Here is a 57,671-nt window from a genome sequence, read left to right on the forward strand (position 1 = left end):
CCGGAAAAGACACACTTTTCTTTACTTAACCCGTTACCCACACCTTCCGCTCAGCATCCAAACCCGGACTCGACACAGAAAAAAGACCAATCCCAACAAAAGGATTGGTCTTTTTTTCAAAATTGAGACTTCTTAAGAAGCTAGCCCCTTTAAGCAGTTATCCAGCACCAGAGCTAGGTCAGCACACCAGGGCACCAGAGCGCTCTGAAACAAATACCGACTTAAAGCCCCAGCGCCCCAAGAATGTACGGGCGAGCAAGCGCGGCATCACGGCCCCACAGCTCCCACGAGTGGATACCGTTCGGGCTGTAGACAAACTGCGCATTGAGGCCGGCAGCGCGAGCGTCCTGCTCAAAGCGCTGCGTCGAAGCGCGGGAGACGGACTCCATTACGGCACGCCAGACAGTGTCAGGGAGCTGCGGCACCGGACGGTTCAAAACCTCCGGGTCACTCCACAGGCTCTGAACACCCTGGGCGGAGGAAACATACATCGGCAGCCCCTGGAGCTGATCGAGCAGCATCGAAGGGTCATGAGCCTGGCGTTCCGCCGACGCCGGAACCGGAAGACCCCACATGCCAGTCGGATTCACAACACCAGTGCCGGCCACCATTGCAGTGGTACCCGTAGCAACTACCGGGTTGGACATCTGGTAGTAACCGGACAGCGAAGTGACCTGCTTGAACTGATCACGGTGACGGGCCGCCAGTGCCACTGCCGCGGCTGCGCCCATGGACAAACCAGCAATCGCGTTGCGGTTTGGATTAACACCAAACTCACGCTGCAAATAGACCGGGAGCTCCTGGGTCAGGAAGGTTTCCCACTTCTGGGTCTTGACCCCTTCAGCGGTCACTGCCGGAGCGTTCCAGTCGGCATAGAAGGAGCCGTCGCCAGCAGCCGGCGCAACCAGAGTGATGTTGTCATTGGCAAAAGTCTGAGCAATATGGCCCGACCAAATCCAACCGGACGCACCCTTATTAAAGCCCCACAGACCGTCGAGCATGTACAGGGAGGCATCGCCGCCACCAGTAGCCGCCTTGATCTGAACCGGAATATTGCGGTTCATAGCTGGCGAGAAAACCTGGCAGTACTGAACCCACCAGTTGTATGGATCCCACTCACAGCCTGGGCGCAGTCGATCACGGTTTGGATCAGCACTCGCGTCCTTCGCGGATGCGAGCATGATGCCGCCAAAGACCATCGCAACCGCTACGAGGGCAGCTACGACCTTCACCGTGAAGTTACGACTCACTGCAGTAAAGCTCATCGTTCTCCTCATTAACTTTCGGACTTACCTCCGCGCCAGACTTCTCGGAGGCAGTCGCTTGCGCGAGCTTTCGCTTTTCTGCTTCCAGTTGTGACGCGACAACTGGAGACTCCACAAAAGAATCTCGAGTATGTAACGATACTCAATCGTTTCCCTACAACCAAGTTAAAATCGTAACCATTCCGTAATATTTCTCACATTTCCCGACAAAACTATCTACCACAAGGAGAAACACTGTTTACCAGCGAGGAATTACAGAATTGTAATTCTGCCCCCGGCTGACCCGTAGGACTGACTGAGACATCTAAAACACGCCTACAAGAACCCCAAACACAACCTAAGTACTAACGAGGTACAGAAAAAGCCCATGCACCCCTCGATGCATGGGCTTTCAGCTACCAACTGAACCCGACGAGAAACCGACGAGAAACCGACGGAAACCGCAGTTCGCTTAATGGGAAAAGAGCAAGGAACTACCCCAGAGCCGGAACAGCGTAGACAGCGATGGCAATGGACAGCAGCCACAGGACGGCCAGTGCCTGCAGCGGACGGTCCTTGAGCGCAATCTCATCCGGGCTTCCCGCATCACCACGGTCGACGTCGGCTGCGAAGCGCAGGATGGCCACAGTGAATGGAACCATCGAAATCTCGTACCAAATAGCCGAAGTGGACGAAGTGCCCGGTGCGCGCCCCATCTCGAAGCCCCACAGCGCGTAGCTCAGTACCACGGCGGTCGCAGCGAGGGTCCACACAAAGCGCAGGTAAGTCGCGGTGTAACCCTGCAACGACTTACGAATCTTCTTACCTGTACGCTCCGCCAACAGCAGCTCAGCGTAACGCTTACCGGCTGCCATAAACAGCGAACCAAAGGCGGCAACCAGCAAGAACCACTGGGACAGGTTGATGTTGGCAGCAACACCGCCGGCCATTGCACGCAGCATGAAACCCGAGGACACCAGCGCAATATCAATCACCGGCTGATGCTTCAGACCAAAGCAGTAACCGAGCTGCAGCGCAATGTATACAGCCACAACAATTGCTAGCCCCGGCCCCTCAGAGGCAAACCAGGACACCGCAATCGAACCAATAATCAGCGCGACCGCCATAATGTACGCCATGCTCACCGGCAGTACGCCAGCGGCAATTGGGCGGAAGCGCTTGGTTGGGTGCGCACGATCAGCCTCGACATCGCGGGCATCATTAATCAGGTAAATCGACGATGCTGCCAAACAGAAGGCCACAAACGCCACCAGGATGTCGACGGTCAGCGTGCCGATCGAACGTCCCGAGTCCATGATCTCGTTGCCGGCTGCCAGTGGAGCCGCAATGACCAGGACGTTCTTCACCCACTGCTTCGGGCGAAGCGCCTTGATCATGCCGTCCAGCAGATTCTTCGGCGGATGCCCCTGCGGGTGCGCAGGCTCATCGATACCGGAAGTGTGCGGCTCGGACCCAATCCTTGATTGAGAAGCTTGCCGCTGGTTGGCCGACACATTGGCCAAGTTGTCGTTCTCCGCCTGTGTCACTGTGCATTCCTTTCCGCAATGGAGGGCTGTCCACCCTGGTTATGCTGCGCCTTTTTCGGCTCGATGACCTTATCACCTATCCTGTCCACCGCAAGAGCAGTGGCTGTACCCAGCGCCGCTCCGAGAGCAACATCCGTCGGGTAATGCACTCCCAACACCAGGCGAGAGAGCATAATCGCCGGCACCCCCACGGCCGGTGCTGCCGGGTAACCCAGCTTGGCAATCCCCACCAGCGCCGCCGTCGTCGACGTCGCGTGCGAGGACGGGAAACTCAGCTTGCTCGGTGTACCAACGCCGATTGCTATACGACGGTCATGGGGACGCGGGCGACGGACAATGCGCTTAAGCACCACCGATGCCGCATGCGAGGTAAAGGCGGCCACACCGACCTTTGCCCAGCCAATGCGTCGCTCCTTATCCACCGCTGCTCCGAGAGCAGCGAGCCCCATCCACCCAAGGGCGTGTTCACCGAAATAGCTCATGGCACGCGCGGTGGGCAGCACCCCCGGGACGTCGTTAAGCGTGTGCTGAATATTAACGAGAACGTCGGACTCGCCGAACGGATCGCCTTTAATTTTCGAAGACATTCGCCCAGGCCTTCCTACTGGTCAGATGGTCATAGGCTGCGCGGTAGCGTGCCTGCATTTGCTCAAAACGCTCCTCAACCTGCTTTTGCAGCTCCCAGGATTCTTCCAGCAGAGCCTTGGCCTTGTCGCGGTCACGCTGGCGATACACCACGCCACGGCCGTCAGCGGTACTAACGGTGGCACCGTCCAAGCGAGACAGGGAGAACCAACGAGCCTCCAGCGGCGCCAGGTTCGCCTGCGGCACATCGTGGTGCTCGGAGTTTTCCGGGCGCACGCTGTGCAGCAGCCCCTTGGCCAGCCAACCGACCTTCTTCAGCTTGCCCAGACGACCACCGACATCCTTTGTCGGAACCCCCGGAATACCGGAGGGCTTTGGCAGATCACCTGCACTCGGCAGCACAACCGCGTCGGGGAAGCTCTTGCGCAGGGCATTGATGCGCGGCAGCGAAGATTCGAGAATGTCGAACAGATGCTCCGGGCCTGCCAGGAAGTCCTTCATGGCTTCGTTTTGGATGGCAACAGTGGAGTACTCCAGGCACAGGAGGTGCTTGAACGTGGCCTTGCGCATGGAACGCACGATGCCGGCAGCATCGCCCTCGTGCTGAAGAGCCGCGACAATCAAGCGGTTGCGCAGGTGGAAGTACGCCTGCCAATCAATCGCATCGTCCTTATCCGACCAGGCCATATGCCAAATTGCAACGCCCGGCCACGTGGCCGTCGGGAAGCCTGCCCTGCCTGCGCGCAGGCCGTATTCGGCATCGTCCCACTTAATAAACAGAGGCAGCGGCTGACCGATTGTCTCAGCAGCGACGCGCGGAATCAGGCACATCCACCAGCCGTTGAACTCAACATCGATGCGACGGTGAAGGTCCTTCGAATCAACAACCTCACCGGTTGCGTTAGTGCCGTGCTCCCCGCGATCGCGCAGCGGGTGCGCATAAAAGTCGTGGTCATAGTGGACGTGTGGCGCGGAGGTCCACATGAAGTCATGGCGACCGATAACCTCACCCATCGAGTGCAAGTGGCTGCGCTCCTGCAGGTTCAGCATCTGACCGCCGACCAACATCGGGGACTTCGCGAACCGGCCGACGGCGACCGCGCGCAGAATAGAATCCGGTTCGATGGCGATGTCGTCATCCATGTAGAGGATGAACGGACTATCGGTCGCTCGCTTCGAATCCGAATCCGGACCGCCCAGGGCCTCGTACATAATGCGGGAGTACCCGCCAGAACCACCGAGATTTCCCTGAGGGAAGATACGCAGGCGGTCACCGAAGTGCTCGGCGACAGTATCGAAGCCCGGCTCGTCTGCCGGATGCTTCGTGCCCTGGTCAGGCATCAAAACAGCGTCGATGATGGCGTCAACTTCCGAATCCGAGGACAGCGCCTCGAGAGCAGCAACTGCATCGGTCGGGCGATTGAACGTCGGGATGCCGATAGTGACGCGTCCCTCCGGCGCCGGGTGCTCCGTGCCGTCCGGGTACGTCTGGCTCGGTGCCTCGATATCGGAGTACCAACCTGCGGAGTGGATTACCAAGTCCGTCTCACAGGTGAGGTCGAACCAAATCCAGCCGCCGTCTTCAAATTGCGTCAGCGGTACTGGGATTTCGCAGACGTGGACATCCTTGCCGTCCACCTTGGCTTCTGCACCTTCAGCTGCCGCACCCAAATCACCGACAACTTCGCCGGTCACGGCGATGCGCGCACCGTCAATCTTCGAACGGTAAATGTCCACACGCGCAGTACCAGACAGCTCTAGGCGCAGGACAACATTGTCCAGATTCGTCCACCGGCGCCAGTAGCTGGCCGGAAAAGCATTGAAGTAGGTTTCAAAACTAACTTCATCACCCGCCGGAATAGTGGCTGAGGTGCGGGAATGTGCTTGCACACGACCGGCATTAGTCTCCGGCTCAACCAAGTAGAGCGAGCGGACATCACGGGGCTCACCCAACTTTGGCAGCAAAATCCGCTGCAGGCGTTCAACGGCAAGGCTTGACGACGTTGTCGGGGTATGTGTCCGCTTTTGTTCAGGCTGTGATGCCATGAGACGTATCAACCACTTTCCGAAAGGTCTACCGGGGATGTTGCCGCCGATAAGTTACCGACGTTTCTATCTCATAGCATCCTAGTGCCAGTGGCGGATTGCCTCTTGTTGCCACGCTAGCGACAGCCCAGAATGTGAAAGCCCCTACGCGCTGCGGACTATCTGCTGCGCATAGGGGCTTTTCGTTCAGGTTCTAGTTTTAAGCTCCGAGGAAACCTTCGATGCGGGCCTTGGAGTTCTGGAGGTTACGGTCCCAGGTCGGCCAATCGTGGATACCGGTCGGCTCGTATTCAAACGTCGCATCCAGACCGGAGGTACGAGCACGCAACTCAAACTCGCGGGTGGACAAGCGGGACAGCGACTCCAGCGCAACGCCACCGGCCTTCGGGACGACACGGTAGAGGTTCTTCGGGTCACGAACCTCATCCGGAACACCATTTGCCGAGGTAATAACCAAATCCAGCCCCTTCATCTTCTCGACATTCAGGTACGGATCATTGCGGACACGCTCCGCTGACATAGGCGCACCCCACATGTCGAAGGAGCTGTAACCAGCCGACAGCTGAGCAGCCTCAATTGCAGTGGTCATACCCGGCGCAGTGGTGTGCAGGTAACCGGAGAAGGCAAGAGCCTGACCGAACTGGTCTCGGTGGTTGTATGCCAGCGACAGTGCAGCAGATGCACCCATGGACAGACCTGCAATGGAGTTACCAGTGCGAGAAATGCCGAACTCACGCTCAAGGTAAACCGGCAGTTCCTGAGTTAAGAAAGTCTCCCACATGTTTACAAACGGACCGTGCACACTAACCGACGGACGCTTCCAGTCGGTGTAGAAGCTACCGCCGCCACCACCTGGAATAACTAGGTTGACGTTGGATCCCTCAAAAGTACGTGGGGCGTTACCGTGCTCCACCCAGTCTGAGGCATCAGCCGGGCTACGCAGGCCATCTAGCAGGTAGAGAGCCTTGTTACCACCATTGGCAGAGGCCACAATCTGAACCGGAATATTACGATCCATGGCCGGCGAATAAACCTGGCACTTCTGGGTGAAGTACTGGTACGAATCCCACTCACAACCCGGGCGCAGCGAGCCTCGGTCACCTGCCGCGCTCGCGGCCGGCGCCATGGTCAATGCAGACGCAGCCACAGCTACTGCGGATGCAACGGCTGCAACCTTTCGGCGCCAACCACGGAAAGTAGAGGTGATTTTCACGTGTGCATTCTCCTCACAATGTGCGATTCCCCACGGCCGGTGGGAGCTATCAGGCGTGTTTCCTCTTCAGGGAATTACCTTAAGAAACAATAAATCTTCGACAAACTTACCCGCATTCACTGTTGTTTTCCAGCAGAACACGTCGAAACCCCACCTTTCGGCGGGTTCCGGTATTCGCGTTTCTACTGCGCAAGCTCGCGCGACTCCCGCGCCCCACGCCAGGTAATAATCGCGCCGGCTACCGCGATCAGCACAATGCCCAGCGCCATGGACCAAGTCACTCGGTCACCGGAAAACGCCCAGCCCAGGATTGCACCGATAACCGGATCCAGTGCAAAGAGCGTGCCGACGACCGCCGCTGAGACAATTCCCGCAGCGATGGTGTCCATCACGTAGGGAATAACAGCACCAATGAACCCAGAAATAACGATGGTGGCCCACATCGAACCGTCGACAAGCGGTGCGGCGGAAACGGAAAACGGCGCGAGCACGATTGCTGCGACGACCACTGACAGCGCCAGATCCGGCATGCCGCCGCCCTCGGAACTGCCCATTCGGGCGGAGAAGAGTGTGTAGGCGCCGAAGAAAATCGCGCCGATCGCGGCGTAACCAATGCCGATAAGGTCCAGGTCATTGGAGGGCTGGGCGATTAGGGCAACGCCGATGAAAGCGACGATGGCCCACAGGCGGGATCGCCACATTTTCAGACCCAGGAAGGACACGACGCAGGGGCCGAGGAAGTCGATGGTGACGGCAACGCCCTGCGGGAGGCGGGCGATGGCGGCGTACACCATCATGCTCATCATGCCCATAGCGACGCCGTAGACCACGATGTTGATGGCACGAGCGCGGGTCATTCCGGATAACTTTGGCCGGAACAGAACCACCATGATGATGGCGGCAGCGGTCATGCGCAGGCCCGATATGCCCGGCGCGCCGACCGTGGACAGCATGTCGGTGACCAGCACGGCCGCGGCCTGGGTGCCGAGAGAACCGATGAGAACCAGAATTACGGGAGCCACCGGCAGGGTGAGAAACTTGTTCACACGCTGTAGCAATGGCCCCTGCTGGGGAACTTCGGTTTGGTTTTCTTCGCGCGACACTCGCGCAATACTAGCGCGGGAGCCGCAAGCGGCAAACTAGTGCCCGCGCTCCTGCTCAATCGCTTCACCATCGTTGAAGAACGGTGCAATCTTGTTGTCGAACATCGACAGTGCGGAACCGATGGCCATGTGCATGTCCAGGTACTGGTAAGTGCCCAGGCGACCACCGAAGAGGACCTTGTTCTCCTGTGCTTCTGCTGCAGCGAGCTTGCGGTAGGCCTCCAGCATCTCGCGGTCTTCCGGAGTGTTGATTGGGTAGTACACCTCGTCGCCATCGTCGGCGAAGCGGGAGTATTCCTTAACAATTACCGTCTTGTCCTTGACGTAATCGCGCTCCGGGTGGAAGTGGCGGAACTCGTGGATACGGGTGTACGGCACGTCCGCGTCGTTGTAGTTCATCACCGAGGTGCCCTGGAAGTCGCCAGTGTTGAGGACCTCCATCTCGAAGTCCAGCGTGCGCCAACCCAGCTTGCCTTCTGCGTAGTCGAAGTAGCGATCCAGCGGGCCGGTGTAGACAACCGGGGCATCCGGGGAGGCAGCGCGCAGCTCGTCGCGCACCTCGAACCAGTCGGCCTCAACGACAACGTCAATCTTGTCGGAGGTCACCATGTTTTCCAGCCAGGCGGTGTAGCCGTCGACAGGCAGACCTTCGTAGGTGTCGTTGAAGTAGCGGTTATTGAAGGTGTAGCGAACGGGCAGACGGGTGATGTTGCCGGCCGGCAGGTTCTTCGGGTCGGTCTGCCACTGCTTGGCGGTGTAGTGCTTGATAAATGCCTCGTACAGCGGGCGACCAATCAGGGAGATTGCCTTTTCCTCAAGGTTCTTCGCGTCACGCGGATCCAGACCATCGGTCTGGTCCTTAATCAGCTGACGAGCCTCGTCCGGGCTGTAGTACTTGCCGAAGAACTGGTTGATCAGCCCCAGCCCCATCGGGAACTGGTATGCGGTGCCCTTGTACATAGCGAACACGCGGTGCTGGTAGTCGGTGAAGTCAGTGAACTGGTTGACGTAGTCCCACACCCTCTTATTAGAGGTATGGAACAGGTGCGCACCGTACTTGTGCACCTCGATCCCGGTCTCCGGCTCTGCCTCCGAGTAGGCGTTGCCGCCGATGTGGTTGCGGCGTTCAACAACGAGCACGCGCTTACCCAGCTCATTGGCGGTCCGCTCAGCAACGGTCAAACCGAAGAAACCCGAGCCGACCACGATGAGGTCGTAGGTGTTGTCCTTGATGTCCTGTAGGGACTTCGGAGCAAATTCATTGGCAGTGGTGTTCTTTTCGCTACTCACGCCTTAAAACCTATTGCATTTCCATCCGGTTTGCGGGTGTACACGCGGGTTTTACGACGTCCACGTGAGCCCGGCCCAACGTTCGTTTGGTCACATTATTTGATAATTTTCCCAAAATTAACGAGGAAACACAGATGTCTCACTAGATTTTTTTAGTCACACTGGTAACATCCTCCTCAGAATTTTCTGTTGCTTTGCAACTTTCCTTCCCTTCGACCCCGGGTAGACCTCGGGTCGATAACCCTGTACCCCATTTTTTGGAGCTTTTACCGTGCCAACTCGCCGTCGCATCAATGCCCCGTCGATGGGCCGTCGCACCTTCCTCTATGGACTGGCAGCTACTACTGCCGCAGCTCCACTAGCAACATGGGGTATTCGCCAGGCCCCTACCCTGGTTGAAAGCCCAGGCGTAGGCCCCATCGCGGCCAAGATCTCAACATCGCCGCTGGTTGACGCTGTCACGATGATGATTGACGACGCAGCCGTCGGCACCCATGCCATTACCGATGCCCTGCACCCGCTTCGCGGATTCGTAAAGGACATCACCCGCGACGAACCGTTCTCCCAGTTCGCACTCACCTGGCCGGGCGATGACAATCTGCAGCTCTACGTTCGCGCCGAGCGCGAAGACGGCAGCTTTGGCCCGTGGTTCCACGCTGATTCACACGGTCCGATGAATAACTCCGGGCAGTCCGGCACCGAGCTGCTGTTCGTTGAGCCCACCCGTCGCGTGCAGGTGTCGACTGTCGGCCTGAACCTCCTCGAAGGCCTGGATCCCCGCAACATCATTGGTATCGACAACCTTGACCCCGCCACTATCGGCGGTTCCCTGCAGGACCTCGTCAGCGCTACGGCCGCGTTGTCCCTCAACGCCGTCCAGGCAGTTTTCATCGACGGCGTAGAGCAGGTCGGCGAGGTTATTCAGCCAGTTGCGTACGAGTCGTCGATTGCCGGCGCGCCAAATGTAATCAGCCGTGCAGCGTGGGGCGCAGATGAGTCCATCCGCAGCGGTTCGAGCTCCTACAGCACTTTCAAGGGCACGTGCATCCACCACACCGCGGGTTCCAATAACTACTCAGAGTCCCAGGGGCCAGCCATTGTCCGTGGCATTTATGCCTACCACGCAAATACGCTGGGCTGGGGCGATATTGGCTACAACGCGCTGGTCGATAAGTACGGCAACATCTACGAGGGCCGCTACGGTGGCCTGGACAAGAACATCGAGGGCGCACACGCAGGTGGCTTCAACAACGGCACCTTCGGTATCTCGGTGATGGGCAATCACGACCAGCTGGAGATTCCGGATGCGGCCGTCACTGCACTCGGCGAGATGGTCGGCTGGCGCATGAAGGTCGGTGGCGTCGATCCGATGTCCACCGCCGCGCTGACCAGCGCCGGCTACTCGAAGGCACGCTACAGCTCCGGCCAGACCGTGAACCTCCCGGCCATCTTCGGTCACCGCGACACCGGCTACACCTCCTGCCCGGGCACCTTCGGCTACCAGCAGATGGATGCCATCCGCGCTGCAGCCAAAGCCAAGTTTGATGGTGCCGGTGGAGCGGATATCGCCGGCCGCTCGACGGATCCGAACAACCAGGACGGAGAGGCCGCCAGCATTCCGCCGATTCCGGGCACCGGCGAATCGGGCGACAACGGCGGTTCCCTCGGAAACGTGGAAACGCCCACGCCAGGCGAGGTTGTTGGTGAGTTTCTAACTGAATCCCTGCCAACCAACCCTGCCGAAGCTACGCAGGCCTGGTTCGCACCTCAGAACTAAGCCCCCCCGCTTATCTAATCCAGGCATAACCACATCACATTTGTGGTGTAACACCAGATTTTCGTAATCACCCAGGAGTTATTACCGTGTTTAGTCGCCGCCGCATCAATCGCCGCGCAGGTGCCAAGCAATCCTTGGTACTCGCTGCCGTGGCGACCCTTGCCCTGACACCCGTTGCCGTTGTCGGCGCAGGTGCCGCTTATGACCTCATCGAGGAAAACGGCGCCGGCCCCATCGACCCGGTTGTCCAGAGCAAGTCGCTTGCAGACAGCGTCTCCGTTCTCGTCGAAGATGCAGCAATCGCAACGCAGTCGCTTGCTGACGAGGCTCATCCCAACCGCGGTGTCGTCAAGGAAATTACCTCCGATACTGAGTTTTCCCAGTTTGCGCTGACGTGGGCCGGCGACCCTGATATCGCCAGCTTCGTCCGCGCCGAGCGCGCCGACGGCTCCTGGTCCGACTGGTTCAGCGTTGACCCGGACTACCCCGCTGAAGGCAATGGCAACGGCCTGAACGGAACGGAGCTCATCTACATCGAGCCAACCAAGCGTGTTCAGGTTTCCACCCACGGACTCAACATCTTCGGCCCGGGTTCCGGCGTGGATCTGAAGGACATCAAGGGCGCTGAGAAGCTGGATTTGTCCAAGCTCAACCTCGACGAGATTAATGCCGAGGGCGCCAAGAAGGCCGTGGAGGATGCAAAGGATTCCGCTACGGATGCGGCCAAGGATGTCGCCGAGGCCGCTTCCGACTACCAGCAGACTCCGGATGCAGCTCCTGGGGACGCACTCGATGACCCGACTGCTCCGAACGCTAACGACGCTGCAAATCTGGACTCGCCGAATCTCCCGGTGAAGTGGACGGACATCGAACCGGTCGCCGATGAACTGCCGATCGACCAGGTCGACGCAGTGCTAATCGACGGCCAGGCTGCTGCATCCGGCATCGACCCAATTGTGGATGCCAAGAATGTCACGGGCATGCCGAAGGTCATTACCCGTGCCGGCTGGGGCGCCAACGAGAATAACCGCTGTAAGGGCGCGGACTACGACAGCAAGCTTGTCGGTGCCACCGTGCACCACACCGCTGGTTCAAACAACTACACCGAGAGCCAGTCCGCTGGTATCGTCCGCGGCATTTACCAGTACCACGCACAGACTCTGGGCTGGTGCGACATCGGATACAACGCCCTTGTCGACAAGTACGGCAACATCTACGAGGGCCGCTACGGTGGGCTGGATAAGAATGTCCAGGGCGCACACGCAGGTGGCTTCAACACCGGTACTTTCGGCATCTCCATGATGGGTAATTACTCTTCGGTTGCTCCCAGTGAGGCTGCACTGAACTCGGTGGGCAATATGATTGGTTGGCGCCTGAAGGTCGCCGGCATCAAGCCGACCGGCCAGATCCAGATGACTTCGGGTGGCACCAGCTACTCCAAGTACGGATACGGTAAGCAGGTCACTCTGCCGACAATCTTCGCGCACCGCGACGTTGGTAACACCACCTGCCCAGGTGATGCTGGCTACGCCCAGATGAGCAAGATCCGCTCGATTGCCGAGAAGAAGTACAACACACTCACCAGCGGAAAGATTGATAATGAGGGGCCTGACGGCTTGATTGATCTCCTCGTTCCGCAGGATGAAAAGGACGATAAGACCACCGAGAACACAGACTCGCAGTCGAGCACGTCGACCTCGACCACTTCGACCACCTCGGCATCCACGGGTACGTCCACGACCTCGTCCTCCGAGAAGTCCTCGAGCGCATCGAGCACCACTTCTTCGACAACGTCGAGCTCCGACTCGACCACCTCGGGTACTTCGAATACCTCGGAGCCAACCGACGCCACGAACACCGGTGACACTGCTACGGCTGACTCCTCCGCACCGTCGGCAAGCGAGCAGAGCAACTCCTCCTCGCCGAGCGCATCCGACGAGCAGCAAAAGGCACAAGCTCTGGAGACAGTCTCGGGTGCACGTTCGATGCTGGCCTCGGCGCTGGGCATGCTCGGCGCACCGGGGCTCGGACAGACCGCCGATGCGATTCTGGGTGCCGTTGGACGCTCGATTGAAAACGGCCCATCGATTGCTGACCTGCCGGTCCTGATTGACCAGATCATCACTATCAATGAGCAGAACGACCTGGCTGCCGAATGGCGCCAAGTCTCCGAGGAAATGGGCTCCGTTCTCGGTTACGCAATGTCCGGTATCCAGAGCGGTTCTACCGTAGCGAACAATGCTGGCCAGGCCGATGCCCTGCGCTACGTGAAGTTCTCCAACGGCGTAATCACCGACTCCGACACCACCGGCGCGCACGCTATCTGGGGCAAGATTGCTGATGAGTGGGCCCGCCAGGGCTTCGAGGTCGGCAAGCTGGGTGCCCCGACGAAGACCCAGGTGGTCGATGGAAACATCGAGCGCGCTGAGTTCCAGAACGGTTCAATCACCTTCGACCGCACCACCGGCGAAGTCAAGACCGAGCTGAAGTAAACGCTGTCGAGCGCTGGGTGAGCTAGCTGGCGCGGGGAAAACCTCGAGGCTAGCTAGAACCAGCGCTCCAGCACGCGAGCAACACCGTCATCATCATTGGTGGCGGTGATTTCGTCTGCAATCTCCTTGACGTTGTCAGCCGCATTGCCCATGGCCACACCCGTGCCCGCCCACGACAGCATCTCGATATCGTTCGGCATGTCACCGAAGCAGACCACATCTTTCGCGGTCGCTCCGACCAGTTCAGATACGTATTCAAGCCCGGCGCGCTTAGTCACGCCCGGCGCGGACACCTCCAAAAGCCCGTCCGGCATGGAGTAGGTCACGTGCGCCAGGCTCGCGTCAATTGCGGGGGCGACCAGTTCATATAGCTGGGCACTGTTCACATCTGAGTTTCGCAGCAAGAGTTTCGTCGCGGGTTCTGACAACACGGCCTCTTCAGCAAGCTCACCGTGCTCATCCGATTCCCACGCATGGTCATAGGACGGTGCCACCACAAAAAGCTCATCGATGGCGTCATTCGCCGATGTCCCAGCGCGCTCTGCCGCAATGCCGATTCCACCGATGGATCGCGTCGCTTCGCGCGCATGCTTAACGACGTATCGCAGCGTCTCTGGCTTCAGTGTGTTGGCGGCAACTACTTCATCACGGCCGGAGTCGTAAATCACGGCGCCATTGGCGCACACGCACAACGGCTGAACCGGCAGCTGCTCGAGCACTGGCTGCAACCACCGGGCCGGCCTTCCCGTGGCCAGCACCAACGGGGTGCCGCGGCGTAGCATTCGCGTGACGGCCTGTCGCAGGCGGGGAGTTACCCGCTCCCGCGAGTCGATGAACGTCCCGTCAATATCCGAAGCTACGAGTAGTGGATGTAGTCTCTCGGTCACTTCGAACTACTTGCCGTCCTCACTGTTGTCATCTTCACCGTCATCGCAGAACCGATCGTGCAACAGCTGCAGCGTTGCAGCTACTCCCCCATGCTCGACAGTGTCGATTACCCAGTCCGCGTTCTTCAGCAAGGGCCAGTCCGCATCGGCCATAACTACCGGCATGCCGACACGCTGTGTAGCTTCCTCAAAGTTCGAGCGACCGGCAAAAAGAATCGCGGTTTCTTCCTTGCGAGCCTGCTTGCGCAGCGTGCTAACCACCGCATTTGTGACGTCCAGCTTGCTGGCGCCCTCCGGAAGTTCCACGACCTGCAGGTCAACCGATTCCAAAGCCGATAGATTCGGCTTATCTCCCGACTCGTGCAGAACAACGATTGTGGCTCCGACATCACCGAGCTGCTGCAAGGCCTTGATAGTTTCTTCGCTAATTGTGCCCGCGTCGTCGGCAAGCGATGCGGGGTAATCGAAGATAAACGTCTCCGGCTGAGCGGTGATGAGCCTGTTCAAGCGCTGTGGAAGCTTGTCGCGAATCATCATCGACTGGCCGATAAGACGGTAAACGGTCTGCTGCGTCTGTTCAACACCAGAGGCGGAGGCCTTCTCGAGCTGCACGTACGCTTCGCGGAACGTCACGCGCATCGAATCCGTGGCAGTACGCACGGACTCCTTGCTCTCCTTGGCGCCGGCGACGACATCATCGGCCATCTGTTCCACAGACTGACGGAACTGCGCCAACAGCGCGGTCGTCTGTTCCCTTCGACGAGCAGACTCCGCGCTCATCGTGTGCGAGGCATCGAGGAACTGCTGCCTGGTCTGATCGCCGAATTCACGCGCGCTATCGCCGAATTCACGCGCCGACTCGGCTAGCTTTTCCTTGAATGCAGCCAGGTCACCGCGCAAATGACGGATACGCTGGCGCTCTTCTTCGACTTTCAGGTCCTCTGCCTGTGCCTCTTCGAAAGTCGGTGCGCCACCGCCAAGACGAGCCGGCACCCAGTAGGCGCCCTTCGGCAGGGGACCTTCTTCAGCTGCGTACTCGTCCCAGAGCTGACGAACGCCCTGATCCATGATTTCGTGCAGCTTCTCGGTGGCTTCTGCCGGATCCCCCTCCGGTGTCCACGGTGGCAAAACCGTAATGTGAATCGGAGTATTGCTGCGGCCGAGATGCTTGGGGTGCCCCTTCGTCCACACGCGCTGGGATCCCACAATCAGCACGGGGATGATGGGCTTGCCGGTGCGCTGCGCCATACGCACTGCGCCGGACTTCAAATTCTTGACCTCGAAACTGCGCGAGATAGTCGACTCCGGGAAGATACCTACCAACTCGTCGTTTTCCAGCTTCGCGCAGGCCTCTTCGAAAGACTTGGAGCCGTCAGTGCGATCGACCGGAATGTGCTTACAAGCACGCATGATTGGTCCTGCGACCGAGTGGTCGAACACTTCTTTCTTCGCCATAAAACGGACAAAACGGCGGTGCTTGCGGAATGGAAGACCGACATAGGTGAAGTCCATGTATCCGGTGTGGTTAGTAACGAGAACGGCCCCAGAGTCTTTCGGCACGTTTTCCCAGCCCTTAACGGTGAACTTCAAACCTTGGGCAAAGAAGACGGTGCGCGCCAATCCGATAATCGTTAAGTACACAGGATCCTTGAACATGGCCTTTACTCTACAATCTTTCGCACCCCTTAGCGGGGCAATATGTACTGGTATCTGAGACTCGTGAATAAATGTCGTTACAGGCTCATATTCATGTGTAAATGCGAGCGCAGTTCCAGTCATCGCCTCTCAAATACGCCACACGCCCGCCGTGCACCCATTGCCCACCCATCAGCCATCTTTGATACCCCCATTATGGGGGGTTTCATTGCCAGCTGACTTTCAGTCTAAAAGTGGAAAACCTCTATTAACATAGCCATCTACCTGCGGAAAATCGGACAACATTACTGGCGCGATTTTCGTGACTTTTTGCCCCATTATTTATATCTACGTAACCGTAGGTTGGCGCTCACAAGTAAGCCGAGTTTTGGTAACCTGAGCCATGAGCCGAGAAATTCTCTTCGACGAAAAAATCAACGCCCCCACCGGGAAGGATTGGAAAATGTCGTCCTCTTCATCTCTCGCCCCATCTGCAGTTCTGAACAAGGAACAGCATGAAAAGACCTGGGAGAAATTCGGTACCGAGCAATACGACGTCGTCATTATCGGCGGCGGTTCTGTAGGCGCTGGCGCTGCGCTCGATGCCGCAACCCGCGGTTTGAAGACTGCGGTCATTGAAACTCGTGACTTCGCAGGCGGTACCTCTAGCCGCTCCTCAAAGATGTTCCACGGCGGTCTGCGCTACCTGCAGATGTTGGACTTCCGCCTGGTAGCTGAATCCCTGCGCGAGCGCGAACTGTCCATGTCGCATCTGGCACCGCACCTGGTTAAGCCACTGCGCTTCGTCTTCCCTCTGACTCACCGCGTATGGGAGCGTCCGTTCATGGCATCGGGCTTCTTCCTTTACGACGTCATGGGTGGCGCCAAGCAGGTTCCGATGCAGAAGCACTACTCCCGCAAGGGAACCCTGAAGCAGGCTCCGGGCCTGAAGGAAGATGCCGTGGTCGGCGGCGTTCGCTACTACGACACTCTGGTTGACGATGCCCGTCACACCATGACTGTCCTGCGCACCGCTGCTCACTTCGGCGCTGACGTCCGCACCTCCACCCAGGTTGTCGACTTCGTGAAGGAAGGCGAGCGCATCGTCGGCGCGAAGCTCCTTGACACCGACACTGGCGCGACCACCACTATCCGCGGCAACGTTTTCGTCAACGCCACCGGCATTTGGTCCGATGAGATTGAGAAGCTGGCTGGCGTCACCGGCAAGTTCCGCGTCCACACCTCCAAGGGTGTCCACATTGTTATTCCGAAGTCCGCTCTTGAGGGCTCGGTGGCAATGACCTTCGTGACTGAGAAGTCCGTCCTGTTCGTTATCCCGTGGGGTGAGTACTGGATTATCGGCACCACCGACACCGACTGGACCATGAACCTGGCAAACCCGGCAGCTACCCGCGCTGACATCGACTACATCCTCGATCACGTCAACGCCAAGGTTCGTCGTCCGATTACTTACGACGACATCGTCGGTGTCTACTCGGGTCTGCGTCCACTGGTGGAAGGCGACTCCGACTCCACCACCAACCTCTCCCGTAACCACGCTGTTGCCCACGTTGCTCCGGGCATGGTCTCCGTCGCAGGCGGTAAGTACACCACCTACCGCGTCATCGGTGCCGATACCATTGACGCTGCAGTCCAGGATGTCCCACGTAAGGTACCGGAGTCCGTCACCGCTGATGTCCCGCTACTCGGTGCTGATGGTTACCACGCACTGAACAACCAGAAGGCAGAGCTGGCCAAGCAGTTCGGTATCACCGAAAAGCAGGTCGAGCACCTGCTCAACCGCTACGGCTCCCTCATCTACGAGGTTCTGGCTCCGGCAGCCGAGGACAAGTCCCTGCTCGAGCCGCTGGAGGCCGCTGAGCAGTACATGCGCGCTGAGGTCCTCTACGCAGTGACCCACGAGGGCGCAATGCACCTCGACGATATTCTGGAGCGCCGCCTGCGTGTCTCCATGGAGTACGCACACCGTGGCGTCGACAGTGCCCGGGCCACCGCGGAACTGGTTGCCCCAGCTCTGGGTTGGGACAAGGAGACGATGGAGAAGGAAATCAAGGTCTTCATCGAACGCGTCGAAGCAACCCTGGCAGCTGAGCATGAACTGACCGACAAGGCCGCTAACGAGATTGCTGCTCATGCAGTGGAAACTCGCGCGGACGTCGACGTCAGCCTCGACCGCTAGTTCATTTCCCACCCTCCCCTAGGTGGCCATACGAGTTAGCTCTTGAATGGCCACCAGCGCTGTAGCCACAACGAAATAGCTTCCTTCTCGGGAAAACGGCTTCGCACTTCAAAGGGCTGATGGGGTCGAAATAAAAGTGCCGGCGAAAAATAGTTTCTCGCCGGCATTTCTTATACCTAAAGAATTCTACGTTGCAAGATTCATCGTGACCTTGCCCGGTCACGACTCACAGAGAGTTTTCTACATCTCATGGAGACAATCACAGGATCCCAGGCATTCCTCTGGGAGTTTTTCGGAACCGCCATTCTGATTCTGCTCGGTAACGGAGTCTGCGCCTCTATCAATCTCCGGACTACCCGCGCAGCAAATGCTGGTTGGATGGGCATTGCCTTCGGTTGGGGTATGGCCGTTTTCGCTGGCGCATCTATTGCCGACGTATCCGGCGGGCACTTGAACCCAGCGGTAACCGTTGCCCTGGCAGTCAAAGGCAGCCTGGCTTGGAGCCTGGTCCCCTACTATGCCGCAGGTCAGCTGTTGGGCGCATTCGTAGGTGCAATCCTGGCATGGGCCGCGTTTAAGCAGCTGTTCGATGCCAATGGCGTTGACGACAACGGCAATCCGACCAATGCAAATGCCGAGACCGGTGGCAACTTCTTCACCGTACCGATTCATCCAAATAACTTCTGGAATGCCGTCACCGAGTTCATCGCGACCTTCGTTCTGCTCGCATTCATCCTGTTCGGCCCAGCCGGCGGCGAGCTTGGTCCGCTGACCTACTTCGGTGTCTCGTTCATCATTGTGTCGATTGGTCTTTCCCTTGGTTCCCCAACCGGTTACGCCATCAACCCGGTTCGTGACCTCGGCCCCCGTCTGGCCTACGCTTTCGTGCTCCCGATTAAGGGCAAGGGCGATGCGAACTGGGCATATGCATGGGTCCCGATTGTCGCACCGATGCTGGCTGCCGTAGCTGCAGGCGCTCTTGCCTTTGCCATCGGATAACGGGAATATGAGAGTAATCGCACAATAAAATAGCGCAAGTCCGAAAACTCACATTTACACACAATTTCGCTAGGAGTATCCCCCATGATGCACAGCAAATATGTCCTCGCCATTGACCAGGGAACTACTTCCACCCGCTGCATCATCTTCAACCATGACGCAGAGATCGTCACTGTCGCCCAGATGGAGCACAAGCAGATCTTCCCGGAAGAGGGCTGGGTCGAGCACGATGCCCAGGAAATTTGGACCAACACCCGTCGCGTAGTCAGTGAAGCTCTCGCTGATGGCGACATCTCCTCCCAGGACATTGAGGCAATCGGTATCACCAACCAGCGCGAAACCACTGTCGTCTGGGACAAGAACACTGGTGAACCGGTCTACAACGCCATCGTCTGGCAGGACACCCGCACGAACGCCATCTGTAAGGAGCTCATGGGGGATGAAGGCGCGGACCGCTGGCGTGAGACCACGGGCCTGCGTATCAACTCCTACCCGGCTGGACCAAAGGTACGCTGGATTCTCGACAACGTCGAGGGCGCTCGCGAAAAGGCTGAGGCTGGCGACCTACTCTTCGGCACGATCGACACCTGGCTGCTGTGGAATCTCACCGGCGGCGCAGAGGGCGACAACGGCGAATCTGCAGTCCACGCAACGGACGTCACTAACGCATCCCGTACTCTCCTGATGGACCTCAAGACCCTCGAGTGGGATGAGGACATTTGCCGTGAGATTGGCATTCCGATGTCGATGCTGCCGGACATCCGCCCGTCGGTAGGCGACTTCGGCCGCGTTCGCGCCCGCGATGCGCTGTCCGGCCTGCCCATTACAGGTATTCTCGGCGACCAGCAGGCCGCCATGTTCGGCCAGGGCTGCTTCGGCGAGGGCGACACCAAGAACACCTACGGCACTGGCCTGTTCATGCTGATGAATACCGGCGAGAACCCGAAGTGGTCCGAGCACGGCCTCATCTCCACCGTCTGCTACCAGGTCGAGGGCGAGAAGCCGGTCTACGCTCTCGAAGGCTCTGTCTCCATGGGCGGCGCACTTGTTCAGTGGCTGCGTGACGAGCTGCAAATGATTCCAAATGCCGCTTCCATCGAGAACAAAGCAAAGAGTGTCAAGGACAACGGTGGCGTGTACATCGTGCCGGCATTCTCCGGTCTCTTCGCTCCTCGTTGGCAGCCGGACGCCCGTGGCGTCATCGTCGGCCTGACTCGCTTCGTTAACCGCAACCACATCTCCCGCGCTGTGCTGGAGGCTGCTGCGTACCAGACCCGTGAGGTTCTCGATGCCATGGTCGCAGAATCCGGCACGGACATCACGACGCTGAGCGTTGATGGCGGCATGACCATGAACGAGTTCCTCATGCAGTTCCAGTCCGACATCCTAGATGTCACTGTCACGCGCCCGAACAACATTGAAACCACAGCTCTCGGCGCTGCATATGGTGCAGGTCTGGGCGTTGGCTTCTGGTCGAGCTTGGATGAGGTCAAGGCTCACATCACAATTGACAAGAAGTGGCGTCCGAAGATGGAGGCCGAAGAGCGCGATCGCCTGTTCCACCAGTGGAACCGTGCCGTTGAACGCACCTACGGCTGGGTCGAGGATACCGATGATGAGGAGGCACCGAAGCCTGAATAAGCCCTCGTAAGAGCCTAAAAATGGCTCGGAAAACCGGATCGGTTTTCCGAGCCATTTTTATTATAAATTCAGGGCTTATTTGTTATAATAAAATTATTATCACTACCATCCGCTCCTCGATTGAAAATAGAAAAGAGCAATCATGCGTCGCGCATCGATTTTCACTGCGAGTGTGACCACCGCCCTGACTTTGACACTGGCCACCCCGGCAGCATCAGCAGCCCCAACGGACTTCATCAAGAACCCGCTGGAGCCAACCCCTGACCCGCAGTCCACTGCAATGGTCGAGCTACCAACCACCCCGGCACCAACTACCACGGTTGACGGACGCCACGTGACGGTCACCGACGGCTACATGACCTCACAGGATGGCAAGGGCACCCAGATTTACTGGAAGTCCAACACCATTCCGAACGCCAAGGCCACTGTCGTCGTCGTGCATGGCGCTGCAGAGCACCTGGGTCGCTACGAGTGGGTAACCGGCAAGCTTCTGAACGCCGGCTACAACGTCTACCGCCTCGACCACCGCGGTCACGGCCACACGGGTCAGGTTGAAGGCACTCCAGTTGCTCGTGGCCACATCGATGATTTCCACTCGCTTGTCGATGACCTGCACATGCTTGTAGAGAAGGCCAAGGCGGAGAACCCGAGCACGAAGACCTTCCTGCTCGGCCACTCCATGGGCGGTCTTGCTGTGGACTTCCACGGCATCAAGTACCCGGGCAGTGTCGACGGCATCGTCGCCAACGGCGGTGGCGCTCTGTTCAACCCCTACGGCGGCACGGACAAGGGCGAAACCATCACCCCAGAAGCCATGACCGATGTCCAGCGCGAAGCACAGCCGACGATTTACCAGCGTCTGCCGTTCCAGGACATGACTACTTTCAACACGCGCATGCTCAAGGAAGTACCGAACCGTGCCGAGATGCGCGTCCCATCGCTGCCGGGCACTGACCTGATTCAGGTTGGCAACCCGCTGGGTGCGAAAACCTCTTCTTCCCAGGCAGTGCGTGATGAATACGGCACTGATCCGTACAACAACTCCAAGCTTTCGCTCGGCATGGGACAGCAGATGGCGTTTGCCGCTACCTACAACGGCACCAACTCCGTCGACTTCGTTGAGCCGACCCTGGTCATGATGGGTGGCCAGGATGAGATTGTGCCGCCGTTCTTCTCGCGTGACTGGTACAACGGTATCTCGTCCACCGACAAGCAGCTGATCGAGTTCGAAGGCCAGTTCCACGAGACCTTCAATGAGCCGGCACAGCATGAGGCCATTGCGACGGCTATTGCCTGGCTTGATGCGCGCATCTAATTGAGCGCTAAATAGGAACCGAACCGCTTCCTAGCTGTTACGAGTTCTTCATAGAGCTAACCCGGTGGAATGGGGGCGATTGTCTTCTGACAATTGCCCCCATTTTCTTTGCCCTGTTCTCTGCCAGCTATATAGGCGTTCAGTACTTGGCAATACAAACTACCGGGAGTATAGTTGGCATTACAAGGTACTAGGTATGAAAAGCATTATGCTCAAACAACTTCCTTCTACCGCCGGAAAGAAAGCACAACGCCATGCCCAAACGCCCACAAACGCAACTGAAGAAGGGGGTACTTGAGCTCGCCATTCTCAAGCTGATTTCTCGCGAAGAACTCTATGGCGCGGCACTCGTCGCAAAGCTCAACGCCTACCCCCACCTCAGCGCGCCCGCAGGAACCGTCTACCCCCTACTCTCGCGGCTGACCACCAACGGCTTGATTAGCAATCGCTGGGAGGAATCCCCCAAGGGGCCGCCCCGCAAGTACTACTCACTAACAGACAAAGGACTGCAAACACTCACACAGCTACATCAGGACTTCATCGACCTATCCGCCGACATGACCGCACTATTTTCCGAGGAGCCCCAATGAACACCTATCTCACCGCCATCGACCACAAACTGCGCGAAATCGGCATATCGCACGCACAACGCAAGGCCATCATCGCGGAGCAGGAGAGTCTTCTGCAAGAGCTTAACGACGTCCACGCGGACCTGGCCGAAGAGCTGGGAACGGCGACCGACTACGCCAATTGCGTAGCCGAACAAGTTGGTGAACCGAGCGCTTTGCGACGCTACCTCAGCAACCCACTTCGAGCATTTTCCAAGCGCGGTCGCGCTTCCCTGTGGAATATGAACGACCCGCGGATCCTCCAACCTCACCTGTTGGGTTTCGGCTGGTCCGTTAATTGGGCTGCGGTGGCCACCAAGCTGGGCATTGTCCGACCGGACGATATTGACGGTGAGGTTATCTCTGAAATTCCGGCTCGCGCGCTGCAGGCGACCGCTTTTCTCCCCGCGGCTGTGACGGTTGCGCACGGAGTCGCACTGGCCAGGTGCTGGAAGCAGTTGCCTTCAGAAGTCCATACAAAATGGAAGCTAAACGGCGAGGCAGTTCAAAAGACAGCACCGAAGGAAACTCTGCTTCTTCCCTTCGTGGTTTCTACGGTCGGAGCTGGATTCTCAGCTGCTTCGCTGCTCAAGGCAGATGACCGCGAAGATACTCTGCGCATTGCGTCCCTAGGCGTGCTCGCAAGCACGGTTGCGTCATCTCAGCTGATCGGCGTCTTCACGGAAGAAAACTCCGAGCTCAATCCAGCATTAGTCCAAGCTGGCGTTGCCGTGGCATCGGTCGCAGCTTCGGCCGCATGCCTTGTCTTTCCCCTCTTCGCTGGGCTGAAGGCCACGTGGCAGAAAGCTGGAGCAGCTTAAATCACGGTGCAGGAGACATCAGCAGGTGAAAGACTCATCAGAAAGATTGTTGTAATCCGAATGTTGTAAACAACCTCTACCACCTCGAGTGAGGCTATCCCCCTGATTCAGTTGTGTTTTCGGTTGTGTTTCTACACTCAACCTTCCTGGTGTTTTTACCTTCTCAATCCCCCAAGTAATTTTTTAGCGCAATTACACGACTCACGCCCGAAAAAGCCACTTCACGACACCTATGTCACCTCGTGCCAGCTGTGGAGGTGGCATGAGGTGACATAGGTGTCGTGAAGTCGCGGATGAGCTGGGGGCGGGGCCGCACCTACTTAACCGGCTCGAGAACTTCCTTGCCCATCATGAACGGACGCAGCGCCTCCGGAATCACCACAGAACCATCGGCCTGCTGGTGGTTCTCCAGAATGGCGACCAGCCAACGCGTCGTGGCCAGCGTGCCATTTAGGGTGGCGCAGTACTGCGACTTGCCATCGGCATCGCGGTAGCGGGTCTTCAAACGACGAGCCTGGAAAGTCGTGCAGTTCGAAGTCGAGGTCAACTCGCGGTAAGTGTTCTGCGTCGGAACCCACGCCTCGGTATCGAACTTGCGGGAAGCAGATGCACCCAGGTCACCACCAGCAACATCGATGATGCGGTACGGAACATCGACCGCGGCCAGCATCTCGCGCTCCATGTTCAGCAGCTTCTGGTGCTCTGCCTCCGCCTGCTCCGGCGGACAGTAGGAGAACATCTCCAGCTTGTCGAACTGGTGCACGCGCAGGATTCCGCGGGTGTCCTTGCCGTAAGAGCCCGCTTCACGACGGAAACAGGAAGACCAACCAGCGTAGCGACGCGGCCCCTCCGACAGGTCAATAATCTCGTTGGAGTGGTAGCCGGCCAGCGCGACTTCCGAGGTACCGACCAGGTAGAGGTCATCTTCCTGCAGGTAGTAAATCTCATCGGAGTGCGCACCGAGGAAACCAGTACCCGACATGGTCTCCGGACGAACCAGCACTGGCGGCACCATCAGCTGGAAACCATTCTGAGTTGCCTTCTGAGCAGCCAGGTTCATCATGGCCAGCTGCAGCATGGCACCGTAGCCGGTCAGGAAGTAGAAGCGGGAACCGGAGACCTTGACGCCACGCTCCATATCAATAAGTCCCAGCGACTCACCGAGGTCCAGGTGGTCCTTGGGCTCAAAATCGAACTGTGGAATCTCGCCAATTTCCTCCAGCACGACAAAGTCATCTTCGCCACCGGCGGGCGCACCCGTAACGATGTTGCCAATCAGGTACTGCAGACGCTCGACCTCAGCCTCGGCTTCCTTCTGCTCCGCTTCGGCTGCCTTCACGGCGTCGGAAAGCTCCTTGGCCTTCTCCAGCATGGCCGGGCGCTCTTCCTTCGACGCCTGACCAATCTTCTTACCGAAGCCCTTCTGCTCCGAACGCAGCGCGTCGGTGGAGGCAATAACCTCACGGCGCTTAGCGTCAGCTTCCAGCAGCTGATCGACCAATGCCGGGTCCTCACCACGGGTGCGCTGGGACTCGCGGGCTACTTCAGGGTTTTCGCGGAGAAATTTGAGATCAATCACGTCACCTAGAGTACCTGGTTTACGTCGATAAGCAGGTACGCGCGGGTTAGAGCGCCGCCTCCGCTCCTGAAGCGACCAGCAGCGCGCCGAGGACGAGGAAGATCGCGCCGGCGACAGTGTCAATCCACGGCCCTGCCAGCACCATTCGCTTGACGACGGCATCCGTCGACACCACGATTGCGATAAATAGGAAGAAAGTGATTTGGGAGACGATTAGCACCAGCGTACAAAGCACGAGCGTCCCCACAGATGCGCCCGCGGGAATGAACTGTGAAAGCACTGCCGTGAGAAAGAGAACAATCTTCGGGTTCGACATGTTGGTAAAAAAGCCCTGGCGGAACGTCGCCTTCGGCGACCGGAGCGCCTCGCTTCCCAGGGCTGGTGCGGCACCGGCGCGCAGTTCGCGGAGGGTATTGATACCTGCCTTGGCCATACTGATGCCCATGTAAATGAGATAACAGCCACCGACAAGCTGGATTACGCCCATCAGCAAAGGATTGGCGGTGATGACAGCTGCGAACCCAAAAACTGTGAGGGTCATCCAGATAGTGGCGCCAGTACTGATACCAGCAACCGCTGCGATGGCGTGCTTTCGGGATTTGGTGGCAAGGCGCAGGATTAAGAAGACGTCAGGCCCTGGTGAGGCCATACCAATAATGTGGACGCCCAGCAGGCTGAGTAGTGCAGTCCAGGTCAAGACTCGTGTCCTCGGGTAGCGAACGAATACCGGACTATTGTAGTGCTTAAAGCTCTTGAGCAAATTTGGACCGCAAACTCGGGCAGAGCGTCGATGACTGAGCTCCCTGCCACGGCATCAACGCTCATGGCAGCGTTGTCGCTTTTAGCGTTACCTTGTCCACAGGCTCATTGGCGGTGCACAATGGGGTCACTATGGCTGATGACAATATGAACCAGGATCGCGCGCACGCTGCCGCCACAGACACTGACTCCGGTGCAGGTACTGGCGCAGATGTCAGCGCTGGTGCATCCTCCGCAGCCAGCAACGATGCCAACGCTTCGAATAACTCGCGCGGAAGCTGGGGAATGCGCGCTTTGTCGACGGCAATGCTGGTTGGCGCCGCGGGAATGGCATTCGCGCTGCAAGCGGGAGTCATCGAGCCACCGAGTGGGCCACTTGGGGGCAAGGGTTCGTCGGCAAGCGCGTCATCGTCGACAACGACAACCATCGTCGACAAGGAGACGACGGCGTTCACCAGCGCAACCACGGGCAACTGTCTGGACTGGAATCTGGCAGACGATCTGAATGTTTCTGACTTCCGCGTCGTGCCCTGTGAGCAGCCGCACGCTTATGAGGTCGCCAAGAAACTGAATCTCGCCGATTACGAGGAACATCCGGGGCAATACGCCAAAACTGCCAACTACCCGACAGCGGACAATTTGGTGGCTCTGCAAAATGGCGTGTGCCGCGAGACTGTGACTGAATACCTGGGCGGCCAGTACGATCCGGACGGTCGTTTTATCACGGCGCCGATCATTCCTTCGCCTAGCCAGTGGGAAAAGGGTGACCGAACCTTCCTGTGCGGTATCCAGGTCGTCGATGAAGACGGCAACACGGCACACATGTCCGGTCCTGCGGCCGGGCAGGACCAGTCCCGCGTGTTCGAGGGCGGCCGCTGCGTGACATTGGACGAAAACGGCGCCATCCGCCAGGTGCCGTGCGTGGAAGATCACATGATGGAGTCGACGGGAATTGTCAATCTCCGCGACCATTTCGGTGACAACGTCCCCACTGACCAGGAGCAAAATGATGTGCTCGCGGAACAGTGTGTGACTCTCGCGCAGAATTACCTCGGCGGTGACGACCCGCTGTATAACTCGACGCTGCTGCCATTTTGGACGTCATTGTCGCAGGAGTCGCTCAATGCTGGCTCGCGCAGTGTGAACTGCTGGTTGATTAAGGACAATGGCCAGGGCGGGTTCTCCACTCTCAACGGCCACGCTAACGAGTCCTTCACTATCGACGGCCAGCCGCCCGTAGCTCCGCCACCGCGCAATCCGCTGCGGGAGGAGCAGGGTGACGCTGGCGCTGGCGCTAGCACAGGTGACGTCGGTGAGGTCGGTGCCGACGGTACTGGCGCAGGAGCAGGCGCTGCGGATAACGCAGTCGCTCCCGCCGGACAGTAGAACAATCGGCCAGTAAAACAAGAGGACATTGCGAGGCAGCACCATAAATGGTTGACGTTAGCCCGGAGCAGTTCGATGCACTTGTCGATGAGGCCATCGACCGCATCCCCACGCAGTTTCTCGACCAGCTCGATCAGGTCATCATCCAGGTCCACCCATGTAACCTCGACGAACCCACACTGCTGGGCCTCTACGAAGGCATTCCTCTGACCGAGCGTTCTAACAACCACTGGGGTCCGCCTGACCAAATCAGCCTGTATCGCGACATGCTCTGCCGCATCAGCCGCACCGAAGAGGAGCTGGTGGAGCAGATTCGGGTCACTCTCCTGCATGAGATCGGGCATTATTTCGGCCTCGAAGAGGAGGATTTGGACCGACTCGGCTACGGATAAACTTGTCCCGCCGTGCACGGTCTCGTTCCTCTCGCGATACTGTCCCCTCCCCTCTTCTTCCCTGTAGCCTTAATAACCATGAGCGACAACTCGAGCGAGAAGCCAGAAATCAGGGTCGGCGACAGGGAGCGCAACGCTGCAATGGAGCGTCTCGGCAATCATTTCGCTGATGGCTACTTAGATGTCGATGAGTTCTCCAAACGCGCCGAAAGTGCTGCTTCCGCTAAAACTCGGGCGGAACTGCAAACTCTCTTCGCGGACCTGCCCGCTGAGGTCTCCCCCGAGAGTTCACAGGGCACCCCGGCTAATCCGCAGCATCAAAGTGTCGATCAAGAGCTGCAAAACCTGATGAAAAAGGGCCGCCAGCTCAACATTGTTGATTCTGCTGCAGGCGTTATCGTATGTGTCACTATCGTTCTGATGTTTGCCACCAATATCGATAACGCGTGGCTCGGCTTCATCGTCGCTGCGGCCGTTGCCCTTATCGGGCGCGCCGCCTTGAACATCAATGATGACGAGGAAGAGCTCCTCAACGAAATCAACGAAGAGGAAACCAAGCGTCGCACGGAACGCCTACGCCTGGCAGCTCAGAAGCGCCGCGAGATTCAGGAGGGCCAGCAGTAACGGTCAGCAGTAACGGTCGCCGTTTCGCTCCCTTCTAGGGTAACTCGCTGTCGCCCCAGCGACGCACATCCCACGCGCACGGTTCAATGCCAGCACGCTTGCCGACGGCCGCTGCGTTCGGAACCAGCTCAATTCGCTCGGTATTGGCAATGCGGTGTCGCAGTGCGTATTCCGGATCCACCCCGGTCAGATACTGCCCAATCAGACGAATAGCCGCGCCGTGGCTGACAATGACGACATCCTTGCTGCTGCCCTCCCTGGACTCCTTGGATTCACCACCTGTCGCTCCTGCCTGCTCCAGCAGCTGCTGTAGCGTCGGCAGGTATCGGTTCAGCACGTCAGCACCGGTTTCACCGCCGGGAAGACGGTACTCCAGCTCCCCATTGAGCCACTGGTAGAAGGCGCGCATGTACTCCATGTGCGCATCGCGATCATTGCGCCCCTCAAGGTCGCCGGCCTGAATCTCGTGGAGACCACCCTCATGGCGGATGCGAACGGAAGTCTCTCCCAGGTGGTGCAGACTCGCGACCGCGCCTGCACCAGTTTGGCGTGCACGCAGGGCATGGGATGTGACGATGTCACCGATTCTGTGGACGTCGGGAAGCAAAAGACGTCCCAGACTGCGCGCCTGCCTCACACCGAGGTCGGTGAGCGGTGCACCCGGCAATGCGGTATCCAGGCGGCGGTTGATGTTGCCGGTGGTCTGCCCGTGGCGGATGAAAATGATGCGCTGGGAATCAACCGGCATGACAGATTCAGGGCGGTCTGGGCGGTCATCGAGGAAAGGCAGCTGTCCAACTGGATTTTCGGGCGCGGCGGGTGTCATGTTTTACCTTCGTCCTTCCTTGAGCGCGTCGACCCATTCAATTGACTGGGAGATATCCGGCGGCGGGGTCATAATGCTGCGGCGACCGCCCTCAGCGACCGGCCAAGATCCCAGATACCGCAGGTCTTCGGCGTATTCGTGCAGTGCCGCGAGAGCCGCCGCAACCTGTGCATCATCAACGTGGCCGTTGCAGTCAATGTAGAAGCGGTAGAGGCCGAAGAGCTCGCGTGTCGGCCGCGACTCGATGCGGGTGAGGTTGACCTGTCGCACTGCGAACTCATTCATGGCGCGCATCAGTGTGCCGGGCTGGTTCGGCAGCGTGAAGGAGACCGAGGTCCGGTCGGCACCGGTGCGCGGCGTCGGCACACCAGGGCGCCCCACCAGTAGGAAACGGGTTCGGGCACCGCGCACGTCGGCGACCTCAGTGGCCAGCGCCTCAAGTCCGAGCAGCTCACCCGCGCGGGCCGGGGCAGCGCAAGCGTCGTGGGTACCCTCGGCGACCTGGTGAGCCGCCGCCGCATTGGAGCTGGCCTGATGAACTTCCACGCCCGGAAGGTTGGCATCCACCCACTGTTTGACCTGCGGATACGCCACAGGATGTGTCGTAAAAGTACGCACCTGTTCCGCCGTCGTACCGGGACGGACCAGGATAGAGAAGACCACCCCGACCTCGGTTTCACGGAAAACCTGCAGCTCCGGCCCAGCAGCGAGGGCATCAAAAGTTGGTGTGACGGGACCGTCCACGCTGCTTTCGATAGCCACGCAGGCAAAGTCCGCTTCCCCTCGGCGCACGGCTCCAAGCGCGGCCGCGGGACTATCCACCGGCACCGCATTGACCGCAGATTCCCCTGCCGGATCAATCTCGCCAGCACGCGCCATGTCCCACAGCGCCTGCTCGGTGAATGTGCCCGCAGGACCCAAATAAGTAACCGTCGTCATAAGCTCAGATTAGAGGGCTTCTACACTTATTGCATGACCTTTTCTTCCGAGATGCCCGCCCGCGCCCTCACTGAAGCCGTGCGCAGTGGCGCAATCTCGGTATCGGAGATCGTTTCGGAATTCGCCACGCTTGCCGACGACGCCGCAACCAATCCCGCCCGTTTCGGTATTGCCACGTCCTTGGCCGAGCACGCTGTCGACCGTGCACGCAGCCTCACTGCTCAATCAGAGGCCGCCCGGCGCGCTAGCCACGGCCTCCCGCGTGACCTCCTGGGACTGCCAGTGGCGATTAAGGACCTATTCACCATCGCCGGTGTCAAATGCACGATGGGCTCCGCCAACTTGGCTTTCACCGCCACCGAAACCTCGGAACCCGTGGCGAAACTTCTGGCTCGCGGCGCCATCCTCACGGCGACTACACACACCTCCGAGGTTGGGATGACGGCCTACACCGAGCCGATTGGCTACCCGGCTCCGGAAAACCCCTATTTCGCCGCGCCCAATCAGCTGCCCAATCAGCCGGATACCGCGCCACGCACTCCCGGTGGTTCCTCGGGCGGCAGCGCAGTAGCTGTCGCAACTGGTATCGTTCCCGCAGCTCTGGGCTCTGACGGTGGCGGTTCCATCCGCGTGCCTGCCGCCTGCTGTGGCCTCGTTGGGTTGAAACCGGCACACGATATTGCGGGTGGAAATCTCTCCACGCCCGCTTTTCTCACTCGCACAGTCGATGACGCAGAGCTACTGGCCGGGGTGCCCTTTTCCGCAACCTCGCATGTTTTCCGACGGTCCCAGCGCCCCCTTCGCATCGGTGTCACTGTCAGCCCGTTTCATGCTGAGGTGGACGTCGATAAGCGCTGGGCAAACGGTGTGTGGGCGGCGGCTGACCGTCTTGCCGACGCCGGGTATGAGGTGGTGGAAGTGCCCAGCCCCTATGACCCGGCAGGTCCGGACGTGTTCGAGATCTTTCGACGGACCATCACGCGAATGGCCACGAAATTACCGCGCGCGGACTACTCCGAGATCGTGCAGTGGATTCGCGCCTGTGGCCAGGAGACTTCCGCAGCGGAGGCGGCGGCGACACATCAGCAGCGGATGGCTCTGCCCGGCGCGATTCGATCGCGTTGGGAAGTCGATGCGGTGATTACGCCAACGCTGGCGTTCGATCCGCCACGTATTGGGCATTTCTCTGCGTTGGCGCCGTGGGAGGACTTTGACGAGCAAACCCGGTGGACTCCGTGGTTATCGCTGTGGAATCTGACTGGGTGGGCAAGCGTGTCCGTGCCAATTGCTGTGCCGGGCACAAGCGGCAGCACACCCAACGCGGAGCTCCCCGCCACCAGCGTCAACATCGGTGCGGTGCGCTGCGGTGAGGCAGAGCTACTGGAGATCGCTAGCGTGCTGGAGGCTGCTAACGCCAGCTAACGCACGTACTTCGCTGCCATTGCCGCTGCCTGTCCGGCGTATCCGCCACCAAATAGCACCGCGTGCATGAGCACGGCATAGAGCTGGTGGAGTTCGCAGCTCTCGGCGAAATCCGGCAGGGGATGTACAGATTCGTAGCCACGCAAGATCTCGTCGAAGTGCGTTGCCCCGAATAGCGCCAGCAGTGCCAGATCTTCCTCCCGGGCTCCGCCGTGTGCCGCGGGGTCAATCAGGATCGCGCCGTCTGCATCCCACATGAGGTTTCCCCACCACAGGTCACCGTGGACACGCGCAGCGTCTGGCTCGTTGTCGAAATCTCCAGCCAAGAGTCGGTCAATGAGCTGGTCAAAGATATCTAGCTGACGGTTATTGTAGGAGTTTTCCAACTTTCCAAGCGTGGGCAGCAGACGTCCTTTCGCCCAGTATTCACCGAAGCTCTCCCGTGGAGTCAGGTCCATCTGTAGTGGCTGATCCAGCGGACCGAAGTAGCCGTGCCCCTCCCACTCATCGGGGCCGGCACCCCAGCCAGCGGCGCCCAGATTGTGGGTAATAGCCAACGATTTTCCAAACTCGTACGCTGCCTGTGGATTCGGCGCCATCGACTCAATTCGACGCAATGTCAGACCATGCCCGTTCACGCCCAGCACATCCACGACGCGCGCACCGCCGTCAGGTTCGCCCTCGCGCAGCCAGTCCAGCCCCGCCGCCTCACAGGCGAAGAACCCTCGAGGAACACCATGTCGGCTCTTGACATAAACATCCGACTCGTTGACTGCGCGTTCGTAGTTCTGGTTCATTGCGGACATATTTCCAGCATATTCTTCTTCGGCCCCAAACCCTTTCAGCACGTCGCACGCAGGGTAACGCCAGCGCTACCAATACTTGTATTGCTGTCTCGGTTCTCTTAGTGCACTGTCGTTGCCTATTCTTAATTGGTATGGAAGGCAACTTCGACGACTCGCGCATTGCCCGCGACCGATACGGCAGGCCGCTCAAAGATCGCTATGGTCGCCCCATCTACCGCCGTGTGGACGAGGCGTCGCCGAAGCATGCTCGCTCCCGTGCGGCCGATTCGCGTGGCGCTTCACGACGCCCCATCCCTCCCCGCCCGGACCGCCCTTCTCGGGCAGGGGCAGCCCGCCCAGCGCCTATGCCTCCACGCAGGTCTAGGCCGCAACCAGAACGTCGGCAGGCGCCACTGAACGAAACGCGCATTGAGTCCCGTCCACCGATGAACCGGACCGGTAGCGGACGCGCTGGCAGCGATCCGCGGTTTCCTCCACCCGGCTATAACCCGGATGCGGATTTCCAATCTTCCTCGCAGGGTTCGTCGCAGGACTACTACAGTGCCCCACAAGCAGCGAGTTCTGGCCGTGGTGGACGCCGCAGCAGTCGTGGCGGAGCCGGTGCCAGGTCGAGCTTCCGCATGCCACGCATGCGGCTGCCACGCTTGCGCTTTAAATCCATCATCCTGGTTGTCGTCATCTTCCTTGTCGCCACGATGGCACTTGTTGACATCCGCCTGACCAGGGTCGACGCGTTCTCAGGTCTGGCAAATCGCCCTGCCAATACGATGTCCTCCAACTGGTTGCTCGTCGGTTCGGACTCTCGTACGGGCTTGTCAGAGGAAGATGCCGCCAAGCTATCGACGGGCAGTGGTAATTTCGGCCAGCGCACAGACACCATCATGATTGCCCACATTCCGGTGTTCGGTAAGCCGAAGTTGGTCAGTATCCCGCGTGACTCCTTCGTGGATATCCCGGGCAATGACAAAAACAAGATCAATGCGGCATTCGCATTTGGTGGCCCCCAGTTGCTCATCGACACCGTAGAGAAAAACACTGGAATTCACATCGACCACTACGCCGAAATTGGCTTTGGCGGTTTCGCCGGTGTCGTCGACGCTGTCGGTGGCATCGAAATGTGCCCTGAAGAAGCCATCGACGACCCGCTGGCAGGCCTGAATATTCAGGCCGGTTGCCAGAAATTCGATGGCGCGAGTGCCCTGGGTTACGTGCGCACGCGTGCTACCGCCCAGGGAGACTTGGACCGCGTAGAGCGGCAGCGTGAATTCATGAGTGCGCTGATGGGACGGCTGAAGTCACCTGCGGTATGGCTCAACCCCTACCGCTGGATTCGCCTGGCCAATGCTGGCACTAAGGCCGTGCGCGTCGGCGATGGTGACCACGTCTGGCATCTGACCTGGCTGATGTTGCGCATGCTCTTCGGTTCCGATTCTCTTACCGTGCCCACCTCAGGCGCCATGGATACCGGTTATGCGGGCAATGTGCTGCTCTGGGACGAAATCGAAGCGCCAACACTTTTTGCGGAGCTGAGATAGCCAAGAGAGTAGCTAAAACTGCTTCAGATAACTTAGAGACAACTAACGCGTGTGGCTCAGTTTTTCGCTGAGCCACACGCGTTAGTTCTTAAACCAGTTCCGCCAGGCTGTCTAGGTACCTAGTTCCGAATGGTCACCTGACGGGACACGATGGTCTCACGGGACTTACGCTCCTCGGCGGTCAGCGGCTCTTCGCTGGCCAGCGCCTCAGCGATACGCTTGTCGGCCTCTTCCACGGCAGCAATCCAGTGGTCGTGCGGCTTGGTGTTATCCAGGTCCCAGACCGGCACCAGCACGCCATCGGTACGGAAGACACCGGCGAACTTCGTGCCCTCTCCCAGCGAGAGGTTGTCCGCAGCGTGCACGCGTGCCAAGGCATCCAGCAGCGGCTTCTCATCTTCACGACGCACCCAGCGGATGTGAGCGCGCTCGCCCGGATCAATCCACCAGACAGCACCAGCGACCTTCGCGTCCAGGCGGTATGACGGGAGAATCGCGTCGTTAGCCACGGCCAGGTTCTGCTCGATCATCGGGGTGCGTTCAATGCCCTTGGGAATCCACCACTCGAAGTCCTGGTGGACCTCCATGTTGTCGAGATCCACGGCGGTCAGGACGTCGGTAAGCGGTGCAGCCTCGCCGTCAGTAGCGGCGGAGAGCTGCTGACCCGACTCTGCATCGCGAGCCCACGCCAGCGCACGGGAGAGATCCGCAGCGCCGTCATTGGTGCGAGCCTGCGTCTGCAGCGCGACGAAAGCCTCATTGCCCTGGTCAGCGGCACGCGTCAGTGCGGCTACGCCACCCGGCAGCACGGTGCAGACCTTGATGTCACGCTCAGCGTCAGCGACCGTGACCGGAATGACCACAGCCGGAGCGAACTCGCGGACAGCCACGATGTCAGCCTCTTCGTCGAAGTCCTTGAACGGACGCGGATTGCCCAGCAACGCTGCACGCTCAGCAGCGCGGGCTGCCAGCTTCGCCTGACGGCGGCTCATGCCCTCCGGGGCCTGATTATTCTTCTTACGAGATTTCTTTCCCACAAGGCCACAGAATACCTATTCGCAGTCCGTAATTCGCGACTGCCTGGGCTACTTATAAAAATCGTCGACGAATTCGCTCGCCGTTCCTTCGAAAAGTTGCTTGTCGACGGCCATTGCGCCCGCCTCCCCCTGTTCATCGGTAGCTTCGCTGGGGATGAAGCCCTTGGACCAGAAACCGGGCTGGGTGCGCTCGCGACCTGCCCCAACGGGAATGTTGCGATGCACTTCCTCGGGAGCCAACACGTAGCGGAGTAGCCGAGCCGTAAGGGCAGTTGTCACACAAGCTAAAACGGTGATGATTCCGGCCTGGAAGTACGTCCTGGACACGTCGGCAGCGATAAACCAACCCGTTGCAAGTGGCCACAAAACGCAGGCCAGATACCAGATAAAGCGACCTGGCCCCATTACGGCAGTGACTCCTGTTTCGGCCAACGCGACCACGGGTCCCGTGATGTTGCGCACTGGCCACATGTGCATCGTGCGCACATCCGTTGCCGTGCGCGACAGCAGTGGGCGGGCATACGTTGCGCGGTCACGCAGCACCTGGAGGGTCTTGTAGACCGAAAAACCCAGCCCAATGAGGGAAACCATTCCGCAGAGACCGAAAGCCCATGCTCCCAATTCGCCGAGGAGGGAAACCACCAGATCCTGACCTGGACTCAGAATGCTCATCCAGATGAATACGGTAAATGCGGCGAATACTCCAGCGCCGCTCATTGCCCATCGAAAGACGCTGTCCGCACGCTTGCGAACAATCTCATCGGCCTTCCAGCGCGGTGTCGCACCGGTGATGGCCGAATCCGAGACAGTCGGCTGCCAGCTCTGCTGCGGTGGCAGCACCACCTGAGGTGGGGACTGCTGTGGCTGCTGTTTTGGAGACTGCGGCGGCACAGCCCACCCCGCGTTTTCTGCCTGTTCATTAGACATTTTCCGCAGGGCTCCTCTCGTACGCGCGGCCGGCTTCTTCCGCAGTCTTTTCTCCCACGGTGTTTTTAAGTGCGCTCCCCCTAACCTACCTAAACTAGCCCGGCCCCTACCCCAGCCACTAGTCCGACCAGCTGCGAATCTTCCGCAGCATGATGCGGCTCTTACGCTGCGAACGTCCCATCTTCCGGGCCAGGTTGTTCAAAATCGCGATGGCCTCGGTAATGTGCGGCCCCTTGTTCAGCATCACGCACTCGGCACGCAGGGCGAAGGCCGCATCGGTAATCTCCGCGCGGGACGGCAGGCCGGCCTTGGCCATGTTCTCCAACACCTGAGTACCCAGAATGGTCGGCACACCGGCTGCCTGCGCCAGCGTCAGAATCTGGCCTGGGACCTCACCCATACGGTCGAAGCCCAGCTCCACAGCCAGGTCACCACGAGCAATCATCAGACCGGACTTGGCGCGCTTCATGCTGGCGATGATGATTCCCGGCAGATTCTGGAATGCCGGAATAGTCTCAATCTTCAGCACAACACCCAGGTTCCGAGCCTTCGACGCCAGGTCCTCGCGGCCCGCAGCCTCATGTTCTGCCGCAATCTCATCGAGCACCTTGTAGACGTACTCAGCATCCCCCTGCGTGCGAATAAAGCTCACCGCAGCAATATCCGCATGCTCCACCACGAAGCGCAGGTGCTCGATGTCTTCGTCGGTAAGCGAATTGAGCGGCAGGTCGGTGTTCGGCAGATTGATGCCCTTATGCGCCGCCAGCGGCTGACCATTCGGCTTCGTACGCAGGACACGCAGCCGGGCATCGACGTGACTATCTTCGCTTGACGACGTCTCGGAGACCTCAACCACCTCAGCGCCAAGTGCACCGTCGTCGAAAAGTACCGGATCGCCCGGTTTCAGAGCTGCCACGGCAGACGGCAGCGAACAGGAGACGCGTGGAATTTCATCGTCAGTGCGTGGAATGGTGGTGATTTCCTCGCGGCTGGTGAGAATAAACTCATCCCCGGTGTGGAAGCGCAGCTTTTGCACGGTCGGTGGCACACCACCAGCGCGCGTGACCTCGTAGTTGCTGCGCAGGTGTGTGCCCTCGGCGATCCAGGCGTTCTTCTCCCCCTCGGCGAGGACAGCCTCGATCTCGCCCTCGGAGTCGGTGTCGATGCGCACAACGGTGAAGTGACGCTTGGCCGAGCGGGAGTCATGCAGCGTGATGACGTCCTCGAGCTGCAGCTGCTCCAACCAACCCTGATCTGCTTCTAACGGCAGAGCTGGGCGACCCGGCAGATCGCTCGGAGCTGGCTTAGGGTTCTCGTCCAGACGGGGTGTCAGCCAAATCTTGGACTTGGCGATAACCGTGCCGGCGTCGTCACGCATAACGCGAGCACGGCCCACGCGGGGCCCCGGTTCGATGTCGCCGGTGCGCAGCTTCGGGCCAGCCAGATCCATGGACACGAAAATACGGCGACCGACCTTCTCAGCTGCAGCATTGACGTTGTCAATCATGCGACGCCACTGCTCAGGGCCGTCGTGGGCGCAGTTGATGCGAGCGAGATCCATGCCAGCGGCAGCGAAGCTCTCCACCAACTCTGCATCGTCGGCGGCCTCGGCGGGCAGGGTCACCATAATGTGCGAAGTGACATCCGCGCGCTCCTGACCGAACAGCTCGGTGGCGTTGTTATCCAGGGCAATATCCGCGCGCTCATCGTCGGCAATAATGCGGGCGACATCGATGTCTGAGGTGCGCCCCGCCAGCGCCAACAGCGCGTTGAGAGCGAGCTCAAGGCGCCCCCGGGTGAAAGTCTCCACCGTGGTCAGACTGGTCACGCCGAGGTCGTGCAAGCTGTTTTGCAGCTCACGGATGTCAATTGTGCGCAGGTGTGCGTAGTGCAGCAGGTTTTCCGCGTGCCGACGGCGCTCTTCCGGCACCTCTGCGAGCAGTGCAGAAGCCTCCACCGAGACGTCGTCCAACTCTGTGATCAGATCAGTGACCTTGCTGATGAGGTCATCCAGACGCGGTACGGCCGCGCCGCTTTCAGTGTTGTCAGTTGCTGTGTCTTGAGGGCTCTGCGCTGCCATAGAGAAGGCACTCCTGTGTTGAAGACGAAGCGTTGGCCAGAGTCGGCCACGCGGGCCAATAGAAGGTGGGCATTCTCATTCTCAAATGAGACGGCCGAAAGCGCATGTCGAGAAGACATCTACTCTCGCTACCAGCAGTTACTTCCAGAATGGATCCTGCACATCTCGGAGCGTCTGAATGGACTTGTCCAGCTGCTTCTTTTCGTATTCGTCCAGCTCAAGCTCGATAACGCGGCGAATTCCTCGACGGTTCACAATGGCTGGTGTTCCGATGAACACGTCCTCATGACCGTATTCACCTTGCAAGTATGCGGAGACCGGCAGAGCTACCTCTTGGTTCTGGAAAATGGCGCGCGTAATGCGGGCCAGACCCATACCGATTCCGTAGGAAGTGGAGCCCTTGGCATCGATAATCTCGTAGGCGGCATCACGGGTTCGGATGAAGATGTCCTCCAGCTCGTCGTGAAGCGCGGGGTCGGCGGCGAGGCGCTTGGACAGACTGACGCCTGCAACGTTGGCGCTGGACAACACCGGCAGCTCGGAGTCGCCGTGTTCACCAATGATGTATGCGTGCACGCTCATCGGGGAAACATCGTAGTATTCACCCAGCATGTAACGGAAACGTGCGGTGTCCAGGATGGTGCCGGAGCCGAAGACACGGTTGTGTGGCAGCCCGGAGTACTTCCACGCGGCGTATGTGAGTACGTCGACGGGGTTGGAGGCGATCAGTAGGAGCCCATCAAAACCGCTGGCCATGACGGAATCGACGATGGACTTCATAATTTTCATGTTCTTGTCCACCAGCTGTAGGCGAGTCTCGCCGGGCTTTTGTGCTGCGCCTGCACAGATGACTACCAGCGCGGCATCGTCACAGTCGGCGTACGTGCCCTGAGTGACTTTGGTGCGCGACGACGCCCACACGACGCCATGGTTTAAGTCCATGACGTTGCCCATCGTCTTCTTTTCGTCGATGTCAATGATTGCCAAATGGTCGACAGTGCCTTGGTTGACCAGTGAGTACGCATATGCCACGCCGACGTCGCCAGCGCCGATCAGCACGACCTTATTTCCTGTGGATAGCTTCATAGCCCTCGGATCCTTCTCAACCGATTCGGAAAACGTTGCGACACCCCACAGGCTACGCTTTGTGCGGAAAACTGGCGCGAGATGAATAAACCCCGTGGAAAAAATTTTGCCATGATGGGAGTTATGGGATTCCTGCGTCGCGCATTTACTTCGATTGCGCCCTCGATTGCGTCTACGGGCAACACACCTGTAGCTCAGCCAATCGAAACCACCAGGACAGTGCGAGCTGCACGAGCAGCGCGAACGGGAATTACAGGAGTCGCTGGCACAGCTGGCATGGCCAAAGCGCTGGGCGCAGTCGGCACCGGCAGTCTGATGGCGACCAAAGTCTTTCGCGAACGCCTCCTAGGTACCGGCCCTGGCACTATCCGCAGCGCACTGCGAGCGGGCATTCCCTCCAACCCCGGTCTAATTGGTGCAGAAATTGCGTCATGGGCTGCCTTTAGCCCCTCGCTGATGCCGCGTACTCGGATCGCCACCGTTACTGTGACCTTCCTGGCACAGCTGGCGGGCCATGTCACCGGGGTGGCTATCGGCTATGGCTACAACACGACGATGCGGCGTCTGGCCAGCACTCCGCTCAGCCGCTTTGCGCCGGCACCTCGACACGAGCGCGCACTGGCCGTGACCTGGCATGTTGCCACCACGGCCACCACCGCGGCGCTGTGGCTGCGCTCCATTTCCCAGCAGCGCGAAATTGGCCGCCTGGTGGGCAAGGATGAGCAGGAATCCGCACGCAGCCAGTTCGCCTCCACAATGATTGCCAGTGGTCTCTACCTGACCACTCGGGGGCTCTCCGCGCTGGCCAATCGCGGCTATGACTTACTGCGGGACAACCTCCGCCCCTGGCTGCCGCGCGGTCTCGCCCCGGTTCTCAGTGGTGCCATCGTCGGTGGTGCCGTGGCCGCCAGCATTGACCGACTGCTTATCCGTCGGACTTTGGAGTCCATCGCCAAGAAGTCCCGATACCTGAACACGCTGGTCGTTCCCGGCCGCATGCAGCCGTGGGAGCCAGAGCGTTCCGGTAGCCCGTGGTCTTTGGAGCCGTGGTACGCACTCGGCGCCGAGGGGCGCGTCTTCGTCGCCGAAGGCCCCCGTGCCCGAGATTTGGCGGTGGTTACCGGCAAGCCGCTCTCCGAACTGCAGGAACCCATCCGCATTTATGCGGGCAAGGTGCCAGGTCGTTCTCTGCGGGAACAGGCGGAGCTCATCATCCGCGAGATGCACCGCACCGGCGCGTTCCGGCGCGATCATCTGGTTGTTTTCACCACCACCGGCACCGGTTGGGTGCCACCGTGGTCGGCGCAGGCTGCAGAGTTCTTGACCCTTGGCAACTGCGCCACTGTCGCTCTGCAGTACTCTGACCTCCCCTCCCCAGTGGCATGGCTAACGGACCACGAAACCCCAATCGCGGCTGGCCACACCCTTATCCATCGGGTGTTGCAGGAAGTCGACAAGATGCCGGAGAACGACCGTCCAAAGGTCTACGTCGCCGGTGAATCCCTTGGCGGGTTTGGCGGTCTCGGCGCATTCGAGAATTCCGCTGACATGCTCGCACGCGTCGACGGTGCTGTCTGGACGGGCGCACCACAGTTCTCCGCAATGTGGAAAGAGCTGACGCACCGTCGGACAAAGGGGTCTCCGGAAATCGCTCCGGTCATCGACGAGGGGCGAAACATCCGCTTCGCTACGCGCCCCGACGAGCTGTACCACTCCTTCTATGGCACCAAGTTCGGGCCGTGGGAATTCCCGCGCGTCGCATTCCTGCAGCATGCCTCTGACCCCATCGTTTGGTGGGATTACCCACTGGCCTGGCGCCGCCCCGACTGGCTTGCAGAGCGCGTCGGCCGCGATGTTCTCCCCTCCATGCGCTGGCACCCGTTCGTCACCTTCTGGCAGGTGCTTATCGACGGCCTCGCCTCCGTCACCGTCCCCGGTGGTCACGGCCACCGGTACGAGGAAGAAATGCTGCCCACGTGGGCTTCCATTCTCGACATTCCGCTTGACGACGACCTGGGTGGCGCGGCCGGAATGCGCTTCAAGCGCGTGAGTAAATGGATTCGCCGCACTCAGCCGCCACGTTCATAAACTTGTGACAGATATCCCTGAACAGCATTTTTTACGAATTTCGCATTAATTGTATTGCTTAAATGGTTGCGCATCCACTCATCTTGAGTACCATCGACGGCACAACCTAAAAACGTGTTGAGGAGGAATTTTCCTAATGACTAAGTACGAGCTTCCTGAGCTGGATTACGCTTACGACGCTCTGGAGCCGCACATCTCCGGCGAGATTATGGAGCTGCACCACAGCAAGCACCACGCTAATTACGTCAACGGCGCCAACGCTGCTCTGGAGAAGCTCGCTGCTGCTCGCGAGTCCGGCGACTTCGCAGCTGTTACCGGCCTGTCCAAGGACCTGGCCTTTAACCTGGGTGGCCACACCAACCACTCCCTGTTCTGGAAGCTGCTGTCCCCGAACGGTGGCGGCCAGCCGACCGGTGAGCTGGCTGAGGCTATCGAGCGCGACTTCGGCTCTTTCGAGAAGTTCCAGGCTCACTTCAACGCTGCTGCTCTGGGCCTGCAGGGCTCCGGCTGGGCTGTTCTGGGTTACGACACCATTGCAGAGCGCCTGGTTATTGAGCAGATGACTGATCAGCAGGGCAACCTGTCCATCAACCTGAAGCCGGTTCTGCTGCTGGATATGTGGGAGCACGCTTTCTACCTGCAGTACAAGAACGTCAAGGCTGACTACGTCAAGGCTGTCTGGAACGTCTTCAACTGGGATTACGCTGCAGAGCTGTTCGCAGCTGCCAAGTAATTTCAGCTAACAGCGCGCGGCTTTTTACGCGTCCCTGCCGCGCGCTAAAGATGGCTTACCGGCTCGCTGACGGGGCTTACCCTCAGCGGGTCGGTTTTTTATGTCTTGTTTGAGACCACTTTTGGTATTTCCCGGGCGGCACACGTAGCCGTCGTTTAGCGTTAGTGCCCATGAACACCAGCAACAATGTCAACGTCGCCTATGAACACCTCGCCGTAGCTGATTCAGAGGCGGCGAAAATCGCTGTCGTCAGTTTGGACCGCGGAGACAAACTCAACGGTCTAACACTTGAGATGCTGACCGAGCTGTCCGCCGTCGCCCGGAAACTGGCAGCTGACCGTGATCTGCGTGGCGTGATCCTACGTGGCGAGGGCAAATCGTTTTGCGCTGGACTCGATTTCGCCTCGGCATTTAAGAAGCCCTCACGCATCCTGCGCTCATTCGTCCCCGATATCCACGGCACAAACCTGTTCCAGCGCGCCTGCTGGGACTGGCGACGCCTGCCGGTGCCGGTCATTGCGGCGGTGCATGGGCACTGCTACGGCGGTGGTCTACAGATTGCACTAGGTGCTGATTTCCGCATTACTACGAGCGATGCCAAGTGGTCAATCCTCGAAGCGAAGTGGGGACTGATTCCGGATATGTCCGGTATGCGAACCATCCTCGATGAGGTCAGCGCCGATACTGCACGTTGGCTGACCATGTCTGGCGAAGAACTCAACGGCAAGGAAGCAACTGAGATTGGTCTGGCGACGTGGGCCGTGGACACGGAAGACGCTGCACTTGAGCTGTCCAAGGAGAAGTTGGCACAGTTGGCGACACGCTCGCCGGATCAGCTGGCGGCGACGAAGCGGCTTTTCCGCGATGTGCACCGCTCCCCTCGCTCAACATTCCGCGCCGAGCGCACACAGCAGTTGCTGCTGTTAGCCCGCAAGAACACGGCCATCATTCGCAATGCTGCGATGAAGAAGGTCTCACCTAAGTTCGCCCGGCGCGGCATGTGGGCGCGTGGTTAGCGCGCTAAGGAACCGGCAGGTCATCCCCATGCGGCAGGTCCGCGGCCGCGCGCTGTGAATCCAGCCAGTCGCGGACGTGGGCTACCGATCGGCAGTCATCGCCGTTGTAGCGCAGCAGCATGGCGCGAGCCTCGGCTTGCGTGAGCTTTTCAAAGGACTGTTCCGCGACAAAGTCGAGGTCAGTGGCCGTCGCAATGCGATACAAATCCAGCGATGCCTCGCCGTCAACATCGGCGTCGCGCCAGTGGAAGCCCGACCACGGGGCCACGACTTTAAGCCCCATGCCGACGGTGGAGAGGATCTGGCGACGGGCGACCTTCAGCATGTCCACCCAGTCCTCCGAGGCAATGAACTTGTCCACTTCTTCGCGGGTCGGCACCCGCACAATCTTTGTCGGGCCAGCTGCCTCGGAACTGGAACCAGCCGCATCGCCTGTAGCCAGCTCCGCCGAATCTGCGGGCACCACAAATTCCTGGCCGCCGAACCGGGTGGCGCTCTGACGCAGCCAATAGTTCTCGCCCTCTGCCGCCCAGCAATAGGCGCGGAAGGTCTTGCCTTGTTCATGCGCCGCATTTCGACGACGCATCAGGTAATCCCAGAAAATCGCAAAGTTCCTGGCCTCTGCCGTGCCACCGAGCCCTTCTGGCCCCGGTGGCTCCCAGGTGATAAACCCGCGGTAGTCCTCCCCAGGCACCCACGTTCCCCACAGGTAGGCGCCATCGTTGGGGTACGCCTCCATATCGATATCCATCTCAATATCGCCACGCGGGGCCGATGTCTTAGCGGCTACCCGGAGCGCGTCGACGTCGGCAAGCCGCGCCCTCGCCATCCACACCTGCTCCTTGCTGACGTGCGGAGTGTTGGTACTGGCCTGCGCCAGTGCCGTGACTGTGTCGATGCCCACACTGCGCAACCGCATGGACTTATCCCCAGGTAGGAGGAGGGAAATATCGTCACTTGCGGTCAGCTCAGCCAAGCAAAGGTCGTGGTGACGGCAGGTTCGGCACTCCCGGATGCGCCGTGGCGCCAGCGGCCAGGTGCCTGGCGTAAACCGTGACGGTCGCCCCTGAGTGGCAGCGACGGCATCACGCGCGTCCCGCAACGCCATCCGGTACGAGGCCACGCGCGAACCTTCATCGGCAATGACAATATGCCGTGTATCCAGGTTCATCCCGGTGGCACTAATCGCCCCCACCAGGCCACAAGACACGCCCAGGCGGTGCAGTATCGCCGCTGCCTGCCCAAGCTTCACAGCATCGGGTCCGTAATGCCGTAGCTTCCACTCGTCCGCGACAACCATCGCCTGACGCAGGGTCCGTCCCATCACGCCATCACGCCCGAGCCGGTCAACGCCCAGCAGTCGCACCTGCATCGCCGCCGCACGCGCCACATTGCTTGACGACGGCTTACGCCGCCGGCCCGGTTTGCGCGCAGAGAGCAGGTGCCGTGTGACAACCAGGACCGGCATGTACGTCGGGGAGGTCGTCTGTGGTGAATCATCGACCTTGACCAGCAGATCGAGGTGGCAAATCTCGTCGATTCCCGAGTACACCCCACCGGGAATCGGACGCTCATGCATGAGCACGCCACCGGTGATGACGCTTTCTCCGCGGGCGATGGCCTCAAGGGTATCCAGGTGAGCGTCCGGTCCCGAGGCCACTGTGTACAGGCCGGGGATGGACGCGATGGACGTCGGCAAGCGGTGCTCATGGTGAGAAGCAGGTTCGACTAGCCGCCCCTCGCGGAGGTCGAGGCTCAGCCGGTAGCGGCAGCCGATGAGGTCGCTCGCGTGGAGAAGCGGGCGCGAAACGGATGAATCAGTCACAATGAGAATTAGCGTATCGCCACTCGGTAGGAAGTTTCACGTTAAGCTTGGATAGCAAGAATCGTGATGCAGCCACTGCATCTGGCAAGCGCACTCCGGCGCGGTGGGGTTTACGGGTTTTCCGCCCCACTTTTCCGGAGGGACTATCTGCGAGCAACTAGGCGAAGGAAAAAATGAGCTTCTTGGGTGACATCCGTGAGCGTCGGCGCGAAACCGCCAAGCAGGTGAAGGCTGCCAAGGCGAAGGCTAAGGAAGAGGCTCGCCACGCAGCTCGACTTAATCGCAAGGCACATAAGGCTGAGGTCAAGGCCGCTAAGCGCGACCAGAAGCACCAGCACAAGCTGGAGCTGAAGGAGGCCGCTGGCCGCGTTCGTTCTGAGGAAAAGCTCGGTAAGAAGGAACTCAAGCTGGAAAACCGTGCTCTGAAGCGCGCGGAGAAGATCCGCAAGGCGAGTGCCAAGGACGAGAAGAAGGCGCTGGCCGCCAAGCAGCGCCACCAGACCAAGATGGCCGAGAAGATCCTGCAACAGCAGCGCAGCCAGGGCTTCAACAAGGACAAGGCAAAGTCGTGGATCGGTGGCGCACGCCTGCTGGTACCGGTGCTGGTTCCGCTGGCCTACCGCGCCATCACTGCCATTCAGCGCCGTGAACACTCTTCGGCCGCGCAGAAGTTCGGTGTTTCCGCTAATGATGCCGCTCGTTACCAGGGGCACGGTGCGCCGCTGCTGGCCCGCATTGAGGCCACTCGTGGTTCACTGACAGAGCTGCGTAAGTCGGGCGTCAAGGGTACCGATGGTTTTATCAAGGACGCCAACTCGCGTCTGGATGTCATGACTGACGCCATTAACACTGCCGAGAAGATGACCCCGGAGCAGCGTCGTCGCGCACACCACTCCATTACCGCAGAGCTGGATTCTCTGGATCGCCAGATCATTTCGGAGCTGGGCGCGTAAACCTGGCCGCTTCGGGTTAAGGCCACTCGCCGAGATCCGTCGAACTAAGCGCGACTGTTGTTGAGCAGCAATAGTCGCGCTTTCGCTCTTAGTACCCCCGTATCGGGCTATTTTCTCCCTCCGATGGCGCTACGGACTGAGAACTACTGTAATGAGGGCTATGCCATCTTCAGATAAATCTCAGACTGCAGCCTCGGATCTGAACGGCGCAGTCTCGAACAGCGACGCAACAGCCCAAAAGCCATTCACCCCTTCTCGTCGTGCCGTACTGCGTGCCGGCGCTACCGGTGCTGCTGCTGGCGCCATCGGCCTGGCGACCGCGACTAGTGCGGGGGCCAATCCTGAGTCACAGTCTCCAGCTAATGCTGGCGGTTCTGGTGGTTTTCAGGTCTTCCAACACGGTGTGGCCTCTGGCGATCCACTGCCAGACTCCGTTCTTATCTGGACTCGTGTGACCTCGCACCCAGGCGACACCGCAGGTGCAAACCAGGGCCGCCCTGTTGCACTGAAGTGGGAAGTCGCTTCTGATGAGGGCTTCGGCAACATCGTTGCCTCTGGTGCCCTGAACACCGACCCGGATGCTGACAACACCGTCAAGATCGATGTCAAGGGTCTCTCCGCTGATTCCTACTACTTCTACCGCTTTACCGTCACCGCTGGTCATCACGCGGGCCAGGTTTCCCCGATTGGCCAGACTCGCACTGCGCCGCCGGTGAACTCCTCGCCAGATCACCTGGGCATCGCGCTGACCTCCTGCGCTAACTGGGAAAGTGGCTTCTTCTCCGCTTACCGCGATATGGCGGAAAATGACCGCATCGACATCATTATGTGTGTCGGTGACTACATCTACGAGTACGAGGCCGGTGGCTACTCCGGCAAGGGCCCGGTTCGTGACCACAAGCCGGCTCACGAGATTATTTCTCTCGCTGACTACCGCCTGCGCTACGCCACCTACCGCACCGATGCGGACCTGCAGGAAGCTCACCGCGCAAAGCCGTGGATTGTGACCTGGGATGACCACGAGGTCGCCAACGATGATTGGCACAGTGGCGCTGAGAACCACGACCCGGAGACCGAAGGCGACTACGTTGCCCGCCGCGACGCCGCTATCCAGGCTTACCTGGAGTGGCTGCCGGTTCGCGCTGTCCCCTTCTCCCAGGGCGGCAAGCTCTACCGCAGCTTCCGTTTCGGCGATCTCGCCGACCTGACCATGCTGGACCTGCGCACCTACCGTGACCAGCAGCTGAAGTTCATCCGCGCTGGCGAGACCGATGATGAGAGTCGCTCCATGCTCGGCTCTGAGCAGTTCAATTACCTGCTCGGCCAGTGGCGTTCCTCGAGCGCAAAGTGGCGTGTCGTGGGCAACTCCGTCATGTTCACTCCAGTGCTGGTTCCGCCGCTGGATCCGGAGGCCACTCGCGCTGTCACTGAGCTGCTGAGCTTGCCTCAGGACGGCCTGCCGTACAACTTGGATCAGTGGGATGGCTACGCTGCTGAGCGTCGTAAGCTGATTGACATCATGGGTAAGGAGGGCTACGACAACGTTGTCTTCCTCACCGGCGATATTCACTCCTCCTGGAACTGCAACGTACCGAAGGTCCCGGGCCAGTACCCGAGTGCCGGTATTGCCGCCATTGAGATTGTCTGTACTTCCGTCAGCGCCCCGAACATCGATGACATTGTGAAGCTGCCTCAGGACAACCCGATTTCCTTGGCTGCTACCGCTGGACTCAAGGCTGCGAACCCGTACGTCAACTACCTCGAGTTCGACCGCCACGGCTACACCGCTGTCTACTTCGGCCGCGAGGACGTTACCTCTGAGTACCGCCTCGTCGAGGTCAAGGAGGAACCGAACCAGCCACTTTTCGTCGCCGCTACCTACCGAGGCAAGCCTGGTGAGGGCATGACCCAGGCTTAAGCGCCTTCTCATCCTTTCGCTTTCCGACGACCACTGAGAGCGCACCCCGCATTGCGCTCTCAGTAGCGTAGTTGCTGTTCACGACGGCCCTGCACAACATGCAGGGCCGTCTTTTTATTACCCCAAGTTCTTGTGCACAATTAATCGAATTATTAACAAACCATGTATTCGATATAAGTTGCACAATCTAACTCAATTATCGTCAATAGACATTAAATTTCTTTGCACTTATACTGTGAGGGAAAGAAAACAGGGCTTGATATTAATTTGAAATTTCACCGTATTGAAGTTTCACCGTAAGCCTTCTTCATTATTACAAGTTCAGCACCAAGCTTAGGCAGGGATTCTATGGCACGCCGCGAACTAATTCAGTACATCGACGACCTCGATGGGACTCCGCTTGATTCCGCAGATCACCAAGTCGTTCGTTTCTCTTTCCGCGGTAAGAACTACATTCTCGACCTCTCTCAGGAAAATGCTGAGAAGTTCGAGCAGGTATTAGAACCGTATATTGCGAACGCTTCTATTGATCACAGCACGGTTGTAGCTCCGCGTAAGCGCTCTTCCGCTAATCCCAATGCCGCTGAGGCCCGTGATCGCAATCGCAAGATTCGCCAGTGGGCACGAGAGAATGGCATGGATGTTGCAGACCGCGGTGCGCTGCCAAAGCACATTATTGAAAAGTACGAGAGCGCTAACTAGTTCTCACCCAGGTTCGTTTGCCTTCCACTGGATGTCATCCAGCTTCACTATCTTAAAGACAGGGTCCCGCCACAGCGGGGCCCTGTTTTAAAGTTGGGGCAGGTGATTCGAGTCGCTAGGATAGCGGCTGGAATTGGCACACCGGCCTAATCCGGTTGTCTTACTTTTCTTATCCTTGACATGGAGGAGTCGGCCCGTGGTTATTTTGGAACCATTTGTTTGGCTGGTCTCGTTTGTCCTTAAGGCGTGGCACCTTTTACTGGCCTCAGTGTTTCACCTGCCATCTTCTCTGTCCTGGACGCTTTCTCTCTTCCTGCTGGTGTTTACGGTGCGTGGCGCTCTGGCGTTTCTCGCGTTCCAGCAATTTATCTCGGCGCGCAAGACGGCCAACCTACGGCCGCAGCTTTTTATACTCAAGGAGCGCTACCGCAGGAGCATCGAGCCGAACTCGCCACAATACGTAAACTTTGCCAGCAAGGAAATGCGCAAAGCCGAAGGTATTAAGACCTCCGTAATGCTGGCGCCCCTCTTCGTCCAGATTCCCGTGATTATGGGCCTTGTTCGCATGCTGAGGCACATGCTGCGGGCGTCTGAGGGGCCTGGACTGCCTGCGTCTCATAATGTCGGATTCATCTCTAAGGATGAGATTTCCGACTTTCTGAGCGCGACATTCTTGGGGCAGCCTCTACCCGCGTATCTGCGCATGGACCCGGAGCAACTACAAATCCTTGGGGGCAATCATGATTCGCTGTTAGCTTTCTGCATTATCGGCATCGTGGCAGCGGCCATTTTCACCGGTTTTAACTTGGTCATTTCCTACCGCCGGTTGCAGCGCACTCTCGACTATTCCAATAGCGTCAGTGTATTCCTCAGCAAATTCATGCGCGTAATGCTTATCTACGCACCGCTGATGATCCTCTTCGCGGGGTTCTTTGGCCCAACACCTGTGGCTCTAATTGTCTACTGGGTCACCAATAACTTCTGGACACTGACCCAAAATATTATTCTCACCCGCTATGTAGAAAAGACCTACCCACTCACGGACGATTTCCGAACTCTGCAAAACCACCAAAAGGGTGAATACGAATCGGAGCGGGAAGAAAAGAAGAAGTTAAAGCAGGCCAAGCGTCGCTTTTATATCAAATCCGCATTCGCTCCGTGGAAAATAAAGCAGTATAAGAGCGAATATGCCGCTATTGAGAAGGAATCGCGGGACCGTCGTAAAGCAAAGCAGGACGAAGAATATGCCCAGGCTTTGAAAATTGCGAAGGTTCGCTACATGGTGACCCAGATGAGGCCTGGCGCTCAGGACAATTTGCCGTCCCTGACGCAGGATATGAAGATTTCCTCGGGTATAGTTCCGCCGCTTCCCGGCCTGGCTAAAGTGCGGGCAGACATGAAACGACAAGCCGAGAAAGCACAAAAGGCGCAGAAGCGGCCGAAACCAATTCTGATTGCAAAGAACCTGGGAATGCTGCTCGGCCAGAATACGAAGAATATGGTTAAGAAAGCCACCGGCTCAAAGGAGTCGGACTGGAAACGCTTCCGGGATTAGCCCGTGAGCAAAAGGCGAGAACTAGGGCGCGTTAAAAAAGGGAATTAGGTATTTACGTGACCAAGTCACGGGCCAGGTCGCGCGCCATCTGCAGCGGGTTCAGATCCTTGGACATCTTGGCACCCGCGAGGCCGCCGTCGAGGTAGAGCAACAGCATATTTGCGTGAGCAGACGGCATACTAGATTCATTTTCAGTCAGCAGCGTGTGTAGCTGTTGCCAAACCCAGGAGCGGTGATCGGCTGCGGCCTGGCGGATGTCCTGCTCCGACTCCGTTTCCGGCCGCGGATATTCACTAGCCGCATTCTGGAAGTGTGAACCACGGAAGTCGATTGCCGGCTGCTCCGCAATACACTGATCGAAGAAAGCGAGAATCTTCTCCGCCGGGGTATCCAACGAGGCCACTCGCTGCTCCCAAGCCTCCCGCCATTTGGCATCGAGGTCTTGCAGATACGCGATGACCAGCTTGTCCTTGGATCCAAACAACGAGTACAGGCTGGCTTTGGCGACATCAGCTTCCCGCAGGATGCGGTCAATGCCGACAACGCGGATGCCTTCCGTTGTAAACAGAGCTGTCGCTGATGTCAGGAGGCGCTCCCGCGGACTGGGGCGGTTACGACGGCGAGAGGAAGCGCGGCCGCCTTTTGCGCCCTTGCCCGTTGTCGCTTCTGCCACGGCAGTACCTCTCGTCCTTCCAAAGTCACACCCCGTTATAACAGCTGCTTACTCGCAAATACCGGCGTTCGCGTCATTGCTTTCGCAACACTGAGCAGGGCGTTTATAGTTTGTGATATTCCATTGTAGGCGCATCTGCGACTGTGATTTTGTAAAAGAACAAACTAGTCAGTCTTTCAGCCTCTAGTCCTACTTTAGCGTGCGATGATTGCTGCCCCCAACAGCTGTCGCGACAACCGCAGAACGCCAACTTCACGACAACCGCACAACAAAAAGGGCATCTCAATGTTAATGAGATGCCCCGCGCTCTAGCTCACTATCCAGTAGATAGCAGCGTTTCGACGCTTCGTGCTGAGCTGTGCTGTTTTTCTTGGTTTACTTACGCTTCTGAACCAGGCCGACAATCCACAGCAAAATCACGGCGCCGAGCAGGCACGTAAGGAAGCTGAAGATCATTCCACCACCGGCGACATCAACGCCGAACAGGGTGAGCAGCCAACCGCCGAGGAAGCCACCGACAATACCGACGACGATATTCAGGACGACGCCCATCGACGCATCGGTGCCCATAATCTTGGAACCAATCCAACCGGCAAGGCCACCGACGATAATCCAGCCGAGGAAGCCCAGAGAGGGGCTAAAGGAGGCAGCAAGAAGAATCTCGTTCATGATAGATATTCCTTTCCGAAATCGTTCTGACTCAACTATAAGGCTTTCCAAAATATCTTGCACCTACTGCAAGCACTATCAGGCCATTTCGGCCACTGGGAAACTAGCGAGATAACAGTCAGATAACCACCGGAAAACCCTTATAGAATCTGTACTTTCTGCATAAAAACGGGATTTATGCAGACGAGAGGCTCCATTTAAATAAACCGAAGCCGACCTCCGAGGCATGTCGGAAACCGGCTAGGTTCTACTTATAAATATTCGGTAACGGTTTCTGTTCTCGGCGCTAAACGCACCTCCACGACCGGCACCGGCGTTTTCCCAGTCCCCTCGAAGACCGCTTTAGGCGTCAGTCTCCGGGCGGACAACCATCATCGGGCAAGCAGCCGCCTGCAGGAGTGCCCGCGAGGTGGAGCCGAGCAGCATGCCCTTGAAACCACCGCGGCCATGGCTGCCAACGACCAGCAGCTGAGATCCTTCCGAGGCATCAGCCAGAGCACGAACTGGGCGGTCGCGGGTAACAACCTTCTTGATGGCCACTTCCGGGTACTTCTTAGCGTACTTCTCCAGCCGGTGGCCGAGCAGAGCCTTTTGCTCCTCTTCCACAACCTGCCACTGGCTCTGAGCTGCAGAAAGACCAGCCAGGGAAGCCTGTACCTGCATGTCCATCCAGGTGTGAACTGCAATCAGCTCTGCACCACGGGCATCGGCCTCACGGAATGCGTACTCCGTTGCCTTTTCGGAAATATCGGAGCCATCGACACCGACAACGACCGGGCCGTACTTGGTCTCGTCGGTAACCAGGTTGTCCTCGCGGACAACAACAACCGGGCACGATGCGTGGGAAACAACAGCGGCGGAAACCGAACCCATGACCATGCCAGAGAGCCCACCCAGACCGCGAGAGCCCATAACAACCATGGTTGCCTGCTCAGACAGGTCGAGCAGCATGTCAATCGGGCTGCCCTCTTCAATCTGGTGGCTGACATCTACCGACGGTGCGAAGTCGAGGGCAATCTTCTTGGCCTCGTTAATCTTCTCCAGGGTTTCGGCCTCAAGATCGTCGTAAAGCTCCTGCGGCGGAACCATGCCCTCTGCGTAGAGGAACTGTGGCATGGAGTAGCTGCTGACCAGACGGAGTGGCTCACCGCGCTTCACTGCGGTGTTAGCGGCCCACTTGACGGCGGTCTTGGATGCCTCCGAGCCATCGACCGCGCACACAATGATGTTCTGCCTTGGCATTGATTGCCTCCTTATTATGCGATCCATAAAAATTGGCTCTCCGCGGCCCGACCGCAACGCAGCTACACCTATCGCACCTGCTTGGACGCCATTTTAATGGACAAGCTTTGCTATTTAGTCAACCCTTCCGAGCCAACCCTTTTATTACTTTCACCTCCACCCTACCCCCATTATGTTGCGACCGACAGGGCAGAATGTTGTCCACCTACGCCATTAGGGGCGATACCAACACCGCCCTGCCACAGCAGCTCCGCTTGCCCGCCAGATGAATCCGAGGCACCTGTTAAAGTCAGCCGTATGCGTCGCATGCCACTGCCCATTCGCGATGGGCTCAACCCATCCCGCATCGCCGCTCCCGGGCGTCGTGGCGATGCCCCCACCCGTGCGTGGGATCTGCTCGCAGGCGCTATCGCAGGTCAAACCCACCGCCACCCGGACGATGATGAAGCGGCCGTGGCCAAGCGCTTTGCAGATGGGCTCGTCGTTCGCGCCAACTCAGTGCCGTACAGTCCGGATGAGATGGTGAAGCCCGGCGCGGAAATGTGGTTTTACCGCACCCCAGCACCGGAGCGCACAATCGCGGGGCCGATGCCGATTGTCTTTCAAGATGACAACCTTGTGGTCGTCGACAAGCCGTCGTTTTTGGCAACGATGCCACGCGGCCGACACATCACGGAAACCGCTGTCGTACGCCTGCGGCGGGAGCTGGGAAATCCGGAGTTGGTTCCCGCGCATCGCCTCGACAGACTGACGTCGGGGTTGCTCATCTTTACCGCCCGGCGCGAAGTTCGCGGTGCCTACCAGGGGCTTTTCGCATCTGGGGAAGTCACTAAGCGCTATCACGCGCTGACATCGCCCACACCCATCGCTGGCGCGACCAGCGAAGCCCTGCCCGAGCCCCCGCTGGAGTTGCGCACGCGACAGCACAAGATTGCTGGCCAGATGCAGGCTTATACTCTCGAGGGCGAGCCAAACGCCCACACCATCATCGAGCACATTTCGCTTGTCGACGTGCCTTCGGACGCCGACGGCCTCGCTGCCGACAGTGGTCACGTTGCGCTGTGGCAATTGAAACCCATCACCGGACGCACTCATCAGCTGCGGCTGCACTTGAGTGAGCTGGGCTTTCCCATCCTGGGCGACCAGTACTACCCGGAGATTCTGCCGCTGGAGGCCGAGAATACCTCGGAGCCCCTGCACCTGGTCTGTGTAGAAATGAGTTTCGCTGACCCCGTGACTGGTGAACAACGAACGTTCCATTCCCACCGCAGCGTTTTCAATCCGCTTTCGCTGCCGGATATTAATTCGCCGTTGATCAAATCTAATTAGAAGAGAGCCCCCTCCCCATGTCTGCCAAGCATGCACAACAATCCGCTAAATCATCCACGGAATCTTCTTTGGAGCATTCCGCCCCACCAGCGGCGGCCTACGCTGAGAGGCTCACCAAGAAGTACGGCGACGGCAATGCCGCTGTTACTGCACTGGACCATGTTGACATCTCTTTTGCCGCTGGTGAGTTCACCGCGATTATGGGCCCGTCCGGGTCCGGTAAGTCGACATTGATGCACTGCATGGCCGGTTTGGACTCCGCGACGTCGGGAAGCGCGTACATCGGTACTACGGAACTGTCGAAGCTGTCGGACAAGGAAATCACGGCGCTGCGGCGTGACCGCCTGGGCTTTGTGTTCCAGTCCTTCAACCTGGTGCCGACGTTGACGGCGGCAGAGAACATCACCCTGCCTATCAATATCGCTGGTCGGAAGGTGGATAAGCAGTGGTTCGAGGAAATCACCACGCGCCTCGGGCTTAAAGAACGGCTTACGCACCGCCCCTCGGAACTGTCCGGTGGCCAGCAGCAGCGTGTCGCCTGTGCGCGTGCCATCGTCAGCCGGCCGGAGATCATCTTTGGCGATGAGCCGACGGGCAACTTGGACTCGAACTCATCTCGTGAGGTATTGACGATTCTCCGCGATGCGGTTGATGACATCGGCCAGACCGTCGTCATTGTGACGCATGATGCCACCGCCGCGTCCTACGCAGACCGTGTTGTGTTCCTCGCGGATGGCCGCGTGGTTGACGAGCTTCGCAATCCCACGCCCGCCGATATTTTGGCGCGCATGACAGATATTGAGAATCTTTAGGAAGGCAGGTCATCTCCCCCCATGACATCATCGTCTTCCACGCTGAGCCGCGTCGCCTGGCGCAACATCACCTCGCACAAGTTGCGCCTCGTGCTCACAATTATTTCGGTCGTGCTGGGCACGGCCTTCATCACCGGCGCATTTGTGTTCACATCATCGCTGGACAAGGCCTTTAAGGGGGCAATGAGTACCGCTTATGACGGTGTCGACGTGGTGGTGACGGCCCCCGCTGACAATCCCGGTGCGCTCACCAAAGAAACTGAACAGAAGGTAGAGAACTTCCCTGGGGTGCGCGCCCTCAACATCGGCAATCCCAGCAATAGCATCACGGCCACGGGAGCCGACCGCAAGCCGATTCAGACCAATGGTTCGCCATCGATGGGCCTTCCCTACTATCCAGCGGCCGAAGCGGTGGGCAACAAAGTCACGATTACCGAGGGACACGCGCCGGAAGCACCAGGTGAGGTGGTCGTCAACTCCGCCACCGCCAAACTCGGCAGCCTCCACGTCGGCACTGAAATCAAAGTAGCCACCCGTCTCGATCGGGCGACGGTGAAGGTCGTCGGCATCGCTGATACCTCCATCGACCAAACTGGCTACCTCGCGGTCTTTTTCACCCAGAATCAGTGGCGCGAGCTCTACGGCGAAGACGGACATGTGGACATGTTTACTCTCGCTGCCGATTCCACCACTGATGCTGCCACACTTACCCGTGATGTCGCGGCCGCGTTCCCCGACCTCAAGGTAGAGGCCGGCTCTGCACTCGCCGACGAGGCTTCCGAACGTGTCTCCTCCGCCTTAAGCTTTGTTAACTACTTCCTCATCGCTTTCGGGCTCATCGGTCTGCTGGTCGGCATCTTCATCATCTCCAATACCTTCACCATGCTGGTCACTCAGCGCATGAAGGAGTTCGCTCTCCTCCGCGCCCTCGGTGCTTCACGACGACAACTCACTGCGTCCGTCCTCTTGGAGGCATTCATTGTTGGCCTCATCGGTTCTGCACTAGGTGTAATCACGGGATTTGGGCTGAGCCAGGGGCTATTCATGCTTCTCGATGCCATGAGTATCTCCATGCCCGGCGACGGCCTGACATTCGAACCGGTGGCAGTCATCGTTCCTCTCTTTGTCGGCGTGGTAATTACCATGATTGCCGCTTGGACACCGGCGGCCCGCGCTGGTGCCGTTCCTCCTGTGGAAGCCATGCGCTCTGGGGATCAAACAACCAGCAATAGTCTCAGTATTCGGACATGGAGCGGCGCTGTGCTGGCATCCGCCGCTATCGCAATCATTGCCTGGGCATTGCAGTGGAACGACGCGGAAACCAAGATTCGCGCTATCTTCGTTGGTGTCGGTGCAGTGATGACCGTAGCCTCCGTCTGGCTTGTCGGCCCCGCACTGTCCATGCCTCTGATTGGAGGACTGGGGCGCGTCGTAGGTGCGCCTTTTGGAACCGTCGGCAAGCTTGCGGCAACGAACTCCCACCGCAATCCGCGCAGAACGGGAACCACATCGTTTGCACTGACGCTCGGACTTGCGCTGGTGACTGTGATCGGCATGTTCGGCGTGTCCATGAAGGAAGCGGTCAATGAGTGGTCAGAGACAAATCTGACGGCTGACTTCGTGCTCTCGCCGCCTCTGACTGCGCATTCGGCCCTGCCTCTTGGTGTCGAGGACGCGGTGAAAGATATCGATGGTGTCGAAGACACCGCAACGTTGTCGATTGGTGCACTGCTGGTGATCCCACCTGAAGAAGCCGCCACGATGATGACTGCCGACGGCGAACAAACTGAAGTCGGACCGGAATCTAGCAATGTGTCGGTTTTCAACTCCAACGTCGGCAAATGGTACGGCACTCGCGCCCTCCAAGGATCCCTTGACCTAGCTATGCCGGATGCGGGAATTGTCATCAGCGAATCAACGGCGAAAAAGAATGGTTGGAACGTTGACACTGAACTTGCAGTGGTTTCCAAAGGCGGCGTAACACGGCTCCCTGTCACTGGCATTTTTGCTGACACAAGAGATCCAGGCCAGTCGATTATTGTCTCCGACGAAGCCGCCCATAAATATGTCAAAAGCAGCCACCTGTTGCCCTTCCAGACCTACGTCGATGTCTCCAATTCCATCGCGGCAGACAGCGGCTCCTTGGATAAAATGAAGCAAAAGCTTAGCGACGCCGTTGCGGACTACCTCGTAGTACAAGTGATGACTGCTAAGGAGTTTGCGGGCCTGGCTAATGCCTCTATCGATGTCATGCTGGGAATCGTGTACGCACTGCTGGCACTGGCGGTCATCATTTCGATTCTGGGAATTATCAATACTGTCGCGCTCTCAGTTGTCGAGCGCCGCCAGGAGATTGGCATGCTTCGAGCCGTCGGCCTGCAGCGCTCGGGGATTCGCCGGATGATTCGCCTGGAATCTGTGGAAATCTCCATTTTCGGCGCAGTCGTGGGTATTGTCCTCGGCTTGTTCCTTGGCTGGTCACTGCTGACCGTTCTGAAGGATGAGGGCCTGAATACTATTGCGGTACCGTGGCTGCAGGTTGTTCTCATGCTGCTTGGGTCTGCGCTTGTAGGCGTTATTGCTGCTCTCGGACCTGGTCAGAAGGCCGCGAAGACACCACCTCTGGCCGCTATCGCAGACGAATAGCCGCCGCTATATGAAAGCGCCCCGTGCAGATATAGTTTCTGCACGGGGTTCTATTTCGCCTTATTACCTAGGCCGAATCAGCTATCCGACTCACGCATTTCCGCTGGAAATTTATACGGCTGCGTTGGCCTTGCGAACCTCGCGTTCACGATTCTTCAGCGCCTTATTGAGAAGCATAAAGAACCACACAAAGCCAACCGTCAGGATAATGTGGCCGAGTCCTGCAATTCCCGAGTACATCGGACCCCAGGCCTCCGGGCCTGAAACAACGTGGACGATACCGTTTGCCACCATCATGCCGATCGTCCAAACAATGCCGACATTCTGAACAATGAACCAGCGATCAAAGCCCTTGACAGCTGAAATATTGAATTGACCATCCAATGCCAGCGCAACCAAGAAAAAGATCGTGCCAAGAACAAGGAAATGCGTGTGCAGCGTATTGAGCTGCGTTTTATCGCCAAAATCCATTGCACGGGTAAATTCACGATAGAAAACGCCAGAAAATAGACCAAGACCGAGATAGACCGAAGCGGCTGTGAATAACTTACGCATACTTCGTAGCCTACTCAGATAACACTGGCTTCTAAATGGACTAAACCCAGGGGGTTAAACGAAAGTTTGATACCGCGAAACTAGAGGGCCTCAAACTAACCGCGCCAGTCGAGCCACAACACGTTTCGGCACAGCCTTAAATAGAGCCATCACC

General features: G+C 58.7%; 47 protein-coding genes (1 of these 47 running past the window's edge). 23 read left to right on the plus strand and 24 right to left on the minus strand.

Features of this window, described 5'->3' with window-relative positions; translation table 11 throughout:
- Positions 1-221: 221 nt before the first annotated feature.
- From HMPREF2847_RS05730 to glf, 7 genes are all read right to left on the minus strand, one after another.
- The gene (locus tag HMPREF2847_RS05730; RefSeq protein ID WP_070851791.1) at positions 222-1,265 is read right to left on the minus strand and encodes an alpha/beta hydrolase; all 1,044 of its coding nucleotides are present in this window, start codon (positions 1,263-1,265) and stop codon (positions 222-224) included.
- A 473-nt stretch (positions 1,266-1,738) separates the two neighbouring features.
- Positions 1,739-2,758 carry a decaprenyl-phosphate phosphoribosyltransferase gene (locus tag HMPREF2847_RS05735; RefSeq protein ID WP_048734319.1) on the minus strand — a complete coding sequence of 340 codons (1,020 nt, stop codon included), beginning with the start codon at positions 2,756-2,758 and terminating at the stop codon, positions 1,739-1,741.
- 29 nt (positions 2,759-2,787) lie between these two features.
- Positions 2,788-3,378, minus strand: a complete 591-nt coding sequence (locus tag HMPREF2847_RS05740; protein ID WP_070600976.1) for a phosphatase PAP2 family protein — start codon at positions 3,376-3,378, stop codon at positions 2,788-2,790.
- On the minus strand, positions 3,362-5,422 hold the full coding sequence (locus HMPREF2847_RS05745; protein ID WP_070851792.1) for a glycosyltransferase: 2,061 nt from the start codon (positions 5,420-5,422) through the stop codon (positions 3,362-3,364). The genes HMPREF2847_RS05740 and HMPREF2847_RS05745 overlap by 17 nt, the downstream gene beginning before the upstream one ends.
- A 199-nt stretch (positions 5,423-5,621) precedes the next feature.
- A complete protein-coding gene (locus HMPREF2847_RS05750; protein WP_070851793.1) occupies positions 5,622-6,635 on the minus strand; it encodes an alpha/beta hydrolase in 1,014 nt (337 codons plus the stop codon).
- A 182-nt stretch (positions 6,636-6,817) separates the two neighbouring features.
- The gene (locus tag HMPREF2847_RS05755; protein ID WP_246821957.1) at positions 6,818-7,738 is read right to left on the minus strand and encodes an EamA family transporter; all 921 of its coding nucleotides are present in this window, start codon (positions 7,736-7,738) and stop codon (positions 6,818-6,820) included.
- Positions 7,739-7,774: 36 nt separating this feature from the next.
- Positions 7,775-8,971 (minus strand): UDP-galactopyranose mutase, encoded by a 1,197-nt coding sequence (gene glf / locus HMPREF2847_RS05760; RefSeq protein WP_070851814.1) that lies wholly within the window; start codon positions 8,969-8,971, stop codon positions 7,775-7,777.
- Positions 8,972-9,299: 328 nt separating this feature from the next.
- Here glf and HMPREF2847_RS05765 point away from each other — a divergent pair, with 328 nt between their 5' ends.
- Both HMPREF2847_RS05765 and HMPREF2847_RS05770 read left to right on the plus strand, forming a co-directional pair.
- Entirely contained in the window at positions 9,300-10,805 is a 1,506-nt protein-coding gene (locus tag HMPREF2847_RS05765; protein ID WP_070851795.1) for an N-acetylmuramoyl-L-alanine amidase, read from the plus strand.
- A gap of 86 nt (positions 10,806-10,891) precedes the next feature.
- Positions 10,892-13,297, plus strand: a complete 2,406-nt coding sequence (locus HMPREF2847_RS05770; RefSeq protein WP_070851796.1) for an N-acetylmuramoyl-L-alanine amidase — start codon at positions 10,892-10,894, stop codon at positions 13,295-13,297.
- 53 nt (positions 13,298-13,350) lie between these two features.
- Here HMPREF2847_RS05770 and HMPREF2847_RS05775 read toward each other — a convergent pair whose 3' ends face one another.
- Together HMPREF2847_RS05775 and HMPREF2847_RS05780 are read right to left on the minus strand one after the other, a co-directional pair.
- The gene (locus tag HMPREF2847_RS05775) at positions 13,351-14,184 is read right to left on the minus strand and encodes a Cof-type HAD-IIB family hydrolase (protein WP_070437289.1); all 834 of its coding nucleotides are present in this window, start codon (positions 14,182-14,184) and stop codon (positions 13,351-13,353) included.
- Positions 14,185-14,190: 6 nt separating this feature from the next.
- Positions 14,191-15,840, minus strand: a complete 1,650-nt coding sequence (locus HMPREF2847_RS05780; protein ID WP_070851797.1) for a lysophospholipid acyltransferase family protein — start codon at positions 15,838-15,840, stop codon at positions 14,191-14,193.
- 442 nt (positions 15,841-16,282) lie between these two features.
- Here HMPREF2847_RS05780 and HMPREF2847_RS05785 point away from each other — a divergent pair, with 442 nt between their 5' ends.
- The 6 genes from HMPREF2847_RS05785 to HMPREF2847_RS05810 all read left to right on the plus strand — a co-directional run bounded on the left by HMPREF2847_RS05785 (position 16,283) and on the right by HMPREF2847_RS05810 (position 23,403).
- Positions 16,283-18,019 carry a glycerol-3-phosphate dehydrogenase/oxidase gene (locus HMPREF2847_RS05785; RefSeq protein ID WP_070652834.1) on the plus strand — a complete coding sequence of 579 codons (1,737 nt, stop codon included), beginning with the start codon at positions 16,283-16,285 and terminating at the stop codon, positions 18,017-18,019.
- A gap of 249 nt (positions 18,020-18,268) precedes the next feature.
- The gene (locus HMPREF2847_RS05790; protein WP_187401111.1) at positions 18,269-19,018 is read left to right on the plus strand and encodes an MIP/aquaporin family protein; all 750 of its coding nucleotides are present in this window, start codon (positions 18,269-18,271) and stop codon (positions 19,016-19,018) included.
- An 84-nt stretch (positions 19,019-19,102) separates the two neighbouring features.
- On the plus strand, positions 19,103-20,659 hold the full coding sequence (gene glpK / locus HMPREF2847_RS05795) for a glycerol kinase GlpK (RefSeq protein ID WP_070851798.1): 1,557 nt from the start codon (positions 19,103-19,105) through the stop codon (positions 20,657-20,659).
- A gap of 142 nt (positions 20,660-20,801) precedes the next feature.
- Complete coding sequence (locus tag HMPREF2847_RS05800) at positions 20,802-21,974, plus strand: alpha/beta hydrolase (RefSeq protein ID WP_070851799.1); 1,173 nt, start codon at positions 20,802-20,804, stop codon at positions 21,972-21,974.
- A 254-nt stretch (positions 21,975-22,228) separates the two neighbouring features.
- Entirely contained in the window at positions 22,229-22,564 is a 336-nt protein-coding gene (locus tag HMPREF2847_RS05805) for a PadR family transcriptional regulator (RefSeq protein ID WP_070833560.1), read from the plus strand.
- Positions 22,561-23,403, plus strand: a complete 843-nt coding sequence (locus HMPREF2847_RS05810) for a DUF5808 domain-containing protein (protein WP_070851800.1) — start codon at positions 22,561-22,563, stop codon at positions 23,401-23,403. Before HMPREF2847_RS05805 ends, HMPREF2847_RS05810 begins: the two co-directional genes overlap by 4 nt.
- A gap of 316 nt (positions 23,404-23,719) precedes the next feature.
- On the opposite strand, the gene serS is transcribed toward HMPREF2847_RS05810, so the two are convergent.
- Together serS and HMPREF2847_RS05820 are read right to left on the minus strand one after the other, a co-directional pair.
- Entirely contained in the window at positions 23,720-24,982 is a 1,263-nt protein-coding gene (gene serS / locus HMPREF2847_RS05815; protein WP_049181855.1) for a serine--tRNA ligase, read from the minus strand.
- A 46-nt stretch (positions 24,983-25,028) separates the two neighbouring features.
- Positions 25,029-25,679: a LysE family translocator gene (locus HMPREF2847_RS05820; RefSeq protein WP_070851801.1), complete on the minus strand. Its 651-nt coding sequence runs from the start codon at positions 25,677-25,679 to the stop codon at positions 25,029-25,031.
- Between the two features lie 194 nt (positions 25,680-25,873).
- Here HMPREF2847_RS05820 and HMPREF2847_RS05825 point away from each other — a divergent pair, with 194 nt between their 5' ends.
- The 3 genes from HMPREF2847_RS05825 (at position 25,874) to HMPREF2847_RS05835 (ending at position 28,143) form a co-directional block, all read left to right on the plus strand.
- Entirely contained in the window at positions 25,874-27,127 is a 1,254-nt protein-coding gene (locus HMPREF2847_RS05825) for a septum formation family protein (RefSeq protein ID WP_246821958.1), read from the plus strand.
- Positions 27,128-27,174: 47 nt separating this feature from the next.
- Entirely contained in the window at positions 27,175-27,519 is a 345-nt protein-coding gene (locus HMPREF2847_RS05830) for a metallopeptidase family protein (RefSeq protein ID WP_070851802.1), read from the plus strand.
- A 78-nt stretch (positions 27,520-27,597) separates the two neighbouring features.
- Entirely contained in the window at positions 27,598-28,143 is a 546-nt protein-coding gene (locus HMPREF2847_RS05835; RefSeq protein WP_070851803.1) for a DUF1707 SHOCT-like domain-containing protein, read from the plus strand.
- Positions 28,144-28,177: 34 nt separating this feature from the next.
- On the opposite strand, the gene HMPREF2847_RS05840 is transcribed toward HMPREF2847_RS05835, so the two are convergent.
- Positions 28,178-28,969 carry a histidine phosphatase family protein gene (locus HMPREF2847_RS05840; protein ID WP_070851804.1) on the minus strand — a complete coding sequence of 264 codons (792 nt, stop codon included), beginning with the start codon at positions 28,967-28,969 and terminating at the stop codon, positions 28,178-28,180.
- A 3-nt stretch (positions 28,970-28,972) separates the two neighbouring features.
- On the minus strand, positions 28,973-29,908 hold the full coding sequence (gene pheA, locus HMPREF2847_RS05845) for a prephenate dehydratase (protein ID WP_005510446.1): 936 nt from the start codon (positions 29,906-29,908) through the stop codon (positions 28,973-28,975).
- Positions 29,909-29,941: 33 nt separating this feature from the next.
- Here pheA and HMPREF2847_RS05850 point away from each other — a divergent pair, with 33 nt between their 5' ends.
- A complete protein-coding gene (locus HMPREF2847_RS05850; protein WP_070851805.1) occupies positions 29,942-31,330 on the plus strand; it encodes an amidase in 1,389 nt (462 codons plus the stop codon).
- Here the strand turns inward: HMPREF2847_RS05850 and HMPREF2847_RS05855 are convergent.
- Positions 31,327-32,136: a fructosamine kinase family protein gene (locus tag HMPREF2847_RS05855; protein WP_070851806.1), complete on the minus strand. Its 810-nt coding sequence runs from the start codon at positions 32,134-32,136 to the stop codon at positions 31,327-31,329. The two genes, HMPREF2847_RS05850 and HMPREF2847_RS05855, sit on opposite strands and share 4 nt — an antisense overlap.
- 131 nt (positions 32,137-32,267) lie before the next feature.
- Between HMPREF2847_RS05855 and HMPREF2847_RS11255 the strand changes: the two genes are divergently transcribed.
- The gene (locus HMPREF2847_RS11255) at positions 32,268-33,671 is read left to right on the plus strand and encodes an LCP family protein (RefSeq protein ID WP_246821959.1); all 1,404 of its coding nucleotides are present in this window, start codon (positions 32,268-32,270) and stop codon (positions 33,669-33,671) included.
- Between the two features lie 119 nt (positions 33,672-33,790).
- Here HMPREF2847_RS11255 and HMPREF2847_RS05865 read toward each other — a convergent pair whose 3' ends face one another.
- From HMPREF2847_RS05865 to HMPREF2847_RS05880, 4 genes are all read right to left on the minus strand, one after another.
- Positions 33,791-34,708, minus strand: coding sequence for a DUF5926 family protein (locus HMPREF2847_RS05865; RefSeq protein WP_016421674.1), 918 nt, complete (start codon positions 34,706-34,708; stop codon positions 33,791-33,793).
- Between the two features lie 48 nt (positions 34,709-34,756).
- Positions 34,757-35,635, minus strand: a complete 879-nt coding sequence (locus HMPREF2847_RS05870; protein ID WP_070851807.1) for a hypothetical protein — start codon at positions 35,633-35,635, stop codon at positions 34,757-34,759.
- A 118-nt stretch (positions 35,636-35,753) separates the two neighbouring features.
- Complete coding sequence (locus tag HMPREF2847_RS05875) at positions 35,754-37,715, minus strand: pyruvate kinase (RefSeq protein WP_083327331.1); 1,962 nt, start codon at positions 37,713-37,715, stop codon at positions 35,754-35,756.
- 138 nt (positions 37,716-37,853) lie between these two features.
- On the minus strand, positions 37,854-38,801 hold the full coding sequence (locus tag HMPREF2847_RS05880; RefSeq protein WP_016421677.1) for an L-lactate dehydrogenase: 948 nt from the start codon (positions 38,799-38,801) through the stop codon (positions 37,854-37,856).
- An 81-nt stretch (positions 38,802-38,882) separates the two neighbouring features.
- On the opposite strand from HMPREF2847_RS05880, the gene HMPREF2847_RS05885 reads away from it, so the two are divergent.
- From HMPREF2847_RS05885 to HMPREF2847_RS05895, 3 genes are all read left to right on the plus strand, one after another.
- Positions 38,883-40,889: an alpha/beta-hydrolase family protein gene (locus HMPREF2847_RS05885; RefSeq protein WP_240593264.1), complete on the plus strand. Its 2,007-nt coding sequence runs from the start codon at positions 38,883-38,885 to the stop codon at positions 40,887-40,889.
- Between the two features lie 136 nt (positions 40,890-41,025).
- Positions 41,026-41,622 carry a superoxide dismutase gene (locus HMPREF2847_RS05890; protein ID WP_005510435.1) on the plus strand — a complete coding sequence of 199 codons (597 nt, stop codon included), beginning with the start codon at positions 41,026-41,028 and terminating at the stop codon, positions 41,620-41,622.
- Between the two features lie 170 nt (positions 41,623-41,792).
- Positions 41,793-42,638 (plus strand): crotonase/enoyl-CoA hydratase family protein, encoded by an 846-nt coding sequence (locus HMPREF2847_RS05895; protein WP_070851808.1) that lies wholly within the window; start codon positions 41,793-41,795, stop codon positions 42,636-42,638.
- Between the two features lie 4 nt (positions 42,639-42,642).
- Here the strand turns inward: HMPREF2847_RS05895 and HMPREF2847_RS05900 are convergent, their stop codons facing one another.
- Entirely contained in the window at positions 42,643-44,463 is a 1,821-nt protein-coding gene (locus HMPREF2847_RS05900) for a ribonuclease H-like domain-containing protein (protein ID WP_070851809.1), read from the minus strand.
- Positions 44,464-44,636: 173 nt separating this feature from the next.
- Here HMPREF2847_RS05900 and HMPREF2847_RS05905 point away from each other — a divergent pair, with 173 nt between their 5' ends.
- The 4 genes from HMPREF2847_RS05905 (at position 44,637) to yidC (ending at position 49,591) form a co-directional block, all read left to right on the plus strand.
- Positions 44,637-45,416 (plus strand): DUF6474 family protein, encoded by a 780-nt coding sequence (locus tag HMPREF2847_RS05905; RefSeq protein WP_016421682.1) that lies wholly within the window; start codon positions 44,637-44,639, stop codon positions 45,414-45,416.
- 160 nt (positions 45,417-45,576) lie between these two features.
- Positions 45,577-47,334, plus strand: coding sequence for an alkaline phosphatase D family protein (locus HMPREF2847_RS05910; RefSeq protein WP_246821961.1), 1,758 nt, complete (start codon positions 45,577-45,579; stop codon positions 47,332-47,334).
- Between the two features lie 348 nt (positions 47,335-47,682).
- On the plus strand, positions 47,683-48,036 hold the full coding sequence (locus HMPREF2847_RS05915; RefSeq protein WP_016421684.1) for a histone-like nucleoid-structuring protein Lsr2: 354 nt from the start codon (positions 47,683-47,685) through the stop codon (positions 48,034-48,036).
- A gap of 196 nt (positions 48,037-48,232) precedes the next feature.
- The gene (yidC, locus tag HMPREF2847_RS05920; protein WP_016421685.1) at positions 48,233-49,591 is read left to right on the plus strand and encodes a membrane protein insertase YidC; all 1,359 of its coding nucleotides are present in this window, start codon (positions 48,233-48,235) and stop codon (positions 49,589-49,591) included.
- A gap of 52 nt (positions 49,592-49,643) precedes the next feature.
- Here the strand turns inward: yidC and HMPREF2847_RS05925 are convergent, their stop codons facing one another.
- The 3 genes from HMPREF2847_RS05925 to HMPREF2847_RS05935 form a co-directional block, all read right to left on the minus strand.
- Entirely contained in the window at positions 49,644-50,264 is a 621-nt protein-coding gene (locus tag HMPREF2847_RS05925; protein ID WP_016421686.1) for a TetR/AcrR family transcriptional regulator, read from the minus strand.
- Between the two features lie 375 nt (positions 50,265-50,639).
- Complete coding sequence (locus HMPREF2847_RS05930; RefSeq protein WP_070833580.1) at positions 50,640-50,933, minus strand: GlsB/YeaQ/YmgE family stress response membrane protein; 294 nt, start codon at positions 50,931-50,933, stop codon at positions 50,640-50,642.
- 342 nt (positions 50,934-51,275) lie between these two features.
- Positions 51,276-52,175 (minus strand): universal stress protein, encoded by a 900-nt coding sequence (locus tag HMPREF2847_RS05935; RefSeq protein WP_005510554.1) that lies wholly within the window; start codon positions 52,173-52,175, stop codon positions 51,276-51,278.
- Between the two features lie 297 nt (positions 52,176-52,472).
- Between HMPREF2847_RS05935 and HMPREF2847_RS05940 the strand changes: the two genes are divergently transcribed.
- From HMPREF2847_RS05940 to HMPREF2847_RS05950, 3 genes are read left to right on the plus strand one after another with little or no spacing between them, the layout of a single operon-like run.
- The gene (locus HMPREF2847_RS05940) at positions 52,473-53,504 is read left to right on the plus strand and encodes a pseudouridine synthase (RefSeq protein WP_070851811.1); all 1,032 of its coding nucleotides are present in this window, start codon (positions 52,473-52,475) and stop codon (positions 53,502-53,504) included.
- Positions 53,505-53,521: 17 nt separating this feature from the next.
- Positions 53,522-54,316 carry an ABC transporter ATP-binding protein gene (locus HMPREF2847_RS05945; protein ID WP_187401109.1) on the plus strand — a complete coding sequence of 265 codons (795 nt, stop codon included), beginning with the start codon at positions 53,522-53,524 and terminating at the stop codon, positions 54,314-54,316.
- A gap of 21 nt (positions 54,317-54,337) precedes the next feature.
- The gene (locus tag HMPREF2847_RS05950; RefSeq protein WP_070851812.1) at positions 54,338-56,962 is read left to right on the plus strand and encodes an ABC transporter permease; all 2,625 of its coding nucleotides are present in this window, start codon (positions 54,338-54,340) and stop codon (positions 56,960-56,962) included.
- Between the two features lie 111 nt (positions 56,963-57,073).
- On the opposite strand, the gene HMPREF2847_RS05955 is transcribed toward HMPREF2847_RS05950, so the two are convergent.
- Positions 57,074-57,517, minus strand: coding sequence for a DUF2871 domain-containing protein (locus HMPREF2847_RS05955; protein WP_070833583.1), 444 nt, complete (start codon positions 57,515-57,517; stop codon positions 57,074-57,076).
- 90 nt (positions 57,518-57,607) lie between these two features.
- On the minus strand, positions 57,608-57,671 hold the 3' end of the coding sequence (locus HMPREF2847_RS05960) for an SDR family NAD(P)-dependent oxidoreductase (protein WP_168168365.1). The gene runs 692 nt beyond the window's last position; the window shows 64 of its 756 coding nt (coding positions 693-756); its start codon lies off the right edge, out of view; it ends in the stop codon at positions 57,608-57,610.

The organism is Corynebacterium sp. HMSC074C03 (assembly GCF_001838285.1).
In the GTDB taxonomy this organism is placed as follows: domain Bacteria; phylum Actinomycetota; class Actinomycetes; order Mycobacteriales; family Mycobacteriaceae; genus Corynebacterium; species Corynebacterium amycolatum.

What these genes read in the sequence shown, in the direction of transcription:
- HMPREF2847_RS05730 (WP_070851791.1), bottom strand. Translation starts at nt 1,265, where the DNA reads ATGAGCTTTACTGCAGTGAGTCGTAACTTCACGGTGAAGGTCGTAGCT.
- HMPREF2847_RS05740 (WP_070600976.1), bottom strand. Translation starts at nt 3,378, where the DNA reads ATGTCTTCGAAAATTAAAGGCGATCCGTTCGGCGAGTCCGACGTTCTC.
- HMPREF2847_RS05745 (WP_070851792.1), bottom strand. Translation starts at nt 5,422, where the DNA reads ATGGCATCACAGCCTGAACAAAAGCGGACACATACCCCGACAACGTCG.
- HMPREF2847_RS05780 (WP_070851797.1), bottom strand. Translation starts at nt 15,840, where the DNA reads ATGTTCAAGGATCCTGTGTACTTAACGATTATCGGATTGGCGCGCACC.
- HMPREF2847_RS05785 (WP_070652834.1), top strand. Translation starts at nt 16,283, where the DNA reads ATGTCGTCCTCTTCATCTCTCGCCCCATCTGCAGTTCTGAACAAGGAA.
- HMPREF2847_RS05790 (WP_187401111.1), top strand. Translation starts at nt 18,269, where the DNA reads ATGGAGACAATCACAGGATCCCAGGCATTCCTCTGGGAGTTTTTCGGA.
- glpK (WP_070851798.1), top strand. Translation starts at nt 19,103, where the DNA reads ATGATGCACAGCAAATATGTCCTCGCCATTGACCAGGGAACTACTTCC.
- HMPREF2847_RS05800 (WP_070851799.1), top strand. Translation starts at nt 20,802, where the DNA reads ATGCGTCGCGCATCGATTTTCACTGCGAGTGTGACCACCGCCCTGACT.
- HMPREF2847_RS05805 (WP_070833560.1), top strand. Translation starts at nt 22,229, where the DNA reads ATGCCCAAACGCCCACAAACGCAACTGAAGAAGGGGGTACTTGAGCTC.
- HMPREF2847_RS05810 (WP_070851800.1), top strand. Translation starts at nt 22,561, where the DNA reads ATGAACACCTATCTCACCGCCATCGACCACAAACTGCGCGAAATCGGC.
- HMPREF2847_RS05825 (WP_246821958.1), top strand. Translation starts at nt 25,874, where the DNA reads ATGGCTGATGACAATATGAACCAGGATCGCGCGCACGCTGCCGCCACA.
- HMPREF2847_RS05830 (WP_070851802.1), top strand. Translation starts at nt 27,175, where the DNA reads ATGGTTGACGTTAGCCCGGAGCAGTTCGATGCACTTGTCGATGAGGCC.
- HMPREF2847_RS05835 (WP_070851803.1), top strand. Translation starts at nt 27,598, where the DNA reads ATGAGCGACAACTCGAGCGAGAAGCCAGAAATCAGGGTCGGCGACAGG.
- HMPREF2847_RS05840 (WP_070851804.1), bottom strand. Translation starts at nt 28,969, where the DNA reads ATGACACCCGCCGCGCCCGAAAATCCAGTTGGACAGCTGCCTTTCCTC.
- pheA (WP_005510446.1), bottom strand. Translation starts at nt 29,908, where the DNA reads ATGACGACGGTTACTTATTTGGGTCCTGCGGGCACATTCACCGAGCAG.
- HMPREF2847_RS05850 (WP_070851805.1), top strand. Translation starts at nt 29,942, where the DNA reads ATGACCTTTTCTTCCGAGATGCCCGCCCGCGCCCTCACTGAAGCCGTG.
- HMPREF2847_RS05855 (WP_070851806.1), bottom strand. Translation starts at nt 32,136, where the DNA reads ATGTCCGCAATGAACCAGAACTACGAACGCGCAGTCAACGAGTCGGAT.
- HMPREF2847_RS11255 (WP_246821959.1), top strand. Translation starts at nt 32,268, where the DNA reads ATGGAAGGCAACTTCGACGACTCGCGCATTGCCCGCGACCGATACGGC.
- HMPREF2847_RS05870 (WP_070851807.1), bottom strand. Translation starts at nt 35,635, where the DNA reads ATGTCTAATGAACAGGCAGAAAACGCGGGGTGGGCTGTGCCGCCGCAG.
- HMPREF2847_RS05875 (WP_083327331.1), bottom strand. Translation starts at nt 37,715, where the DNA reads ATGGCAGCGCAGAGCCCTCAAGACACAGCAACTGACAACACTGAAAGC.
- HMPREF2847_RS05880 (WP_016421677.1), bottom strand. Translation starts at nt 38,801, where the DNA reads ATGAAGCTATCCACAGGAAATAAGGTCGTGCTGATCGGCGCTGGCGAC.
- HMPREF2847_RS05885 (WP_240593264.1), top strand. Translation starts at nt 38,883, where the DNA reads ATGAATAAACCCCGTGGAAAAAATTTTGCCATGATGGGAGTTATGGGA.
- HMPREF2847_RS05890 (WP_005510435.1), top strand. Translation starts at nt 41,026, where the DNA reads ATGACTAAGTACGAGCTTCCTGAGCTGGATTACGCTTACGACGCTCTG.
- HMPREF2847_RS05895 (WP_070851808.1), top strand. Translation starts at nt 41,793, where the DNA reads ATGAACACCAGCAACAATGTCAACGTCGCCTATGAACACCTCGCCGTA.
- HMPREF2847_RS05905 (WP_016421682.1), top strand. Translation starts at nt 44,637, where the DNA reads ATGAGCTTCTTGGGTGACATCCGTGAGCGTCGGCGCGAAACCGCCAAG.
- HMPREF2847_RS05910 (WP_246821961.1), top strand. Translation starts at nt 45,577, where the DNA reads ATGCCATCTTCAGATAAATCTCAGACTGCAGCCTCGGATCTGAACGGC.
- HMPREF2847_RS05915 (WP_016421684.1), top strand. Translation starts at nt 47,683, where the DNA reads ATGGCACGCCGCGAACTAATTCAGTACATCGACGACCTCGATGGGACT.
- HMPREF2847_RS05930 (WP_070833580.1), bottom strand. Translation starts at nt 50,933, where the DNA reads ATGAACGAGATTCTTCTTGCTGCCTCCTTTAGCCCCTCTCTGGGCTTC.
- HMPREF2847_RS05935 (WP_005510554.1), bottom strand. Translation starts at nt 52,175, where the DNA reads ATGCCAAGGCAGAACATCATTGTGTGCGCGGTCGATGGCTCGGAGGCA.
- HMPREF2847_RS05940 (WP_070851811.1), top strand. Translation starts at nt 52,473, where the DNA reads ATGCGTCGCATGCCACTGCCCATTCGCGATGGGCTCAACCCATCCCGC.
- HMPREF2847_RS05945 (WP_187401109.1), top strand. Translation starts at nt 53,522, where the DNA reads ATGTCTGCCAAGCATGCACAACAATCCGCTAAATCATCCACGGAATCT.
- HMPREF2847_RS05950 (WP_070851812.1), top strand. Translation starts at nt 54,338, where the DNA reads ATGACATCATCGTCTTCCACGCTGAGCCGCGTCGCCTGGCGCAACATC.
- HMPREF2847_RS05955 (WP_070833583.1), bottom strand. Translation starts at nt 57,517, where the DNA reads ATGCGTAAGTTATTCACAGCCGCTTCGGTCTATCTCGGTCTTGGTCTA.